Genomic DNA, 47,114 nt, shown 5'->3' with positions numbered 1-47,114 from the left:
CGTAGTTTGGGCGTCCCTTGCGGCTACCCGGCTTGGCTTCCGGCTCTGTCACAGTGATGTCCATCAAATCGAAAATGATGGGCACCACTTTGATGTCGCTTCTCGCCCTCGTCTATGACGGTCGTCGTGAGGCGCTTACGCCGGAACGCTTGAAGCACTGTGATATCTGCGACCTGACCCGTTGTCCGCCTGCAGCCACCGAGACACCGCTACCGACTGTGGTTTCAATTGGCGCATGCAGCAATGCAGCATCGCCGGCACGCAGCGTGTCTATATCGAACACGCTCAAAGGCCTGCCCGCCGGTTGTTGAGCCGGCACGCAAAGTCCGCCGGCAAGGGCGGGGCTCGCGTCCTCCGGCAATAGAAAATGATATTTTCGGAGTACCTCGAAGACCTCCTTACCGAGCCCCTGCGCGAGCGCCTCTTCGGTCGAGCCGGTTTCCGCGCTAAAGCTTTGCAATCGCGCCCCGATCTGGGACGTTGTGCGGAGCCGTTTCGCTCCGAATGGTCTACTGATCTCGACTCGATCGACGTCGATCGGTACGTAGCTCAACGCCGGATGCACACGATACTTCCGCCCTGCATCGGCGATCATCTAACCTCCCTAGTCAGCCACGGAAGAAGCGCAATATGGCCCTGCTCACGGACGCACGCTGCCACCGCCTCGATGATGTCCGGCGATGCAAAGTTGCGTGTCAACCCAATCGTGGGCGCGTCGTTGACGACTTCGTGCCACCAGCCGGCAGGAATGAACAGTAGATCTCCCTTCTCAATCTCAAAGTAGCGCCAGTCACCGCAATTACGGCGCGTAGCCAGCACCTGCAGAGCATGCTCGCGTTTCCGCTCGTATTGGCAGTCGCCTAGCACGGGGGGATGCAGCGCCAGGCGCTTCCTCCCTTCGATCACGGTCAGCCAAGCGTGGGTATTCAGTACATCGTAGTGCAGCGCCGTGCCCGAATTGTCGCCGCCGATCATCAGCCACAAAAGCGGTTTGAATATTTCCGCCGGGATGCGCTGCAGCGCATCCTGAGAAGCGGTTATTGGCTCAGCAAAGTCGTTCAACATATCGGGACGCTCCTCGAAAAAGCGCTACCCCGACAGGTATTGCTGGGCAAGCGGCACGTTCGGCCGCTGCAGAATCGCCTGCACATAGTCCGTTACCGTTGTAACTAGCGACGGGTTACCCGCAGCATCGCTCAATTCCAGGCGCGCGCCGGGCATCGACGCGAAGAACTGCCAATTCCAGCGCCGCTGCGCCGGCCAGAGGCGAGAGCCTCCAGGGCGCAACAGAGGTCCATTGAGCGAAAAGGCTCTCATGCTGGTGCACCTTGCAAGCCAGCATGGCCGATGGCCGCCTTTGCGGCATCGTCGCTGCCCTGGCGAATGAGGTCTCGATACAAGTGGCTGCTCTTCGTCAACTGCTCAGGGGACCCGACATCGACGATTTGTCCGCGGTCCATAACCAGGACCAAATCGACGCAATTCAGTGTTGAGACGCGATGTGTGACCACGATCACCGTCCGGCCCTGCGTCTCGTTGATCAGATGGTCGAGGATGCGCGCTTCGGAGATTGCGTCAACCGAGGAAGTGGCCTCGTCAAAGAGGAGTAACGGGGCACGCTTCACGAATGCGCGCGCGATGCTCAGCCGTTGTCGCTCGCCGGTCGACAACGCGGCTCCGCGCTCCCCGATGACAGTGTCAAGTCCGTTCGAGAGCCCTTGCACCAATGACCACGCTTCTGCCTGCGCCAGCGCGTACTCGACTGCCTCGGTGCGTATGCTCTTGGCGCCATAAGCGACATTTTCGAGCACGGTTCGATTGAACATCAGAGCGGACTGTTGAGCCTCGCTCATCGCGCCGCGCAGATCCGTGATCGATTGACCGGACAACCGGACGCCGTGCATTTCGAGTTCGCCGGAAACGGGCGCCAGTTCTCCGCGCAACACGGCCAAGAGGGTCGACTTGCCGGAACCCGACGGGCCAACGATCCCCACCTTCATCCCCGGTTCGATTTGAACGGTGACGTCGCGCAACACCAGCGAATCGCCGTAGCCAGCGGAGACCCCGGACATCGTGATACGGCCTGGCATCGGCAACGGTTGCGTGCGCGCGTCAGGCCGTGTGTCGACCGGGATGGTGGAAAGCTCCCGCAGGCTAGAGCGCAACACGCCCAGCGCGTCGAATAGATCGACAAAATGAAAAGCAACCGATTCGAAATGCCATGATAGCGAGATCACCAAGGAGCAAACCGTGATCAACTCGGGCAAGTTCAGTTGTCCCTGCAAATACTGATGAGCGGTATAGGCGGCAATCGAAATGCCGAACACCCATTTGTACGCGCTTTCGACGAGCAGGACAAATACCCAATAGCTTCGCACTTTGCGGCAAGCGTAGAGGTCACTTCCCAGAGTTTCGCCAAAGCGAGCGCGTTCCATGCGCTCGGCGGCGAAACTCCTTATCAACGGAACGTTGGTCACGATTTCCGCCAGATCCGAGATCACTTTGGCGTGTGCATCGCTCGCATCTTCAACGATGTTCATCCCTGTGTACGCCATGTAGCTGGAGAGCAGCAATGCCGAGAACATCCAGACGCCTGCGGCTACCGCCAATGATGCCGACGCATCCAGCAAGACGAGCATCGTCAACATGGTTACCGCGGCGAGTTTCACGACCGTTTCCGTTGCGGAACCGACAACGGATTGGAGGCTATTCGCCGCGACTTCCACTCGCTCGACCAAGTTACCGATGGCGTTTCGAGCCAAGGCGATCGGCTGCGCGCGCATTAGCCGTGAAGTCAAGTGATCAGTGGTGCCGATGCGTAGGTTTTGACTCGAATACATAAGCGCGAGGCTGTTCAACGCTTGCAGAAGCGGCGCTGCCATCCACAGCGCGATCAAGACGGTCAGCGTTGACGTAAGCTGTTCTGCGGGGCCGGCCATAGCGTGCTCGGTCAGACGGCCAAGCATGTACGACTGCCCTATGTGGCACATCGCGCCCAGAATCGTTGCCATCACCATTACGAGCGTACTCGCCGGCGCGCACGCGACAATCGCTGCGCAGATATAACGTCGCACGTCAGCGCCGGAAATCTCCAGCGCGATTGGCTTCGGACGTGCCACGGATAGAGACGCTAACCGAGCGAGGCTGTTCGCCCACGCCGTTTGAAGAAGGGTTCGCATAAGAGAGTTAAAGGGGTTCGACAGCTAGCCCACCGAGCCGAGAGACTGATTGAAGAAGTTCAACGAGCGCGACGCTTTCGAATCGGGCAGCTATGTGCCGCCTTAGGGTTTGGAAGGACACTTGCTCAGCGCCGTTCAGCGTTTCACACAATGCCGAAAACAGGGTGTTCGGCCTGCCCCATATCACGCGTCGACGCACGAACAACGCTTCGCGACACGCCACGCGCATAGATACGAGTGGATAGCCAACTGGGATTCGCAGCCGGCCATTGAGTATCTCCGTCTCTCGCACCGCCATAGGCGCGAGCGTGCTCATTTCCGGCGGTGTAATGACAAATCCGTTGCTACGAACGGCCGCGCGTCTAAGTTCAACGAGATCTTGCAAGGTAAATGATTGCTCACGAATAGACGAGAATGTCGGGGCATCAGGGGCGAACAGCCTCAATCCTTCCGAACACTCGAGAACGAGATCATCGGGAAAAATCGTCAGGCCAAGTGTTGCTGAAAACCTGTCCGCCCGAAGAACATGGAAGTCACCCATCGGGATAAAGAGCAGGTCGCCAGGCCTCAATACATAGCGTCTCGCATGCATCAACAGCGATGTGAATTGCGTGGTAGATAGGGCGCCGCCAGTCAATTCGATATAACGGCGGCGCGGCCAGATATAAGCGATTTTGCTTGAGGGTCCCAAGTGCCACAGCAAGGAGTGGTCAAGATCATCGTGTACACCGAACGGCGTGTAGCCATAATTACCGAAGAATGCGTAAAAATCCGTACCGCATGCGGGCGCAGCACCAAGCGCATCGAACAGCGGCGAGAGCATCTCTTGCTGCATGCGCGCCGCGAATTGCGGACACCAGCCGGTTAGCCCGTTGAACGTCGCACAAAATTCCGGACTTTCGGCGGCTAGGGCGAGCCGCTGTTCGAGCGTGAGATCTGCGCGTGCCCCCAGCGACACAAGCGCGTCAGTAAAGGTGTATCGCTGCCCGCCGTCGACCCACGCTCGCACCCTTGGCAACTCATGCGTCGAGAAGCGGGTGAACATGCGATCAATCGCGCCTAGGGTAGACGAACACCCCAGCATTTCCGCGGGCAAATGAACCGAGCTAGTAAGACCTTCCGATTTTTCGACGAGCCTGCGCGCCCATCCCCGCGCTATCGTCACATCCTCAACTGCGTCGTCGTCGCCGCCGTCGGTCTGGTCTAAGGAGCCCATCATTGCGGGACAACCGCGCCAGCGTGTACGAGGCCGCCGAGCCGATGAAGTTCGCCGAGAGCCCCCAAGACTGCGCCTTCAGAGATCAATCCTTTCACCGCAGCATGCAAATCTCGAGCAGTAAAAGGGCTTTGCGGGATGGCATCAAGCAGTGCAGCGCTTACCGCGCCGCGCTCGAGGCGGACATGGTTGCCGCGCGCAAATACCAGCAGGTCGTTATCGACCGTTAGCGTAGTAAGCGGAAAATCAGGGTCCCGGCTCAGAAGTGTCTCCGGCTTGATCACTGTCGCTCGATGGCGGGCATATGAATAGCGCAGCCAACGGCGACTTGCTGTCCGGACTTCGTGCTCCTGCCTGACGCGGCGCAGCCAGTCCGGCACTGTCCAGCCAATGGCGCCAGTCCGCGTCAATACCTGCTCGAAGGTTCCACGCAGACGCCGATCGTTAATTGCATGCTGCAGCAAGTGCGCTGTCATTTTATCGCCCGGATACTTTGAAATCGCAAATGCAACGCCGATGGAAAAATCATCGGTTCTGCCGATGTGGTACCAATGAGGTGGCAGCAAAAACACATCTCCGAGTTCTACGGAATAACTTTTCCCATAGGGGATCAGCCGTTCCGGATCAAAGCAGTTTGTGCGTGGACCATTCAACCGGTGAAAATCATTCTTACTGAACATGGTCATTGTTTTCGCCGCCAAACCAAGATGGAAGTGAACGACGGACGTGTACGGATCGTCAATGTGCACGCCAAACGGCGTATAACCGTAATTTCCGATAAATAACGTGACTTCGATCATACTGCGCTCGGCGCCCAAGACATCGATGATGGGGGAAAAAACGCGTGCACCCATACGCGCCAGCGGATCGGACCATTGCTCAGCCCCATTTACAATCATTCCGAATCTTTTTGCCCCGACTGCGCGAGTGACGAATTCACGGAAGCTTTCTCCTGAGACGGGGGAAGTAAACAAGGCCTCGTTCTCGGATCTAGGACAAAGCATGCCATCGATGTACACGCGGAAGCACCCCTTAATGGCATGCTCGAGGTCTGCCGCCATGCCGGCGAAGACATCAAAAAAGAGTGCATCGTGGAAAGCGGTCGGATCGAAGACGTTCTTTAGCAGTAGCGGAGTCATTACGCATGCGGCATTGACGGGGTCATATTCGTTGGCCTCGACATCGACTTCATGGTCGCGAAAATGCGATATGAGTGGTCGGACGCGGTTTATTGCTTCAGTGGAGATCGGGACGTAGGGGCTCGCCGCATCGGTCATTATTGACATTCTCTCTTAAGGACTGGGAGACGTAGGGGCGGCTAGCCGCCCCTCACCACTCAAGACAAGATCAACGAACCGTCGGCTTACGAGCGAATGTGGCGGACGGGCCGGCTCATCGCTAGTTGGGGCGTGTCCTCTATGACCTCCAGCCCGAGCTCTTCGACGCTCGCCTGGGCTTCAACGGTGGAAATCGGCTCGACGTTCTCAGCATCGTTTCGTTCAATTTGGTTCTGCATGGCTTTCTCCGTTCAAAGGGCTGGAAAAATAAGCGTTATCGGACGACGCATGCCACTGCGTCTCCGGCAGAGGCGAGAAACCGTCACTTCGCGGGCGGCGGAGCCCCCTTGTTCCTTCGCCTAGGTTCAAGCTTGGGGCCATCGGAGGCCGGTGCGTACCATCGACACATAAAATCAGACGGATTCGTAGGCACTCGGACGTAAACCGGCCCTGGCAGATATCGAGCGCCTAGTCTCCGCGACGCTTGACGAAGGCCGGACGCGGCCCGCGTCGCAGCGCTGCACTCGGCAAGTTCTGCGACTTGCTTACCAATCGCCCGAGCGCCATCCCAACTACGCCCCCGCGCGGGCCCCACCACATCGCCGTCATTGATAACGTCAATTTATAATCATATACCGATAGCATTATCATGAGCACCAACAGCAACACCCACCGAGGTGCGCCATGACGACTGCGCGAATGCAACTGGGAATGAGCGAACGCACGACGCTCGCGATAGGCGATGCGCTCGCCGGGCGCGGCGCGCGCAGCCCGCTTGCGCGTGTGCGCTCGGTGCTGTTGTTCGCGGGGCCGGCCGTCGTCGCGTCGATTGCGTACGTCGATCCCGGCAACTTCGCGACGAACCTGCAGGCCGGCGCCAAGTACGGCTACTCCCTGCTCTGGGTCGTGCTCGCGGCCAACGTCATCGCCATGCTGTTCCAAGGCCTGTCCGCCAAGCTCGGGATCGTCACGAACCGCAATCTCGCCGAGATCAGCCGCGAACGGTTCCCCGCACCCGTCGTTTATGCAATGTGGGGCATCAGCGAGATCGCCGCGATGGCCACCGATCTCGCCGAGTTCCTCGGCGGCGCGCTCGGCTTGTCACTGCTGCTTCACGTACCGCTCATCGTCGGCATGGGCTTGACCGGCATCGTCACCTACGCCATCCTCGCCGCCGAACGCCGCGGCTTCCGTCCGTTGGAGGTCATCGTCGGCGCGCTGATCGGCACCGTGGCGCTTGCCTACGTGATCGAATTGATGCTCGTCGACGTGAACTGGAGCGAGGCGGCCCATGGCGCATTCGTGCCGCAATTGCACGGCCCCGGCGCGCTTTCGGTCGCCGTCGGCATCCTCGGCGCGACGGTCATGCCGCATGCGATTTATCTGCACTCCGGCCTCACGCAAAACCGCGCGCCGGCGATCGACGATTGCGCGCGCCGCAAGCTTCTGCGTTTTTCGAATCGCGAGGTCGTCGTCGCACTGTCCGTCGCAGGGCTCGTCAACATGGCGATGGTCATCATGGCATCGGGCGCGTTCCACGCAGGCCACGCCGACATCGCCGAAATCGAAACCGCCTATCGCAGCCTGACGCCCTTGCTCGGCGCCGGCGCTGCGGCCGCGTTCCTCGTCTCGCTTCTGGCGTCCGGCATTTCCAGTTCGGTCGTCGGGACGATGGCAGGCCAAATGATCATGCAAGGCTTCGTCGGCTTTCACATTCCGGTCGGCCTGCGCAGGCTGTTGACGATGGCGCCCGCCTTCATCGTCGCGGCGCTCGGCGTGAACGCGACCGATGCCCTGCTCTACAGCCAAGTCGTGCTGAGCTTCGCGTTGCCCGTGCCGATGATCGCGCTCGTGATCGTCACGAGCCGGCGCGACATCATGGGCGCATTCGCCAATAGCCGGCGCGTTACCCTCGCCGCCATCGGCGCAAGCGTCGTGATCCTTGCGCTCAACGTCGTGCTCTTGCTTCAGACGTTCGGAATCGCGAACTGAGCAGTTGAGCGTCAGTCGGACGTCGAGACCGAACGCGCTTTATGGCCTCGCTGTTTTTGCGCGTGCCTCGATTTGGCGAGCAAGCGCACGAGACGCATGTCGTCGCGCGGAATGTCGGCCGGCCTCGCCGCCGTTTCGCGCCGCCTCGCTTCTCGCTTGACCCGTCGCGATTCGCGGGCCAGCAGTGCCGCGAAGGCCGCCTCGTCGGCCTTCAATCCGCGCCGCGTCCTGACCTTCGGCAAGTTGTTCAATTCGCCGGCTTCGAACGCCTCGACGACGGCCGGGTGGATATAGCAGCGGCGGCAGACGGCCGGCGTATTGCGCAGCGTAGCCGCCACGGTCTTCACCGTTTCGACGAGATGCTTGCGCGCGGCGGCCCCGCTTTGCGGCTCGATGCGCCGCAGCGCCGCCAACGCAAACACGCTGCCGGCCCAGGTCCGATAGTCTTTCGCCGTGAAATCGGCACCGCTCGCCTCGCGCAAATATTCGTTGATGTCCGATGAGCCGACGGGCCGATGCGCGCCGTCTTCATCGACGTACTGGAACAACTCGCGCCCCGGCAGATCCATGCACCGACGGACGATGCGGGCGATGCGCGGGTCGTCGACGTCGACGTCGGGCTCGATCCCGCTCTTGCCGCGGAACCTGAAACGCAAATGCCCGGCGCGCACGGCTGCATGGCGCTTGCGCAACGTGGTGAGGCCGAACGAGCGGTTTTCCCGCGCATATTCGGCGCTGCCCACGCGCACGAGCGTGACGTCGAGCAAGCGTACGACCGTTGCGGCCACTTTCTCCCACGGCATACCCGGCAGGCGCAGATCACGGGCGACGCGCGCGCGGATTTTAGGCAGCGCATCGCCGAACGCTGCCATCCGCTCGTACTTGGTCGCGTCGCGCGTTTCGCGCCAGCGGATGTGATAGCGATATTGCTTGCGGCGGCGCGCGTCGCGGCCCGTCGCCTGCAGGTGGCCCAGCGGATCAGGACAGATCCAGACATCGGTGTAAGCGGGTGGCACGGCGAGGGCGCGAATGCGCTTCAGCTCGGCCTCATCGCTGATCCGCTGCCCGTCCGGATCAAAGTAAACGAAGTGCCCGCGCACGAGTTTGCGCGTGATCCCGGGGCCGCGATCGTCGACATAGCGCAGGTCTCGCGGGAGGTCGGGCGGCGCCTGATGCAGCCCGCACTCGCCATTGCTCACTTCGACGCCGAGAGGCGCCGTGGCGCGACGCGTGCGATTCGTGGGGCGAGGAGTGGACATGGACGAAGGCAACGGGAGTGCGGTTGGCTCCACGACCGCAAGGCGCGTGCCACGGATTCCGACGTTGAGCGTCGCGCGGTTCGGCGCAGGCGAGCGAGCTGCGTGAACGCCTTCGCACCGGGCTCGCCGTATCAGCCACGAGCGGAATCAGCGCACGGCCGCGCCGCCCGCAGCCTTCCCGGTGACGTCGCTTTCCACCAGACGAGCGCGGCAACGATCGCCATCGCCGCCGCGCCGCCGAGCACGAGCCGCATCGCGGCGGCGAACGGCATGCCCGCCCCAATGACGGAACCGAACACGGCGACGCCGAGCGCCGAGCCCGATTGGCGCGCGGCGTTGAGTACGCCCGCCGCAATCCCCGATTGCCGATGCTCGACCGTCGCAAGCGCGGGCGCCGTCGCGGCCGGCGTCACATAGCCGGCCGCGAGCCCAATCGCGAAAAGCGGTGCAATGGCCACCCAGTTCGGCGCCCCCGCGACGAGCGCCATCAGCGCCAGCGCACCGGCCGCATAAAGACCGAACGCCAAGCACATCGATACGCGCGCCCCACCGACCCTCGCCAGCCGATTCGACAGCAATCCGCCGCCCGCCACCATCGTCGTCATCGGCAGCAGGGCCAGACCGGTCTCGAGCGGCGAATAAGCGCGCACACGTTGATAGTAGAGGCTCGCGACGAACAGCAATCCGTAGAAAACGAACGCCGACGCCATCGAGACGAACGCTGATCCAGAAAACACCCCGCTGCGAAACAGCGACAACGGCAGCATCGCATCTCGGTTGCGCGCTTCGATCGTCAGGAATGCGGCCCAGGCCAATACGGTCGCCGCCGCACCGGCAAGCAGAATCGGCGAGTGCCAACGCAGCGGTCCACCCTCGATCAGCACGCCGATGAGGGTGGCAAGCGCAACGATTGCCGCCAGTTGCCCCATGGGATCGAAGCGGCGCGCCTGCCCGATCGGAACGTCGCGCGCGACGCGGCACGTCATGACGATGCCGCTCAAGCCGACGGGCACGTTGACGAAAAAAATGCTGCGCCAATTCAACAGGTGGATCAATGCACCGCCGAAGATCGGGCCCGCCGCCATCGCCACGCCGCCGCAGCCGACCCAAAGGCCGATCGCACGGGCGCGCGCGTCAGGCGTCGGGCACGCCTGATTGATGAGCTTGAGCGAGCAAGGCACGAGCATCGCCGCGCCGACGCCTTGCAACGCGCGGGCCGCAACCAGGATCGGCAGATTCGCCGCAAGGCCACAGAGCATCGAAGCCAGCGTGAACAACGCTACGCCCGCCAAGTACACATTGCGGGCGCCCAATCGATCGCCGAGCGTGCCGCCCGTCAGCAGCAGCGCGGCGAATACGAGCGTATAGGCGTTCGTCACCCACTGCAGCCCCGCGATCGGAATCGCGAGCGCGGTGGAGATGCGCTCGAGCGCGACGTTTACGATCGACGTATCGAGGATGACGATGAAGTAGCTCACGCTCGTCGCCGCGAGGATGCGCCGGTTCTGCAACGAAAGATTCGTCGTCATTCGCCGCACTCCACCGTTCGTCCGCTGCTGTCATGATCACTCACCGCTTGCCCCCATCGATCGACGTAATGGCGGCAGTCTATGCGGCTCACACCGCGTCATGCTTCGATGCGCGTCGAATCATGCGCGAGCCATTGCTGCTATCGTCTATCGTGATAGCCGTACTCGTTCACCTTCGCCCGCACTCGATGGAGAGCTCCATATGTCCTTGCAGCCGGCAATCGCCTCCGCCGCGTTCCTGATCGCCGACCCGGCGCGGGCCGCCATGCTGACGAGCCTCGTCGACGGGCGCGCCCGTCCCGCGAGCGAGCTCGCGTTCGCCGCCGGCATCACGGCGCAAACGGCCAGCTCCCACCTCGCGAAGCTGCTCGCCGGCGGCCTGCTGACGGTCGAAACCGAAGGCAGGCACCGCTACTATCGATTGGCCGGCTCGCACGTGGCCGTCGCGCTGGAGACGCTCGCTTCGATCGGCCCGGAGATCCACCCGCGAAGCCGGCCGCTGAGCGCCGACGCGCAGCGGCTGCGGTTCGCACGCTGCTGCTATGACCATCTTGCGGGCAGGCTCGGCGTGGCCGTGACGCAAGCGCTCGTGCGGCGCGGCTATCTGATCGGAGCGGACGACAAGCGATTCGACGTCATGCCGGCCGGCGCCGCGTGGCTGGCACGGATGGGGTTGGATCTCGCGTCGATCAAGCCGGGCCGCCGCGGCATCGCACGGCAATGCCTCGATTGGACGGAGCGCGAGCATCATCTCGCCGGCCCGCTCGGCGCACGGTTGCTCGATCTGCTCTGCGAGAGCGGTTGGCTCATGCGCTCGAAATCATCGCGTGCCGTACAGGTGACACCGAAAGGCGCGGCCTCGCTTCGGGAAGAACTGGGCATCGACGCCGTATCGGTCATGCGTGCGACCGGCGACGAGCCTCGAAACGATGCCGGCATCGCAGCGGACGAGGCACGCGCGTCGTGAGCCGCTGAGCGCAGCGGGATACCGCGCGCGCTCAGCGTCCACGCCCGACGTCCATCAATGCGTGCCTGCCGCTCATCTCGCACGCATGCCGCACCGATGCTCACTCACTTGCCCGGGACATTGGCCTCGGCGGCTTGGCCGGCGTCCGTTCCGACCTTGCGTCGCGCGGGGCGCCGGACCACTCTCACCTTGCCGCTGTTCCCGCCGCCGCAGAAGAAGCGATCGCCGCCATCGGACTCGAGCCCGGACACGAGCACGTTCTCGGGCATCTCGAGCGCTTCGATGACTTCTCCCGTGTCGGCGTCGACGTGCCGAATCTCGCTGCGCTCGTCTTCCCACGTGCCATGCCACAACTCGCCGTCCACCCACGTCACGCCGGTGACGAAGCGCGTCGATTCGATCGTGCGCAGCACCGCGCCCGTGCCGGGATCGAGTTGAAGAATCTTGCGCTCGTGGTAACAGCCGACCCACAGCGAGCCCTCGGCCCACGCGAGCCCCGAGCAACCGCTGCCGTGCGGTGTAGCGAGGGTGGCGATCACCTGCCCCGTTGCGGCGTCGACCTTGCGAATGACGTCGCCGGCGATCTGAAAGAAGTGCTTGCCGTCGAAAGCGGTGCCCGCGGACGCGGGCACCTCGATGCGCTCTTGCACTTGGCCGCTTTCGGGGTCGAGCGCACAGAGCGCGTCACCGGCGGCCACCCACACGCGGCAGCCGTCATAACTGACTCCGGCGACGGACGCGATCCCCGGCAGGGGGCCAAACTCGCGGACAACTTCGGCGTTGGATCGTTTCATGGCGCTCATCCTATTCGTTCGACCAAGCGGTAGGGAGTAACAATGTCGTCGCGAATCCGATGACGGGCGGCGTCATCCAGCGGCGCGCGCGGCCATCGCCGAGAGCTTGCACCTTGTCCTCGGTGGCAAGCGCGTCGAGTGCGCGCTGCACCGATCGTTGGCCCACGCCCAAGGCCACCGCGAGCGCGGAGCTCGACCACGCCTGGCCGTCGGCGAGCAGCGCGAGCACAGCCCCGTGTCGCTCCTCGAGCGGGCGAGCCAAGACGACCACCTCGTGCGCACGCGCCAGCATCAGCGCAAAACCACGCTTCGTGGCCGTCACGTCGGCAATCGGCCTCGTCAACGCTCGTAGCCGGCCGATTTCGACGCGCAACCGCACACGATGCGATTCGTCGATGTGCCGGGCGCGAAAGGCCCCGGCGATCAGCGTCTCCCTCGGCACTTCCTCGGGCCACGCCTCGCCGAGCATGCGTGCGAGTGCGAACAGCACGGGGCGCGTGGCGAGCGCTATCGACGTATTCGCCTCGCGAACCGCATACCGGCACGCATCGACGATGAGCCGCCCGGGCGATGACAGCGCCTGCACTTGCTCGAGCGTCACGGGCGTCGATCGGTCTCGCTCGATCAAACGCGCGACGGGTGCCGCGAGCGCAAGCGCGGCACGCTCCACCTCGACCACCAGCGAGACGATGCCCGACTTCCGTGCGGCTTGCGCGGCGTCGTCCAGCGCATCGCGCGCCGCCGCCGCATCGAGCCGGCGCACGGCGATACCGGCAGTAAGCAGCGCACGGGACGCACGCAGCGCCATCGGCAGCGGGGCTGGCGGCGCGTGGCCCAACGCACGCTCGGCATCATCGGGGCGCCCCATCAGAAGCAGGCGCCGAGCGTCGAGGCATCGTGCGTGAACGGCATTGAGCCGATCGCCGCAGGCGTCCAGCGTCGCCGATGCCGCTTCGAAAGACGGATCCGCCGGACGCAGATCGCGGGCCGCCAATGCGACTTCCGCCTCGGCCACGATGCATCGGGCGCGAGCAAGCGGCTGCGCAGGTCCGAACGCGCGTGCAGCGCTGCGCAATAGCGCTCTCGCTCTGGCGAGGTCGCCGAGCTGAGCCATGGCGATGCCGCGCAGCGCAAGCGCGTGCGCGTCGTCGCGCAACGCGACGTAGTTCAGCGCGCCGAGCGCGTCCCCGGACGAAAGCGAGCGTGCAGCGATGGCGATCAGCGGGTCCATGCGGCCCCCAGCGCGATGCTCGACAGAAATCCCGACACAGTTGTCACTCCCTCCCGATGGCTGCCGGTCACTAATCTAGCACTGACATGTCCCGACATGGGGATGCGCCGCCGGCACCCGCCGATGGTGCGACGTAGGACCCACTTCATTCGACGGAGGATAAGATGACCCCCCACGCAACCGGAACGCGCGAACAATGGTTGGCCGCGCGCATCGCGCTGCTCGAAGCGGAAAAAGCACTGACGCGGCGCAGCGACGAGCTCGCGCGGCAGCGGCAAGCCTTGCCTTGGGTGCGCGTCGACAAGGACTATCGCTTCGACACCGAAAAAGGCAGTGCGACGCTGCCCGATCTGTTCGAAGGGCGCTCGCAGCTTCTCGTCTATCACTTCATGTTCGGGCCCGACTACAAGGCCGGGTGCCCGTCATGCTCGTCGATCGCCGATGCGTTCAACGGGTTCGCCGTTCACCTGGCTCAGCACGACGTCATGCTGACCGCCGTGTCACGCGCGTCGATCGACAAGCTTGCCGCCTACAAGCGGCGCATGGGATGGTCGTTTCCGTGGGCCAGTTCCCAAGACAACGATTTCAACTTCGATTTCAACGTTTCATTCACCGAGATGCAGCAACGCGACGGCGCGATCGAGTACAACTATCGGCGCGGCAGCCATGCAATGGACATCGAGAATGCGCCGGAGCCCGTCAAGCAATTCGCCGCAACGTGCGGGACCGATGCGAAGACCTACACGCGGGACCGGCCAGGGATGAGCGCGTTCGTGCTCGAAGACGGTGTCGTCTATCACACGTACTCGACTTACGCGCGCGGCCTCGACGGGTTGTGGGGCATGTATCAGTGGCTCGATCGTGCACCGCTCGGCCGCAACGAAGCAGGCCCGTGGTGGAAGCGGCACGACGAGTATCCCGAGCGGTGAGGCTCGCCGTGAACTGCGTCGAGGCCGTCGTCGAGCCGCAGCGTAAGCAGGCAGCGCATGCCTCACGGACTGCCCGCGTCGCGTTCCCGTGCATCTTGGGGCTCGCCTTCGTGGTGTGTGCCGCGGCAACCGTCTGGTCTTGCAGATCGATGTCCGCGATGGGCGAGATCCCGATGCCGGGCGGCTGGTCGATGTCGACGATCTGGCTGCCCACCTGCGGGCAAACTTGGATCGGCGCCGCAGTGGCGTTCGTGCGGATGTGGACGTTGATGATGGTGGCGATGATGCTGCCGTCGTCGACGCCCGAGTGGCGGCGGTGGTGGCAATGGATGCAGCGGTTGCAAGGGATGCCTGCTGCGCGATCGAGCACCGCGGCGTGGTCCACGCTTCTGATGGCCGTCTGCTATTGGCTTGCGTGGGCCATCGCCGGCGCGATCGTATTCGCCATCGGCAACGGCGTCGCCGCGAACTTGCCGCGAGCCGCCGCACTCGCGCATCTGGTCCCGCTTGGCTCGGCAATGCTGGTCGTCGCCGCCGGTGCCGTTCAATTCACGTCGTGGAAGGCGCGCCGCGTTGCGTGCTGCGAGGTATTTTCCCGAGGAACGATGCACGCGATGAAACCCACCGCTGCGTGCAAGGTCGGCATCGAGCTGGCGTTCGAGGGCGGCTGTTGCTGCGCCAATCTGATGGCGGCGCTGCTCGTCGTCGGCATGATGGATCTGCGCGCGATGGCAGCCGCCACGGCGGCGATGACGCTAGAGCGCGTCGCACCGGCGGGCGGCCGCACCGCGCGCGGCATCGGCATCGCCGTCGTCGCAGTGGGACTTTACATCGTCGCGCAGGCGATGGGCTTGGGGCCGCCAGCGATCAGGTAGGGGCACCGAGCCCAATCGCTGGGTCCCCACCCATGCAAGCAAGATGCCTTGGGGGGACACACGCGGCCACTCGCACAGTCACTCGATGAACGGGAGCGCTGCATCGTTGTCCGCACGCATCTGAAACACATTCAATGTCATGGCGACCAACGCGTAATAACCGAGCAGGCCTACGAGGTTGACGGTCGTTTCATGGCCGAAGCGATGCACGGTTTTTTCGAACGTCGAATCGGAGACCCGCTTCGCCTCATAGAGCTCGAGCGCGAAGTCGTAGATCAGCGCCTCGTCGGCATCGGCGAAATCGGGGCGCCGTTCCTCGAGCAGCGCCTGAGCCACGGAACCGGACAGCCCCGACTCGATCGCGATCGGATAGTGAATCTGCCACTCCGCTTGCGCACGCCATTGCGCCGCCGTCACGAGAATCGCAAGCTCGGAAAGCCGCAACGGCAAGCCCGTTCGATACCGGCAGAACGCGCCGAGCCGCTGGGCATGCTGCGCAAGCTCGGGGCTCGCGATCCACGCAAGAAAAGGACCGGCCAGATTGCCGCGCGGCCCCGTCAGGATTTCATCGAGCACGGCGAGCTGCTCGGGAGTGGCGGCTGCCCGATCGAAGGCGGGCAGCCGTGCGGCATGGGGTCCGTTCATCGTCATTTCATGTCCTCTCACGTCTTCGTCCGCGCGATATCGCGGCGGTGGCTAGGGCAGTATCGCTCAGCCGCGCACCGTCGTCGACGCACCGGCAGCAACGAGGGCGGCATCCACCGCATCGGCGAGACGATCGGCGATGCGATCGATGTCATCGGCCGTGCAGATGAACGGCGGCGCAAGTAGAACGTGGTCGCCGCGCTTGCCGTCGATCGTGCCGCCCATCGGGTACACCATGAGCCCGCGCGCCATGGCTTCCTGCTTGATGAAGGCGTTCAGCTTGCACTGCGGATCGAACGGCGCCTTGCTGTCGCGGTCGAGCACGAATTCGACGCCGACGAAGAGCCCACGCCCGCGGACGTCGCCAACATGCGGATGCGAGCCGAATCGTTCGCGCAGCATTGCACGGAGTTGCTCGCCGCGCGTTTTGACGTTGGCTAAAAGATTCTCCTCGTCGATCGCGCGCTGCACCGCGAGCGCGGCGGCGCAGGCGGTAGCGTGGCCGATGTACGTATGCCCATGCTGGAAGAAGCCCGAACCGGCGACGATCGCATCGTAAATGCGGTCGCTCACGAGCGTGGCGCCGATCGGTTGGTAGCCGGCGCCAAGGCCCTTGGCGATCGTCATCAGGTCCGGCGCCACGTCGTCAGCCTCGCAGGCGTAGAGGTGGCCCGTGCGCCCCATCCCACACATGACTTCATCTAGGATCAATAGCACGCCGTACTTGTCGCAGACTTCGCGCACCTTGCGGAAATAGCCGCGCACGGGCGGCACGGCACCCACCGTCGCGCCCCCCACCGTCTCGGCAACGAAGGCCGCGACCGTATCGGGGCCGAGCTCGAGAATCGTCTTTTCGAGCTCGTCGGCGAGCCGCTGCGCGTAGGCTTCCTCGGATTCCCCCGGCAGTTGGTCGCGGTACGCATAGCAAGGGCTGACGTGATGGGCCTCGATCAGCAGCGGCAAGAACGGCTCGCGGCGCCACGCATTGCCGCCGATGGCCAGTGCGCCGAGCGTGTTGCCGTGATAGCTCTGGCGACGGGCGATGAAATGCTTGCGCCGCGGCTGCCCGATTTCGACGAAATACTGACGCGCGAGTTTGAGCGCGGCCTCGATCGCTTCCGAGCCGCCCGAGACGAAATACGCGTGGCCGATGCCGGCGGGCGCCGTCGTGACGAGACGCTCGGCCAGCGCCTCGGCGGCCTCGGTCGTGAAGAACGACGTATGGGCATAGGCGAGTTGGCGCGCCTGCGCCTCGATCGCCTCGACGACACGCCGATCGCTATGGCCGAGACACGACACGGCCGCGCCGCCGCTCGCGTCGATATAGCGCTTGCCGTTGGAATCGATGATCTCGATGCCGTCTCCCGACACCGCGACGGGCAGCGTCTTCTTCGGCATTCGATGAAATACGTAGGACATGCTTCACCTCGAACTCTAAATACGAACCTAAAGTGAGACGGTGGCCGTGCGCAACGCCCTGGCACTAGGCCTCGGCCGCCGTACGAAAGACGAATTTCTCGACCGCACATTCGCCGTGCTGGTACACCCGCATCGCCACGCCGCCGCGCTCGATGCGCATCAGAGCCGTCGCGAGTGTGTTTTCGTCGTCGGGATCGTGTGGGTCGTCGCGATAGATCGGCAAGTCCGATCCGGCCTTGTCGCCCAACACGCGCAGCAATGCTTCGTCATCGGAGGCACTCCCGAGCGACGGCAACAACGCCGCGAGCCGCCGTTGTCGGTCGCGCGACGAGTCGGTCACGACCTGCCGTTCGACCTCGTATCCGCCATGAATCAGGTGATTTGCATGTCCGGACACGCACGTCGAGCTTTCCGGGGCCCCGCCCACGCGTTCGACCGAGCACCGGCGCGGCGTCGCCTCGATGCTGAGCACGCGCGCGTCGCCGGCATCGCCGATCGTGTGATGGAAGCCGCCGGCGCGCGGCGTGCCGCGCAGCAAAGCTAAAGCTTCGTCGAGCGAGCAGGTATCGAGAATCGCACGCGCAAGAATCATACGCGGCACGCCCGGCGCGGTTTCGACGATGCGCACGTTGTTGATCGCTTGTGCCAGGCCGGCGCGATTCGCGGCAAACGTGTGTCCCGGCAGCGAACCGGGGTAGTAAAAACTCACGAAGCCCGGCTTGCCCTTCGGGCGCACGTCGACGAGCATGCATTTCCCTTTCAGATACGGATCGCCGTCCTCGTTGTGCGCGATGACACCGCCGCCGGGGAATTCGGCCGCCAACGTCGTGCAGCCGTCGGGCACGCGATGCGCGAGCTCGCCGCGGCAGTTCCACAAAAACAGATCCTGCGCCGGCCAGCCGAGCGCATCGGCCATGCCCTGCAATTCGGCCATGTAATCGGGAAAGCGCTCCGCCGCGGTATGACGCAATGCCGCAACGAACGGATCGGAGCCCCACTCGCGTACGCGCGCCCATGCGGCGCTCTGCGCCATATAGGCGCCGAAGACCGGCTTCGCGAGTCTGCCCAAAGACCGCCCGATTTGGACCGGGTCGCCTTCGACGGTAAAACATTCAAGTTCCGACATCACGGGTTTCAAGCGTTCGTTCCGCCCTGTGCTTCACGGTTCAGGCGACATGTTTCAGGAAGTTTTGCAGCCGCTGCGTCGGCGGACGATCGAGCAACTCGCCCGGCACACCGTCCTCGACGATCACCCCCTCGTCCATGAACAACAGGCGCGTGCCGACTTGCCGCGCAAAGCCGATCTCATGCGTCACGACGATCATCGTCATCCCTTCGGCGGCTAAATCGCGCATGACTTTCAGCACTTCGTGGCGCAGCTCGGGATCGAGGGCCGACGTAGGCTCGTCGAACAACATCAGCTTCGGCCGAATCGCCAACGCACGAGCGATCGCGACACGCTGCTGCTGCCCGCCCGAGAGCTCCGACGGATAGTGCCCGGCCCGCTCGGCCAAGCCTACTTTGCGCAGCAAGGCCAGCGCTTGCTCGAGCGCCTCGGAGCGCGTCGCGCCGCGCACCTGGATCGGCCCGAACATGACGTTTTCGAGCGCCGTCATCTGCGGGAATAGATTGAACTGCTGAAACACCATGCCCGCTTCGAGGCGAATGCGATGAATATCGCTTGCGCGGCCCTTCACGCTGAGGCCGTCGACGAGCAAATCGCCGCCGGAAATGTTCTCGAGCGCATTGATGCAGCGGAGCATCGTCGACTTGCCCGAACCCGACGGGCCGAGCACGACTACGACCTCGCCTGCGTCGATGCGAAGATTGATGTCCTTCAACACCGTGAGGTGTCCGAAGCTTTTCGACATCGATTGGAACTCGATCATGCTCATAGAATCCTCATCCGCCTTTCGACCATGCGAAGCGCCAGCGTCATCGCGCCCGTCAGAACGAGGTAGAGACAAGCCACCGCCGTCCAGATCTCCACCGCGCGGAAATTGCCGGCGATGATTTCCTGCCCCTTGCGCGTCAATTCCCCGACGCCGATCACGATGAACAGCGACGTATCTTTCAAGCTGACGATGCACTGATTGCCGAACGGCGGAATCAGGCGCCGAAATGCGAGCGGCCCGACGATCTTGAGCAGCACGCGCGGCATCGACAGCCCCATCGCGAGGCCCGCTTCTGCGAGGCCGCGCGGTATCGACAAAAACGCGCCGCGCACGACTTCGCCGAGATAAGCGCCCGAGTTCACGGCGATGGCAATGATTGCGGCCGCCAAGGCATCGATGCGCACGTGAGCGAGCAACGGCAGCGCGAAATATAGAAACATCACCTGCACGACGATGGGCGTACCGCGAATGAGTTCGATATACGCCTGCGCCACGACGTTCAACACGAGCGGCCCGTACGCGCGAGCGAGCCCCGCGGCAAGGCCGATCAGCGATCCGCCGACGAGCCCGAGCACCGCGATCCATAGGGTGAGCTTCACGCCGGCGAATAGATCCGGCAGTGCGCTCCAAATGACCGACCAATCAAATTCCACAGCTTGGCTCCCGCAATCCAGAAGAACGCGGCGCGACCGACGCGCCGCATGAAGTCACATCAAGACTTCGGAGGCTCGGAGCCGAACCATTTGCGATAAAGCGTCGCGTAGCGGCCGTCGGCCCTCATTCGCTTGATTTCCGCGTTTACCTTCGGAACGAGATCGCTCCCCTTCGGAAAGCCGATACCGTACTTGTCGCCGCTCACTGGCGTACCGACCACCTTCACCTTGCCCTTGCCGGCGGTATTGACGAAGAAACGAACATTCGGCGTGTCGTGCATCGCCGCGTCGACACGGCCCGCTTCGAGTGCCATGTAGGCTTCGTCGGTGTTCGGGAATTGGCGGATCTCGGCCGGCTTCAGATGCGCCTTGATCCAGTCGATCGTCGCAGTGCCCGTCTTCGCTGCAATGACCTTGCCGTTCAGATCGTCCATCGAATGGATCGTCGTATTGTCGACGCGTACCATCGCAGCCAAGCCGCTGTCGTAATACGGATCGGAGAAGTCGATCACCTTTCTGCGCTCTTCCTTGATCGTCATGCCCGAGAGCGCAACATCGATGTTGTGCGTTTGCAGCGCTGGAATCAGGCCCGCGAAATCCATGGGCTGAAGCGTGTACTTCAGGTTCAAGTCTTTCGCGATCTCCGACCAAAGATCGATATCGAAGCCGACGTATTTATCGCCCTGCTTGAATTCGAACGGCATGAACGACGTATCGACGCCGACCGTCAACGTGCTATCCGCTTGCGCGGGCGCGACCGCCACCGACCCGAACAGCGTCGCGGCGAACAACGACAACAAAAAGGAACGACGTCCCATAGTGGCCTCCACTGCCAGTTGAACAGTTGCGCGCCCGGCAGAGAACACGGCCGACGCGAAACGGGAAACGACAAACGCGTGTGCAGCGAAGCGAGGACTCGTCCGACAAGCGGGCCGCATCGTCACCAATACAACGATTGATTCATATTTATACTTCGTTGCAACATATGTTGTCAACGCGGATGCTGATGGCGCCATTAAAGTTCGTCAAGAGGGGCAATTCATGACGCGCAGTCTTGGAATGGGACGCAAATGTCCGGCCCCTAAGGGTTCGGGGCGCAGTGAGGCAAATTTCGATGAAGGGGAAAACCCTAACGCCGCGCGGCGAACGACGTCGCGCGAGATCGGAATGGAACGGTATTAATCAGACGAGTTGCCGCAAACGGAGCTTGCCGTCGAGCACGTCAAGGCACGTACGCGCCCTTCGCATGCAGCGAGCGTTCGGCCATTTCGAGCTGCTCGACGGCTTCGCCGCCTTCGAGCGCCAGCAATTGCGCGACGAGCGATTCGGCGAGCGCGGTGGCGGCGACGAGCGATGGAAAGAACGATGGGCTTTCGTGAGAGAAGATCAACGCGCTGTCGGCGTTCAGTGCGATCGGCGACACGGCGCTATCGGTGATCGCAATCAGCCGGCTGCCTTTCTCCAACGCGGCTTCAGCGACGCGAGCCGCCTCCACGGAATACGGCGCGAAACTGATCACGATGGTCGCGCTATCGCGCGTGATGGCGCGCAACTGCATTTCGAGCGTGCCCGCTTCGCCCGTGAGCAGCGACACCGACGGGCGAAAAAGTCCATAGCCGTAAACCAACCCGAACGCGACCGCGTAGCACGAGCGAAAACCGGCAACATGAACATGCCGCGCTTTGCGCAGGACACGCGCAGCTTGCAACACACCGCGTTCGTTGTGGGTCGCCGTCGCTTCGAGGTTTTGCTGTTGAGCAATGAGCAGATCGTGCGTGAGCGTGTCCTTCTTTCCTCCGGCTACCAGCGAGCGCGCCCGCGCCGTCAACGGCTCCGGGCGCATCCGCACGCGCGCGACGCACAGATCGCGCAACTCGTTCCATCCGGGAAAGCCGAGCACCTGCGACAGACGCACGAGCGAAGCCGGCTGGATTTGCGCGCGCTCCGCGACCTTGCGCATCGACAGCACGGCCACTTCGTCGGGACGGTCGAGCAAAAACGCCGCCCCGGCCTGAAATTGCGGGCTCAGTTCCGCGAACCGTGCGCGGATCGACGCGGCCAACTGATCGAAGGTCTCGGGCATGGGCAGGGCATGGAACGAATGACGGCGACAACAAATGTTACCATCGCCGCAACAACGTGCCCCTTATTTACCCCGATCCCCGAGCGGGGCCATTTTCGTTAAACTGCGCGCTTGCCGCAGCCACCCGTCCGCTCGAAGCGCCTCCCATGAATCCACTCGAGCAGCGCGCGCCAACGCCGCGCCTGCTGCGTTGGCCCGCACGCCTCGCCTCGCACCTCCCCCACGCCTCGCAGGCCGCGAAGGCGCTCGCGTTCGCCGCGCTGGTCGCGGCCGGCGCATGGGCAGCTTATCGCTACGCGGAACGCGCCGAGACGAACGCGATCATCGAGCGCGCCGCACACCGGCTCGACGTCGACGAAAGCACGCTCAAGGGCGAGCTTACCCGCTACGATTACCTGCCGGCCCTGCTCAGCTTGAACCCCGACATCGCCGATCTGCTGCGGCATCCGACCGATCGAGCGCTGATCTCGCGCGTCAACGAATACCTCGCGGAAGTCACGACCGACTCGCAAGCGGCGGCGATCTATGTGCTCGATCTGCACGGGACCACGCTCGCCGCCAGCAATTGGAATCAGCCGATCAGCTTCGTCGGCCAGAATTTCTCGTACCGCCCCTACTTCATCGACGCGCTGCACAGCGGCACCGGGCGCTTTTACGGGCTGGGCTCGACGAGCCGCCTGCCCGGCTACTTCTACGCGGCGCGCATCGGCGCGGGCGGACGCGAACTCGGTGTGGTCGCCACCAAGATCAGTCTCGATCCGATCGAAGCGCTGTGGAAGCGCGGCGATGAAACCGTGCTCGTCGCCGACACGAACGGCGTCGTGTTCCTCACGTCGTTCCCCGGCTGGAAGTACCACACGCTGCACCCGCTCTCGGCTGCGGCCCGCGCCCGCATCGACACGAAGCGGCAATACGAAGGCCCCGACGCGCTCGAAGAAATCGGGCTCGTCGTGCGCCGCCGGCTTGCACCGAACGCCGAGATCGATACCGTATCGACGCCGAACCCGTTCGAGTCCGGCGCGAGCGGCAAGCGTCGGACCGATTTCGTCGTCGTCAGCCGCACCGTGTCGGGCACCGGTTGGCGCATCATGTCGCTGACCGATATCGCGCCGGCCCGCAAGAGCGCGCGCTACGCCGCGCTCGTCGCCGCCTTGGGCCTTGCGCTCGCGACGATCGGAACGCTCTACGTCATTCAACGCCGAAAGGTCATTGCGCAACGGCTCGCCATGCGCGAAACGCTCGAGCGCATGAACGACGAGCTCGAACGCAAAGTCGCCCGGCGCACGGGCGCGCTCGCGCGAGCGAACAAGAGCCTGCGCAGCGAGATCGCCGAGCACAAGCGCACCGAGGCGACGCTCAAATCCACGCTGGAGGAGCTCGTGCAAGCCGGCAAGATGGCGCTCATCGGGCAAATGTCGGCGGGCATCACGCACGAGCTCAACCAGCCGCTCGCCGCCTTGCGCACGCTCTCCGACAACGCCATGCTGTTCCTCCAACGCGGGCGTCCCGACGAGACCGAGAACAATCTGCGCGTGATCGGCGGGCTGATCGACCGGATGGGCAAGATCACGGCCGAGCTGCGCCGCTTCTCGCGCAAGGGGCCGGCCGAGCTTACGCCCGTGCCCGTCGAGCGCGCGCTGGCGAACGCGCTGTTTCTGGTCGGACTGCGCTTGCGCAAGGAAGAGGTGGAGGTCATCCGCCCTGCGCTCGAGGCGCAGGCCTCGGCCTGCGGCGACCGAGGCGAACAGGGCGAACAGGGCGAGCAGCGCGAGCTCCTCGTATTGGCCGACGCCAATCGGCTCGAGCAAGTGCTCGTCAACCTCTTCGCCAACGCACTCGATGCGATGCTCGGGCGCACGGTGAGACGGCTTTCCATCAGCGTGCGGGCCGATGAGGCCGACGACGCATTCGTCGAGATCGTCGTGGCCGATACGGGCCCCGGCATTGCCGAGACGGTCCGTGCGCGGCTGTTCGAGCCGTTTTTCACGACGAAGCCGCCCGGTGCCGGGCTCGGGCTCGGACTCGCCATTTCCGCGGCCATCGTGCGTGAACTCGGCGGCACGCTGAAGGCCGACGACGTCCCCGCGGACGGCGGCGCATCGTTCAGGTTGCGCTTGCGCCGCGTGCGCACGCAAGAGCAGGGGGACGATGACGGGGACGAGACCGCTGCGCCCACGCAAACCGAAACGAACCGCCCCGGCAACGAAGGCAAGGACAAGGAACGATGATGGACGAACGCGACGCACAGGAACCGCTCAAGGTACTGTTGATCGAGGACGAACCGGCCGTGCGGCTCGGCGGCGTCCAAGCCTTGCAGTTGCGCGGCATCGAAGTGCAGGCGTTCGAACGTGCGGAGCCGGCTTTGCGTCAGATTCGCCTCGGCTTTCCGGGTGTCGTCGTGACCGACGTGCGGCTCCCCGGCATCGACGGCTTCGCGGTGCTCGAACAGGTGCGAGCGCTCGATGCGGCGTTGCCCGTCATCCTCGTTACGGGCCACGGCGACATCGCGATGGCCGTCGAGGCCATGAAGCGCGGCGCCTACGATTTCATCGAAAAGCCGTTCTCGTCGGAGCATCTGGCCGACGTCGCGCAACGCGCCCTCGACAAGCGCCACCTGACGCTGGAGCTCGACACGCTGCGGCGCCAGGTGAGCGGCCGGGACCGGATCGAAGCGAAGCTGCTCGGCCAGTCGCCGGCGATCGACCGGCTGCGCCGCGTGATTCTCGATCTCGCGGATACGGATACGAACGTGCTCGTGCTCGGCGAAACGGGCGCGGGCAAGGAAGTCGTCGCGCGCTGTCTGCACGAGGCCGGCCGCCGCCGCAATGCGAACTTCGCGGCCATCAATTGCGCCGGCATTCCCGAGATGCTGTTCGAGAGCGAGGTATTCGGCCACGAAGCCGGTTCGTTCACGGGGGCGCTCAAGCGCCGCGTCGGCAAGGTCGAGCATGCCGACGGCGGCACGCTCTTTCTCGACGAGATCGAGACGATGCAGATGTCGCTGCAAGCGAAATTCCTGCGCGTATTGCAGGAGCGCGCATTCGAGCGCGTCGGGTCGAACGAATTGCTGCCGATGAATTGCCGGATCGTCGCGGGCACGAAGGCCGATTTGCTCGCCCTGTCGCGCGAGCAGCGGTTTCGCGACGACCTCTATTACCGCCTCGGCGTCGTCGTGCTCGAGGTGCCGCCGCTGCGCGAGCGGCGCGAGGACATCCCGCTGCTGTTCGAGCATTTCGTGCTGCAAGCGTCGGCACGGTACGGCCGCCCGGTGCCCGACGCACCGAGTACGGAGCAGATGCATGCCCTGATGTCGCGCAGTTGGCCCGGCAACGTGCGCGAGCTTCGCAATGTCGCCGAGCGGTTCACGCTGGGCTTGCTTGCCGATGTCGGCGACGAGGCCGAGTCGATCGGCGCGACACCGCGCACGCTCGAAGAACAGGTGAATCGGTTCGAGCGGCATCTGATCGAAGAAGCGCTGCGCGCGTGCCAGGGCCGGGCGTCGCTCGCGTGCGAACGCTTAGGGCTGCCGAAGAAGACGCTCTATGACAAGATGCGGCGGCTTGCGATCGCGTCCGACGATTTTCGCTGAGGCACGAGCGGGCATCGGGCGACTGCGTCAATGCGCGAGCATCAAGTCCAAGTTCTGCACCGCCGCGCCGGACGCGCCTTTTCCTAGGTTGTCGAACACGGCGGACAGCAGGACCTGCCCCCGCTCCGCGTTCGCGAACACGCTCAGCCGCAAGTCATTCGTTCCATTCAACGCTTGCGGATCGAGATGCGCCATCGCGCGAGCGTCCGCAAGCGGCATGACCTCGACGTAACGCGCCCCGGCATAATGCGCGGCAAGACACGCATGCAGCCGTTCGCCATCGACGCCCGGCGCGAGCAGCCTCAGCTCGATCGGCACCGTCAGCACGATGCCCTGCCGGTAGGCGCCATACGCGGGCACGAAGAACGGCCGGTGCGCGAGGCCCGCATGCAGTTGAATCTCCGGCGTGTGCTTGTGCTCGAGCGCAAGGCCGTAGACCTTGAACGGCGCGGCGACCGCCGCCTCGTTCGATTCGAATTCGTCTATGGCCGACCGCCCGCCGCCCGAGTAGCCCGAGATCGCATGAATGGTCACGGGATAGTCGCGCGGCAGCAAACGCGCTTCGACGAGCGGCCGCAGCAGCGCAATGGCGCCCGTCGGATAGCAACCGGGATTCGTCACGCGCCGCGCACGCGCGATGTCACGCGCCTGCCCTTCGGCCAGCTCCGGCAATCCATATACCCATCCCGGCTGCGTGCGATGCGCGGAACTCGCATCGATCACGCGCACGTCGGAATTGCGGATGAAGCCGACCGCCTCGCGCGCGGCCGCATCGGGCAAACAGAGAATCGCGACGTCGCATTCGTTGATCGCCTGCGCTCGCCGCGCGGCGTCCTTGCGCTCGTCGGGCGGCAGCGTGACGAGCCGCAGATCCGTCCGGCCGCGCAGACGGTCATGAATCTGCAGCCCGGTGGTGCCTTGATCGCCGTCGATGAAAACCGTCGGGAAACGCATGAGGATCGTCCTCCTTTTCGATCGTCAGATAGGAAGACGTATCGTGCGCTCGCTCGTAGAATCGTAAAAGTTGAATTTCATGAAGGTTGGATTCATCTTTTCTGAATGTCGTTGAAGGGAGCCTCCGATGCGAGAGATCAGCCTCGACCGCCTGCGCACGCTCGTTGCCATCGCAGACTACGGATCGTTCGCGGCCGCGGCGCAGCTGTTGCATCTGGCACCGCCCACCGTGAGCCTGCATATCGCCGAGCTGGAGAGCCGGATCGGCGCGCCGCTGCTGTCGCGCCAGCGCGGCAACGTGCGGCCGTCGCCGATCGGGGAAGCGTTGGTGGCGCGTGCGCGGCGGCTGCTCGGAGAAGTCGAGTCGGCACTCGAGGACGTCAGCCGGCAAGTGCAAGGGTTGGCGAGCCGCGTGCGCCTAGGTGCCTCGACGGGTGCGATCGCGCATCTGTTGCCGCAGGCGATTGCTCAATTGCGCGACCATCACCCCGAGATCGACGTGCAGATCGCCGTGCTCACATCGCAAGAAACGCTCGCGCGCATCGCGCAAGGCACGCTCGACGTCGGGCTCGTGGCGCTGCCGCAATCGGCCACGCCAGGGCTGTCGATCCGGCCATGGCGCCGAGACCCGGTCATGGCCTTTCTGCCCGCCGATTGGACGCCGCCCGCCCGCGTCACGCCCGCGTGGCTCGCCGCCCAGCCGCTGATCCTGAACGACGCCAAAACGCGGCTGTCGCGGCTCACGTCGGAGTGGTTCGCGCAAGCAGGCTATCGGCCCACGGCGCGGATCGAGCTGAATTTCAACGATGCGATCAAGAGCCTGGTCGCCGCCGGCTATGGCGCGACGCTGTTGCCGCACGAAGCGGGCGCCGCGCAATCGGATTCGCGCATCGCCATGCGCTCCCTGCGGCCGGCGCTATGGCGCGAGCTCGGCATTGCCCATCGGGCCGGGGAGATCGAGCGCGCCACGCAGCATGTACTCGACGCCTTGTGGAAACTCAAGGCGCGCTGAGCGCTCGCATCGCATCGCATCGCCGCTGAACCGGCAATGCGCGCGGACGATGGGTAGCGCAGCTGCGTCCGATGTCAGGCGCCGGCAAAGCCTACGTGATAGATAGGCGGGAGATGTGCCGAAATCGCTTGCCAGTGCTCGCCCGCGTCGTCGGAAGCCCATAGCCCGCCCGTCGTCGATCCCATGGCGAGCCGGGTGCCCGTCGCATCGATCGTCAGGCCGTGCCGATAGACCAAATCGTAGGCGGGCGGCTGCGGCAAGCCTTCGGACAGTTGCTCGAACGTGCGCCCACCGTCGCGCGTGCGCGTGACGACGAACTTCCCATCGACAGGCATTCGGCAAGCATCCTTCACCGCAGGCACGAACCACGCCGTGTCGGGGTCTTGCGGATGAACCACTACGGCGAAGCCGAAATTCGACGGCTGCGCTTCGATGCGCGTCCATTGCGCGCCGCCGTCGGTCGAGCGAAAGATCGCGCAATGATGCTGCGTCCACAGTTTTTCCGGGGCGGCTAGGCATTGAACGACGCGGTGCGGGTCCTGCACGTTCGCGTCGAATCGGCGCTCGGGCGGCATGTAGTCGGCTTCCATGCCCTTCGACGTGGGGCGCCAGCTATCGCCGCCGTCGAACGTTTGCCAGACCCCGCCCGAGGAAACGGCGATCGTCACATGACGGCTATCGCGCGGGTCGACGAGCACCGAGTGAATGCCCGCGTGATCGTAACCGCCACCGCCCCATTCGCGCCGCTCGGGCCGGTCCCAGAGCGCGCGCATCAGGGTCCAGGTGTCCCCGCGATCGTCGGAGCGAAACAGCCCTCCCGGAATCGTGCCGGCCCAAAGCGTGCCCGGTTCGTCGGCACCGCCCGGCTCGAGCGTCCAAATCTGCTCGAGGGACCATAGCGGCTCGCCATCGTCCGAGCGGCTCGCATCGCGCGCAGCCTGCGCGGCCGCGGCTGCCGATCCGTCGGCCGGATCAGCCGAGCCGGAAGCGCCCGCCGCCGCCTGGGCGACGCGCTGCTGCGGATAGACCGGCACCGCGCAGGGCTCCCACTCGCTCGCACCGGCAGGCAGGCGATGCAATTTCACGCCGAAGTGACCGAGATTGAGCGCCGCGTAAAGCGTGCCGTCGCGCGGATCGGCGAGTGCCGATGTCACGGGTTCGCCCATGAAGTGGATAGCAACCTGCCGCCAACGGCGCGCATTCGCGTCGTCCCGTTCGAAAACGAACAACCCTTTGCGGGTGCCGACGATCAAGCGCTTGTCGTTCACGGTCGTGTCTCCGTTGTATTCGATCTGACTGCGATATGGGCTTGCGGTGTTGGCTACGGTATTGGCTACGGCATTGGCTTAGGACGGGGTCTTGCGATAAGGCGCCTGCGATGCGTTGCGGAGTATCAGCCGGTATCAGCCTGGTCTCAGCCGCCCGAAAGCGCTTGCACGACGTAAATGCGACTATCGGTTTCGACGGCATCCGACAATCGACGGCGATCGCGTAGCGGCCGGCCATCGATGAAGACGGACAAATGCCGGCGCAAGCCGCCCTGATCGTCGAGGATATAGCCGCGCAGGCGGGGCTCCTCGGCAAAGGCGATGGACAGCGCCTCGTCGACCGAGCGCGCCGGCACGTCGCGCTCAGGCATCGGGATGTGCCGTTGGATCGCGGCAGCGAAGAAAAGGTGCGCCATGGCGAGCAGGCGTTTCGGCTGGGGTGAACAAGTGTAGCCGAACAAACGGCGAGATAAAACGGCCTGCTCGCTATCACCTTATGGGAACGCCGATACCGGAAATTCGGAGCGCCCCGTATCCCCCGTCGATAATTCGCCTCCGAGCAGGCGTAATATACGAGACTCTATAACGCAAAGGAGACCTGTATGTTGCGCAGGATCGTCGTCGGCATGGCGATGTTGGCGGGGCTCGTTGCCTCGCAAAGCAGCCTGGCGGACGAAGGCACCGTCAAGGTGCTCTATGCCGGCTCGCTCGTGAACGTGATGGAGCGTGCCATCGGCCCCGCCTTCGAAAAGCAGACGGGCTTGCGCTTCGAGGGCTATGCCGCGGGATCGAAGAAGATCGCAAACGAGATCAAGGCGAAGCTGCGCCGCGGCGACGTCTTCATCAGCGCGAGCCCGAAGGTCAACGATGCCCTGATGGGCGCGGCGGGCGGCAACCAAGTAACGTGGTACGCGACGTTCGCCAAATCGCCGCTCTTGATCGGCTACAACGCGAAGAGCCGCTTCGCCCAGGATTTCCGGACCAAGCGCTGGGACGAAGTGCTGGAAACGCCCGGTATCCGCATCGGCCGCACCGATCCGAAGCTCGATCCGAAAGGGATGTTCACGCTCGAGCTCGTAAGCCGGGCGGCGGCGCTGTACGGCAAGCCCGACTTGGTTGCGAAAACGCTCGGCAAACCCGGCAATCCCGAGCAGGTCTTGCCTGAGGAAACGCTCGTCGGCCGCCTGCAGTCGGGGCAACTCGATGCCGGGTTCTTCTATTCCACGGAAACGTCGGATCTGAATATCCCCGCCATTCAGCCTGCCTCCGAACTCAAAATCCAAGCCAATTACACGGTGACGGTGCTCGCCGATGCGCCGAATGCGCCCGGCGCGGCGAAATTCGTCGATTTCCTGATGAGCGCGCAAGGGCGCGATTTGCTGAAGGCTCATGGCGTCGATCTGGTCACGCCGGAGATCAGCGGTGACACGCAAGCCGTCCCCGCCGCGCTGAAAACGGCGTTCGATTCGAGCCGATGAAACGAAGCGTTGCGCGGCCCCTTCTGCCGCTCGCCATCCTGCTCGCGGTTTATCTGTGCCTGCCGTTCATCGCAAGCGCTCCGCAAGTCGCGCACGTGGATTGGGCGAGCGTCGACTGGCGCTCGACGGCGTCCGCCATCGGCGTGTCCATTGCAAGCGCCAGCGTGGCGGCACTCATCGTCTTGCTCACGGGCGTGCCGCTCGGCTACTGGCTCGCGCGCTCGTCGTCGCGCGCCATGGCTGTCCTCGGCTTCGTCGTGCAATTGCCGCTCGCGCTGCCGCCGTTGACGAGCGGCGTGCTGCTGCTGTTCCTCGTCGGGCCGTATAGCGCGATCGGACGCGCGCTGAACGGCGCGCTGACGGACTCGTTCGCGGGCATCGTCATTGCCGAGACGTTCGTCGCCGCGCCGTTCCTGATCGTGGCCGCACGCTCTTCGTTCGCGGCCGTCGACCCTGTCTACGAAGACGTTGCGGCCACGCTCGGCCACCATGCGATGAGCCGGTTTCTACGCGTGGTGCTGCCCGCGGCATGGCCCGGCATTCGCGCCGGGCTCGCGCTGACTTGGCTGCGCGCGTTCGGCGAATTCGGTGCGACGGTGATGGTCGCCTATCACCCCTATTCGCTGCCGGTTTACACGTATGTGCTTTTCGGCGGGCAAGGCTTGCCGGCCATGATGCCGCTGCTGCTGCCGACATTGGCGATCGCGATCGCCTGTGCGGGGCTCTCGGCCCGCCGCCCGCATGCACGGTACGACGCCACGCACGAGCCGGCCAACCCTGCCGCCGAGCCCGCGCTCGCTCCCGCGCCGCTCAGGCAGGGCGAAGCGAACGATGTCCGCCTCGCCGTCCAGTTGAACAAGCGGCTCGGCACGTTCGAATTGGCGCTGCAATGGGCGCCTTCGACGAGACGCCTCGCCATCATCGGCCCCTCTGGCTCCGGCAAATCGCTGGCACTACGCTTGATCGCGGGCCTCGAGCGCAACGAAGCGGGAAGCGTGGAGCTGGGCCGGCGGGAACTTGGCGGGCTCGAACCCGAACGGCGGCAAATCGGTTACATGCCGCAAGACTATGGGTTGTTTCCGCACATGACGGTGCGGGAGCAACTTGCGTTTCCGATCGATGCCGACGCCGCGAGCGCGCGGTACTGGACCGAGCACTTGGGGCTTGCGCCGCTGCTGAGCCGCCTGCCGCATCAGCTTTCGTTCGGCCAGCGTCAGCGCGTCGCGCTCGCGCGGGCGCTGACGCGTCATAGTCACCTGCTTTTGTTCGACGAGCCGTTTTCCGCACTCGATACGCCACGGCGGCGCCGCCTTCGGCAGTCGCTGCGCGAGCTGCAACGCGAGATCTCCGCCGTGACGATTCTCGTGACGCACGATCCCGACGAAGCCGCGCTGCTAGCTGACGAGTTGCTCGTCATCGATCAAGGCCGGATGCTCCAGGCTGGCCCGACCGAGCAGGTGTTCGCAGAACCCGCGAGCCTGCGCGTGGCCGAATTGCTCGGCCTTCGCAACGTGGGCGCCGGGGTGATGCACGGTTCGGGACGCGTGGAAGTGCACGACGGTTTGATGCTCGAGACGGCGAATCGATCCATCGAGGCGGGCCGCGCCGTGATGTGGCGAGTCGCTTCGCGCGCGATCCGCCCGGGTGCCGGGCCCGGCTCGTTCAAAGCGAAGGTTCGTGCGATCGACCTGCGCAACGGCGAGCGCTACGCTTGCATCGAGGCAGCCGGCGGGCAATTCGACGTGTGGATCGGCGAGTCGGCGCTGCGGGAGGCGCAAGTCGAGACGTTCACCGTCGATCCTACGGGGGTGTCGGTATGGATCGCCGGCCGAGCACCGCATTCCACTGCGGCGCGCGGGCCAGCGGCCGGCCTGCCGCTGCCGCTACCGCGGCAGCGATCCGGTCACGATCAGAAGAACCCTAGCGCCTCGGCTTGATAGCTGACGAGCAGGCACTTGGTCTGCTGATAGTTCTCGAGCGCTTTCTTATGCGTCTCGCGGCCGATGCCCGATTGCTTGTAGCCACCGAACGCGGCATGCGCCGGATAGAGGTGATAGCAGTTCGTCCAAACACGGCCCGCCTCGATTTCACGGCCCATCCGATAGGCGCGCGTGCCGTTGCGCGTCCAGACGCCGGCGCCGAGACCGTAGAACGTATCGTTGGCCAGTTCGATCGCCTCTTGCTCGTCCTTGAACGTCATCACCGATGCGACGGGCCCGAAGATTTCTTCCTGGAAGACGCGCATCTTGTTGTTGCCCAGCAGCATCGTCGGCTGAACGTAGAAGCCGTCGCCGAGCTCGGCGAGCGGTGCCGTGCGCGCACCGCCGGTCAGGCACTGCGCGCCTTCGCCGCGGCCGATGTCGATGTACGACAGGATCTTGTCGAGCTGCTGCTGCGAGGCCTGCGCGCCGATCATCGTCTGCGGATCGAGCGGATGGCCGGCCTTGATTCTGCCGACGCGCTCGATCGCTTTCTCGATGAAGCGCTCGTAGATCGATTCCTGGATCAGCACGCGCGACGGGCACGTACAGACTTCGCCTTGGTTCAACGCGAACATCGCGAGGCCTTCGAGCGCTTTGTCGAGGTATGCGTCATCCTGATCGAGCACGTCGGCGAAGAAGATGTTCGGGCTCTTGCCGCCGAGCTCGACCGTGCTCGGGATCAAGTTGTCCGCCGCGGCGTGCAAGATGCGCTTGCCGACCGGTGTCGAGCCCGTAAAGGCCAGCTTCGCGAGCCGGGAGCTCGTCGCCAACGCTTCGCCCGCTTCTTTCCCGAAACCATTGACGATGTTGATGACGCCGGCCGGAAACAAGTCGCCGATGAGCTCCATGAGGACGAGCACGGAAGCCGGCGTCTGCTCGGCCGGTTTCATCACGACGCAGCAGCCGGCCGCCAGCGCGGGCGCGAGCTTCCACGCTGCCATCAGCAGCGGGAAATTCCATGGAATGATCTGGCCGACGACGCCCATCGGCTCGTGGAAATGATAGGCCACCGTGTTGTCGTCGATCTCCGAGATTCCGCCTTCTTGCGCGCGGATGCAGCCCGCAAAATAGCGGAAGTGATCGACGGCGAGCGGAAGATCGGCGGCCATCGTCTCGCGCAGCGGCTTGCCGTTGTCGATCGTCTCCGCCACGGCGAGCAGCTTCAGGTTCTTCTCCATGCGGTCCGCCACGGCGAGCAGCAGATTGCCGCGCTCCGTCGTCGAGGTCTTGCCCCACTTGCGGCGCGCAGCATGCGCGGCATCGATCGCGAGCTCGATATCCTCGCCGCTCGAACGCGGAATGCGGCAGAACGGCTTGCCGTTGATCGGCGAGACGTTCTCGAAGTAATTGCCGCCGACGGGAGGAACCCATTTGCCGCCGATGTAGTTGTCGTATTGCTTGCGGTAAGGGAATTCGATATCCAGGCCGAGTTGCTTCAGGTCAAACGGGTCCATCGCATGTCTCCTTTCGATTCGATCGCGTAGTGCTGGCATTGAGCGTTACAGCGTGGTTCGGCTGCCGGCTGCATGAGGCAACATGCATGCCACGCTGAAAGCCTTGAAAATCTGCTGATTTCGGCATCCAGCCGTGCTCGCACTGTTTTGTTTCGGCACAGTTCTCGTTTTTGTTTTGCAGCGGGTGTCGCAATTTAAGACACCTCGAATAAATCGCATGGCGATCAGCGAAGCGTGCACTGACTACGTATCGTCATTGCGCGCGAGTCACTCGCTCGTGGCCCGCGCGCTCCTGTGCGCCTGCGCTCCCGCGTTCATGCATTCACGCGCTCCTGCATTCACGCGCTTCGCCACTAAGCGCTCACTTCGCGGCGGCCGCGCCTATCCCCGCATGAGCGGCGCCGAGCGGGCCGGCATTGAGCAACGTGGCGGAACTGCGCGCGCTGTCCGCCGTCATTTTTTCGTTGCCGGGCGCGTACCCGTTCGCATTGAGCAAGTACGCCATGATCGCGGCGTACTCGTCGTCCTTGAGCTTGCCGGGGCGATCGGCCGGCATGTTCGTCGACATGTAGGTGTAGATGCCGCCGATCGTCAAATGCGAACCGCTCGCGGGCGCGAAGGCGGGCCCGCTCAGCGCCGGTGCCGTGACGCCCTGCATGTTCGCGCCGTGACACTTGGCGCAAGCGCTACCGTACAAGCGCTTGCCGTGCGCGACCTGCTTGTTGTCGAACGAAGGGGCATCGCGAGTGGGTGCGGGGGCGGGTGCAGCCGATACCTTGACGATGCGCCCGAGCTCGTGCGCCGAATAGGCCGCATCGCGCAATGTGCCGCGCCGCTGGGTGAACGCGCGTCCATCCAAGTAGGCGAATTGCGCGGGCGCGGCTCGCGCTGACCGGATCGATGCGGGCAGCGTCCACGGTTGCGTCAGTGCCGCCAATCGTCCATCGGCGGCCATCGCAGCGAGTGCGCCATCGACGCTCCGCTGCAATGCCTTTGCGCCCGGATCGAAAGCGAAGACGAGTTGCCAGCCCGAATACGGCGAGCGCGTCTTGCGCACGTCGAAGTGCTGCCCCGCATGCGCGCGCCGATACGCGACGACGGCCGGATACCAGACGATCGCGCGCATCGCGCGGCCGCTTGCAACCGCATCGACCGTCAACTCCGGCGTGTTCTCGAGATCGAAGCGCGCGTGCTGCTCCTGAACCGCGATTAGCTGCGAAGGACTTCCGTACGTTGCGGCGACGACCTCGCGCTCGGCTCCGCCGCGCTCCCGTGCGCCGGCCTCGGCGCTGACGCTGACGTAGTCCGCCCGCAAATAGCCGCGCGAGAACCGCATCGCGCTGCTCGCCGCATCGGCAACGGACGAGCGGGGAAAACCCGCGATCGCATCGCAGCCGTGGCCGAGCGTTCGGCGCAACTCCTTCACGGAGACGCCGTCGTCGTCGCCGCCGGGGATACCTTCGGCGACGATCGTGGCCGCGATGCCGGCCGTCTTGAACGCCTCTTGCGCCACGGCCTTGTCGAGTGCGGCAGACGGGCTGCCGGGAAACGTGCAAACGTGAATCGGAGCCGCCACGGCCGCAGGCGAAGCGAGGACGAATCCGAATCCGGCGACGGCCATTGCGGCCGCCGCATAGGGGTAACGAGGGGTTTTCATGATCGTCGATACTCTCCAATCAACCGTGATGCAGCGCGAACACATAGAGCGTTCCGCCGCGCGGCACTTTGTCGGCGATCTTCGCCATCGGGCCGCCCCAGATCGGATTCGCGCCGCCGTAGCCCGCGAGCACGGCGACATACTCCTGCCCGTTCGCTTCGAAGACGGACGGTTGCGCGACGATGCCGCTCGCGAGCTTAGGGCTCTGCCAGAGCACCCTGCCCGTGGCCTCGTCGAAAGCGTAGAGATGACCGTCGAGCGAACCGCTGAACGCGAGCCCTCCGGCCGTGCTGGCCACGCCGCCATTCCATGGCATCTTGGTCCAGTGGCTCCAGACCTTCTTTCCCGTATCGACGTCGATCGCCTGCAGCTCGCCATAGCCTTTGCTGCCGGGCTCCGGCTGGATCTCGAAGCCTTCCCCGAGATAAGGCAGGCCTTCCATGTAGCTGACCGATTTGCCCGAGAGCGTCATGCACGCATGCAGCGTCGGCACGAAGGCGAGATGCTTGGCAGGATCGTACGAGACGGACCACCAGTTCTTGCCGCCGAGAAAGCTCGGGCAGGTGCGGATCGTCGTGCCGACGGCCGGATACTTCGACGCATCCTCGATCGGGCTGCCATCCGGCGCGTAGCCGGTCACCGACGTCGCCTTCACGAACGGATTGGCGTAGATGAGCTTGCCCGTTGCGCGATCGATCGCATGGAAGAAGCCGTTGCGATCGGCGTGGATGATCGCGTCATAGTCCTTGCCACCATGCTTGATGCTCGCGAGGATCGGCGTGTTCACGCCGTCGTAGTCCCATGTGTCGTTGCTCGTGTACTGGTAGTGCCATTTGATGTCGCCCGTCTTCGGATCGAGCGCGAGCAGCGAATCCGAATAGAGGTTGTTGCCGGGCCGCAGCTTCGCGAGCCACGGGCCGGGATTGCCGACGCCCCAGAACAGCGTCTTCGTCGCCGGATCGACTGTGCCTGTCAGCCACGATGCGCCGCCGCCGTGCGCCTGCATGCCGTCGGGCCAGGTGTCGCCGCCCTTCTCCTTAGCATCCGGGATCGTCGTGCGCTTCCAGAGCAAGTTGCCGTTGGCCGGATCGAGCGCGGCGATGAAGCCGCGCGCGCCGTACTCGCCGCCCGAATTGCCGACGACGATCGCGCCGTCGAGTGCGAGCGGGGCCAGCGAGAACGCGTAGCCCGTGCCGGGATCGAACATCCGCTTCTTCCACGCGACGTTGCCCGAGCGCGCATCGAGCGCGACGATCTCGCCGTCGAGCATCGCGATATAGACGTTCTTGCCGTAAAGGGCCACGCCGCGATTCACGACGTCGCAGCATGCGTTCTTGAACGCTTCGGGTCCGAGGTTCGGCTCGTACTTCCAGAGCGGCTTGCCCGTGGCCGCATCGAACGCGTAGACGTTGTCCTTCGGCGTACTCACGAACAAATAGCCGCCGTTGACGATCGGCGTGGCCTCGAAGCCTTGCTGAAGATCGGCCGGAAACTTGTAGCTCCAAGCGAGCGCGAGGCGCTTGACGTTCGACGTATCGATTTGCTTCGCGGGCGAATGCGATTGCCCGTCGTAGGTGCGGTAGTAGGTGAGCCAGCCGGGATCGCTCTGCGCGTTCGAGAGCCGTTCATAGGTGACCGGCGGGTAGTCGCCGGCTGCGTTCGAACGTTGCGGCGAAAGGCCGATGACGGCGAGCGCGCATGCTGCGAGCGCGCGGCGCCACTGGACCGAAGCGAAACTGCGATTCATGTGTGTCTCCTGTGTCGACCTGTATTTTTCGCGGCGCGACTCGGGTGACGGTGAGGACACGATGAGCGAGCAACGGCCGCGGGCCACGCTGAACGCAAAGGGTGTGCCATTGACGGCGCGGCAGCGCACGAAGCGCCGATGGCCGCTCCTGCGCGTGCGAGACGCGGTGATCGCGCTCGATGCGCCCATGAAGACGGGCCGTTCAAAGCTGAAACACCTTCGACGTTGGCTGTGTCGCAAAACAAAACACCGTGTTCGCCGTGAGACATTCGCGCCGCCCTCTATCGCACGTCAGGCCGTCCTGGCCGCGCGGGCGTTCGATGCCGGCGGCCATCGAGCAAGCATTGGCACGCTTCTCGCACGACTAGGCGCAAAACGCCGAGCGGCGATATTGCGCGATGGAGGAGGCCATGAGACAGCTCAGGATGGCGGTGGAGAAATGGCTTGCGCCCACGTCGGCGGCGTCCGTGCGCGTCACGCGGCTCACGGGCAGCGCTAGCGGAAGACAGGGCGTGCGCGTGGAGATCGACGGACCAAAAGGGCCTATCTCGCTGCACTTCTTCCGTCATGGCGACGGCGCCTGGCAAGTGTTCCCGCCGGCACGCGCGAGTCTCACGATGGGTGCATATGCCGCGGTGATACGCGCGAGGGTAGCAACGTGAAATCGAATTCGTCGGACCAGGCGCACTCCGAGGCGCATGGCTCGGGCTTCGGTACGCATGGGACTAACATTGCGCGAGATCAAAGCCGCGCGTAGTCGCCTCGACCGCTCGGGATAACCCTGATGTTCGCACAGGCATGCGGGCGTCATCGTATTGGATCGACGCCCTCTCGCTCACGCTCGTGACACGAGGGTGTCGCGCGATGGTTGCGAACTGGCGCAGTTTTTGCTCTTCCCGGAGTCAAAAGCGCCTGAGCCGCGGGCCGGCGCACGATCAGGAGGAGACAATGCGCAACGTCGTTCATCGCCCCGCGCATGCGGTGGCGGGTGGCGAGTCGAGTTGGCCTATCCCGTGTATCCAAAAAGCGCATGAACGCTCGGAGGGCTACGGGCTCGCAACGAATGCCCGGCCCGACTACGACATCTTGCCCGCCTCCGAGCTCGCGCTGAAAGTCGAGCAGAACCGCATTCTCTGTGCGCACGCGATGCCCGTCATGGAGACGCTGCGCGAGCAGATCGTCAACACCGAAAGCATGGTGGTGCTGACCGATGCGCAAGGACTCATCCTCCATTCGATTGGCGACGACGACTTCCTCGCCCGCGCGGAGAAGGTTGCGTTGCGCCCCGGCGCACAGTGGTCCGAAGATCGGCAAGGCACGAACGCGATCGGCACGGCGCTCGCCGAACGCAGCCCCACCGTCGTTCACGGCGATCAGCATTTTCTCGCGGCGAATCACTTCCTGACTTGCTCGAGCGTGCCGATCCTCGATCCGTACGGCGATCTCGTCGGCGTGCTCGACGTGACGGGCGACTACCGCAGCTACCATCAGCACACGATGGCGCTCGCCAAGATGTCCGTGCAGATGATCGAGAATCACCTGTTCGCCGCCACGTTCCGCGATACGCTGCAAGTGGCCTTCCACAGCCGCCCCGAATTTCTCGGCACGTTGATGGAGGGCATTGCGGCCTTTACCGGAGACGGGCGCTTCCTCTCGGCGAACCGCAGCGCTCAGTTCCAATTGGGCATGCCGCTCGCCGCGCTGCGCGCCCACACGCTCTCGTCGCTGTTCGGCACGACGAGCGCCGAGCTCGTCGACCGCCTGCGCACGAGCCGAGACCCGATTCTTTCGCTGAACCTTCATAACGGCGCCGTCGTTTGCGCAAGCGTCACGTTCAGGCGTGCGCTGCTGACCTCGGGTGGCTGGCAAACCGAGGCGCGCCGCGAGATGGGCGCACAGGCTCAACCATGTCCGGCGCAAAGCCCGCGCAGCAGCCTGCGCACCTTGCGCCTGGATCAACTCGATACGGGCGACCCGCAAGTTTCGACCGTGATCGCGAAAGTGCGCAAGGTGATCGGCAAGGACATTCCGCTGCTGATCACCGGCGAGACGGGCACCGGGAAAGAGTTGCTCGCGCAGGCGATCCACAACGAATCGCCACGGCGCTCCGGGCCATTCGTGGCCGTGAACTGCGCCTCGATTCCCGAAACGCTGATCGAATCGGAGCTCTTCGGCTACGAGGAAGGCGCCTTCACCGGCGCACGGCGCAAGGGTGCCGTCGGCAAGATCGTGCAAGCCCACGGCGGTACGCTGTTTCTCGATGAAATCGGCGACATGCCCTATCCGTTGCAGGTGCGGCTGCTGCGCGTGCTGCAAGAGCGCGTCGTCAACCCGCTCGGATCGACGAAGACGATACCCGTCGACATCGCCATCGTCTGCGCCACGCACCGCGACCTGCGCGAGATGATCGCGCAGAATCGCTTCCGCGACGATCTCTATTACCGCTTGAACGGGCTCATCGTGAAGCTGCCGCCATTGCGCGAGCGCAAGGATCTCGCCGTCGTCATCGGCAAGATGCTCGAGCGCGAGGCGCTGAGGGGCGCCGATGGCCAATGCCTGACGATCGCATCGGACGTCATGCGTCTATTCGAGCGTTGCACGTGGCCCGGCAACTTCCGACAGCTCGGCAATCTGCTGCGGACCGCCGCCGCCATGGTCGATGACGACGGCGAGATCCGTTGCGAACATCTGCCCGACGACTTCTTCGACGACCTGCGAAAGAGCGAGACGCAGCCGCAGGCCGCGGGTCCTGCAGCCGTAGCCGCGGAAGCGCCTTGCGCTTTACCTTCTCAGCAAGGCACGCGGCTTCAGGATGTGGCGGCGCAAGCGATCGCCGCCACGCTCGCCCAGTGCGGCGGCAACGTCTCGGCCGCTGCGCGCGCGCTTGGGGTGTCGCGCGCCACGCTCTACCGCAAGATGACTCAGGCTGCGCCCTCGAAGCGCGACGATCAGGACTGAGGCGTTTTTCCGGCAGCGCGGGCGCAGGCGGCTTCGCTCTCGCTCTTGCTTTCGCTGCTTGCGGCTTGCTCCTCGCTGCTTCCTGCTTCCTGCTTCCTGCTTCCGGCTTCCGGCTTCCTGCTCCGGACGTTCGGTGTCGCAATTTGCGACAGTGCGTCGCCGATTGAAACACCGAGTGTCTCGCTGCGCGCTCCGTGGTGCGCCGCTTTCGAACTCCGTAGTCCGTTTCGCGCCAACTTTGCAGCGAGCCCACCCCCGCTCGTTCGCTTGCTTGCCGATTCTGCCCCGGCATGCCGCGTCTCCTTTTCGCTGCGCATACCGGTCCGGCCATTCGGCCCTTCCGCCCATTTCTGCCGCTACCGTTATGCCGCTACCGCCCAACGCCCCGTGATCGGCATAGCCCTTGCTACTAATCGGGCAGCCGCACGAAAAGCAACCGCGGTGACTCGGCATCAACATCCCGTTCGATCCAATCCAGGAGAAAGCCATGCAATGGACTACGCCCGCCTACACCGATCTTCGTTTCGGTTTCGAAATCACGATGTACATCGCGAACCGCTGACGCGCGGCTAACGCGCCGCGCGGGACGCCTTCGACTCCGCTCCCGCGCGGCCGCATCGAGAGGGCATGCCCATGTTGATCAAGGTGCTCGGCTCCGGCGCTGGCGGCGGACTACCCCAGTGGAATTGCAATTGCGCCAACTGTTCGAGGGCGCGCGCCTTCACGGGCGGAATCACGCCTCGCACGCAATCGTCGATTGCGGTCAGCGAGAACGGCGTCGATTGGGTGCTCATCAATGCATCGCCCGATTTGCTGGCGCAACTGCGCGCGCATCCCGAGCTGCAGCCAGCGCGCTCGCTGCGCGATAGCGGCATTGCGGCCGTCATGCTCTGCGATGCGCAGATCGATCACGTGACGGGGCTCTTGATGCTGCGCGAGCGCACGAGCAAGTTGCCGCTCTATGCCACACGCCCCGTGCTCGGCGACTTGTCGAGCACCTTCCCGCTCATTCCGTTGCTCGGTCATTACTGCGGGGTCGAGCAGCATCCCATCGTTCCAGGCGAATCCTTTCGCATCGCGCCGCTGGCCGGCGTGCGCTTCACGGCGATCGCCATCGAAAGCGCCGCCCCGCCGTACTCGCCGCATCGCCATGCGCCCGTCGCCGGCGACAACATCGCCCTGCTGATCGAAAACATCGAAACAGGTGCGCGCGCTTTCTATGCGCCGGGCCTCGCGCAAGCATCGGACGCGATCATGGCCGCGATGAAATCGGCGCAGCTCGTCCTCGTGGACGGCACGTTCTGGACCGACAGCGAAATGATCGAGCTTGGCCTTTCGAGCAAACGCGCCACCGACATGGGACACCTTGCGCAATGCGCGACGAATGGAACGCCCGGCATGATCGCGTTGCTCGATACGCTGCCGAGCACGACGCGCAAGGTCCTCATTCACATCAACAACACGAATCCGATTCTGGATCCGGCCTCCGATGCTCACGCGATCGTGCGTGAACATGGCATCGAGATCGCGGAAGACGGAATGCAACTCTCCCTTCAGGTGCAGCCTTGAACGCGACACCCACGACAGCCACGACAGCCGCACGCACGGCACAGACGAGCGATTCGCCCTGGCCCCGCGACGAATTCGAGGCGAATCTGCGCGCCCTCGGCAAGCGCTATCACATCCATCATCCGTTCAACGTGCGCCTGAACAGCGGCCAGTGCACGCCCGATGAAATCCGCGGCTGGGTGGCGAACCGCTTCTACTATCAAATCAACATCCCGCTGAAGGACGCGGCGATTCTCTCGAACTGCGACGATCGCGAGACGCGGCGCCTCTGGATCCAGCGCATCCTCGATCATGACGGCTACGGCCAAGACGCCGGCGGCATCGAATCGTGGGCGCACCTCGCCGACGCGGTGGGGCTCACGCGCGACGAACTGTGGTCGCTCGAGCACGTCGTGCCGGGCGTGCGATTCGCCGTCGATGCCTATGTCAATTTCGCGCGGCGCGTGCCGTGGCAGGAAGCCGTCTGCTCCTCGCTCACCGAGATGTTCGCGCCGCAGATCCACAAAGATCGGCTTTCGGGATGGCCCTCTCTCTATCCTTGGATCGATCAGAAGGGCCTCCACTATTTTCGGAGCCGGATCCCGCTTGCGGCGCGCGACGTGGAGCACGGGTTGGCCGTCACGCTCGACTATTTCCGGACGCGCGCCGCGCAGCAGCGCGCGCTCGACATTCTCCAGTTCAAGCTCGATATCTTGTGGTCGATGCTCGACGCCGTCGAAAAGGCCTACTCGTGATGGACTACACCAACGCCGTGAGCGGCGCGCCGTTGCGTCCGCGACTTCGTCCCGTCTACAGGCTGCAATGGGAAGCGAAGCAGGACGCTTATGTGCTGCTCTATCCCGAGGGGATGGTGAAACTGAATCCCAGCGCGGGACAGATACTCGTGCGGTGCGACGGCACGCGCGAGCTCGATGAGATCATCGCCGAGCTCGAGGCGCTGTTCAACGCGCAGGATCTTGCCCCGGACGTCTACCGGTTTCTCGATCATGCGCGGCAGCGCGGATGGGTGGATTGATGAACGCGCTCGATGCTTCAACGGCTTCTGATTCCGTCGCTTCGGATACCGCCGCCTCTGCCCCGGTATCGGCGCCGCTTTGGCTGCTGGCCGAGCTCACCTACCGGTGCCCGCTTCATTGCGCGTTTTGCTATAACCCGGTGGATTTTTCGAGTCACGGGCGCGAGCTCGACACTGAGGCATGGCTGCGCGTGATTGCCGAAGCGCGCGCGTTGGGCGCCGTGCAGATCGGTTTTTCCGGCGGCGAGCCGCTCGTTCGGGACGATCTCGAAACGCTCGTCGCGCACGCGCGCGGTTTGGGTTTCTATACGAACCTCATCACGTCGGGCGTTGGGCTCAACGAAGCGCGCATTGCCGCTTTGAAGCAGGCTGGACTCGATCACATACAACTCTCGTTTCAGGACTCCACGCGCGAGCTCAACGATTTTCTGTCGAGTACGCGCACGTTCGATCTCAAACGCAAAGTCGCGCACTTGATCAAAGCGCATGGCTATCCGATGGTGCTCAACTGCGTGCTGCATCGATACAACCTGCCGCACGTTGCGCAGATCATCGAGATGGCGCTCGAGATCGGCGCCGAGTATCTCGAGCTGGCCAACACGCAGTACTACGGATGGGCGCTACTCAATCGCGAGCAATTGATGCCTACTCAGGAAGCGCTGCGCGAGGCCGAGGACGTGGTCAATCGATATCGATCTCGTGTGGGGGAACGCTGCCGGATCTTGTTCGTCGTGCCCGATTACTTCGAGCAGCGGCCGAAGGCGTGCATGAACGGGTGGGGCTCCGTGTTTCTCGGCGTGGCACCTGATGGGGCAGCGTTACCGTGCCATGCGGCGCGATCGCTGCCGGGGCTCGATTTGCCGAACGTGCGAGCGATGCCACTCTCGACGATTTGGTACGAAAGCGAGGCCTTCAATGCGTTTCGCGGAGAACGTTGGATGCGCGAGCCGTGCCGCAGTTGCGACGAACGAGCGACGGATCACGGCGGATGCCGGTGCCAGGCTTACCTGCTGACGGGCGATGCGCGTGCGGCCGATCCTGTTTGCGCGAAGTCGCCGCATCACGGGGAGGTCGAGCGGGTTGTCGCGTTTGCGCGGCAGGCGGCGGGCGGCGATGAAAGGCCCCTCGTGTTTCGGAGCATGGCGATGGGGAAATAACACGGCCATGTTGATTCACCCGGCCATGTTATCGCCCTCCAGGCACGGCTCCCCTAATCGGGCTTGTGGTCAGTATGGACCGAAACCGACGCCATCTTCGGAAACAACACCGTCACCCTCAACCCACTTCGCTTCACCTCATCGGAAAACCCCAATCGAATCTCGGCGCCGATCCGATCGGAGATCGCCTTCACGATCGAAAGCCCGAGCCCCGAGCCGATCTGCTCGCTGCCCAGCGTGCGATAGAACGGATCGAAAACGCGCTCGCGCTCGGAAACCGCGATGCCCGGGCCCGTATCCTCGATACATAACGCAGCCCTACCCTCCACCGTGCTCACGGAGAGATCGACTCGACCACCCACCGGCGTATAGCGGATCGCGTTATCGACTAGGTTCTTCACCAAGGCAATCATGTCCAATTCGCCGCCCCACACCTGCGCGTCTTGCTCGCCCTCGCTTCCAATGTCGATGCGCTTCGCCTCGGCCAACGGCATCAGGTCCTCGAGCACCCGGCGAAAGACACCTTGGAGCGAGACCGGCGACGTCGCCGACTCGGCAACGGACTGCGCCTTAGCCAGCTTAAGCAGTTGATCGAGCAGGTTTCGGCCTCGTTCGATCCCTTGACGCAGCACAGCCAGCCGCTCGCGCGCCGGGACGGACATCTGAGCATCCTGCAGCCGCTCCGCTTGCAGCGACAGCGCAGTCAGCGGCGAGCGCAGTTCGTGCGCCGCATCGGCGACGAAGCGGCGCTGAGCGTCCATCGCTTGCGCCACGCGGCCAAGCAACCGATTGATCGCCACGGCAAATGGCCGAACTTCCATGGGAAGCGCACCATCATCGATAGGATGCAGCTCCTGCTCGGCGCGCTCATCGATTTCCGCCGACACAGCCGCGATAGGCCGAAACATCTTGCGCACGAGATCGGCGACGACGAGCAGCAAAACCGGCACGAGGATCAGAAAAGGCATCACAGTGCGAAACGCACCATCGCGGGCGATCTCGTTGCGGAAGCTCGATTCCTGCGCCACCGCGATGCGCTCTCCCACAGCCGTTGTCCTGACGAGCACGCGGAACGCCTCGCCGCCGACATCGAGCGAATGCAGACCATCGGCCAGCGTCGGCGGCAACTTGAGCGGCCCGCCACTATCCACGCCGATCGTGGACGAATCGCCGTCACCCAAGCGTTGGACGATCACGCGCGCCTCTTCATCGCCGTCTTTGACGCGGCCATCGGCAACCGAAGGGAACGACGGTAACCGTTGCCAATCCACGAGCTGCGCCACCTGGCGCAAGACATCGTCCTGCAGCTCATGCGCCTCGTCGAAGGCCGACAGAAACGAGAATACCCCCGCCACCACCGCCACGACCAGAATCGCCACGGACAACGTGACGGACAGCTTCAGCTGAACCGACTCGTTCAAGCGCTTTTTGAAACCATCCATCCAACGCCCCTGACGTTTTTGATGATGTCGCTGCCGAGCTTGCGCCGCAGCGCGTGAATCAGAAATTCGACCGCATTGCTTTCGACTTCCTCTCCCCAGCCGTAGATCCGATCCTCGAGCTCGCTGCGAGAGAGAATGGCGCCTGGCCGAACGAGCAGCGCCTGCAGCAGCGCAAATTCGCGGTTCGACAGTTGAACCGGAGCGCCGCCGTTGATGCCGGCTTCTTTCGTGACGGGATCGAGCGATACCACGCCGTTGCTGAGAATGGGTGCCGCGTTGCCTGCCTTACGCCGCAACACCGCGCGCATCCGGGCGAGCAGCTCCGCCATTTCGAACGGCTTGAGCACGTAATCGTCGGCGCCGCCGTCCAGGCCTCGCAAGCGGTCATTCAAACCGTCGCGTGCCGTGATGATGACGAGGGGAACGGGGTTGTCCTTGGCGCGAAGGGTGGCCAGCACCTCCAAGCCATCCTTTCCGGGCAGGCCCAAGTCCAGCAATACCAGGTCATAGTGCTGGCACGCGAGCGTCGTCAACGCGTCGTGCCCGTTCTTGACCCAGTCCGTCGCGTAGGACGCGTCCTTCAATGCTGCCTGAACCGCATCGCCGATCATGGGATCGTCTTCGACCAGCAGTACCCGCATTCCGCCTCCATTCAATCGCCGTTCGACGTTCTTCCCGGCCTAGCCCCGCAGCGTATCAAAGGTTTTGAGCAGATTGGCCATGGCGGCCTTGCAATCGGCCTGATTCGGCGCATCGGCACGCAACGCGCCCAACGCCTCGTCGATCGCCCTATCCAGAACGTGCCACTCGGCGGCGGCGCGCGGCTTCAGCCCAGCCTCGGCGGAATCCCACGAGACCTCCAAATCCTTGATGCGTGTCTTTGCCGCGGGCAGGTCACCCTTGTCCACGATGGCCGACACGTCGATGGCGATGGCACGGAACGACGATAGATCGCCGAGCTTGGAGCCCGCGTTGGCCTGCGATGCGGCAGGCGCCTGGGCCGTCGTGGCCGCGTCGGCGGACATGCCGCCTTCGCCGGTGGATTTGGAGCAGCCGGCGGCGAGCGCCAGTAGCAAAGCGGCCGATACGGCGAGCATGGGGCGAGCGAATGCGTGTTGCGTGGACATGGGGGGCCTCGTAGGCGTAGGTAAAAGGTTCGGACGATTACTTGGCGACTTGGGCGGTGCGGCTAGCGTTCATCGAGAACTGCGCCGCGGCAACGAGCATGACGATCACGGCGAGGAACAGTGCACTCGTCCACATGGCGCCCATGCCGAGCCCGCCATAGGTCTTCGCTTGGGTCAGCAAATCGCCCAGTGCGGCGCCGAATGGGCGGGTCAGGATGTAGCCGATCCAGAAGGTCAGCACGGCGTTGCCCCCGAAGCGCCAGGCGGCATAGGTCGCGCCGATCAACACGCCGAACGCGACGGCGCCCAAGGTGAAGCCTAGGCCGAGTGCCTCGGTTGCGAGATCGCCTGCTGCCGTGCCGAGCGCGAACGTGCAGAGGATCGCGGCCCAGTAAAAGAGCTCGCGTCTACGCGTCACGACGTCGTGAATGGACAGCGTGCGTTCGACGCGATGCCAAGCGAAGAAGATCGCGGCCAGCCCCACGGCGAACACGGCGGTGCTGAGGTAGAGGCTGACGCCCAGGCCATCGGTGAGCAGATCGGTGATCTGAGTGCCGACCACGCTGACCAGCACGACCGTCAGCCAGTAGATCCACGGCGTGTAGCGGCGGGTGCGCAATTGGTGGAATAACGCGGCCGCCAGCAGCACGGCCATGACGGTGCGGGTGACGCCTTGGCCCCAGCCCGCGTTGACGGCCAGGAAGTCGGCGCCTGTTTCGCCCACCGTCGTGGACATGATCTTGATGATCCAGAACGACAGCG

General features: G+C 64.2%; 44 protein-coding genes. 16 read left to right on the top strand and 28 right to left on the bottom strand.

Features of this window, described 5'->3' with window-relative positions; translation table 11 throughout:
• Positions 1-112 precede the first annotated feature (112 nt).
• From ACTHNZ_RS19610 to ACTHNZ_RS19580, 7 genes are all read right to left on the bottom strand, one after another.
• Positions 113-595 (bottom strand): hypothetical protein, encoded by a 483-nt coding sequence (locus tag ACTHNZ_RS19610; protein ID WP_440544234.1) that lies wholly within the window; start codon positions 593-595, stop codon positions 113-115.
• Positions 592-1,065 (bottom strand): cupin-like domain-containing protein, encoded by a 474-nt coding sequence (locus tag ACTHNZ_RS19605; protein ID WP_440544233.1) that lies wholly within the window; start codon positions 1,063-1,065, stop codon positions 592-594. Before ACTHNZ_RS19605 ends, ACTHNZ_RS19610 begins: the two co-directional genes overlap by 4 nt.
• Positions 1,066-1,089: 24 nt before the next feature.
• Positions 1,090-1,317 (bottom strand): hypothetical protein, encoded by a 228-nt coding sequence (locus tag ACTHNZ_RS19600; RefSeq protein ID WP_440544232.1) that lies wholly within the window; start codon positions 1,315-1,317, stop codon positions 1,090-1,092.
• Positions 1,314-3,119, bottom strand: coding sequence for an ABC transporter ATP-binding protein (locus ACTHNZ_RS19595; RefSeq protein ID WP_440544231.1), 1,806 nt, complete (start codon positions 3,117-3,119; stop codon positions 1,314-1,316). Before ACTHNZ_RS19595 ends, ACTHNZ_RS19600 begins: the two co-directional genes overlap by 4 nt.
• A 67-nt stretch (positions 3,120-3,186) precedes the next feature.
• Entirely contained in the window at positions 3,187-4,398 is a 1,212-nt protein-coding gene (locus ACTHNZ_RS19590; RefSeq protein WP_440544230.1) for a hypothetical protein, read from the bottom strand.
• Positions 4,395-5,672: a hypothetical protein gene (locus ACTHNZ_RS19585; RefSeq protein ID WP_440544229.1), complete on the bottom strand. Its 1,278-nt coding sequence runs from the start codon at positions 5,670-5,672 to the stop codon at positions 4,395-4,397. Before ACTHNZ_RS19585 ends, ACTHNZ_RS19590 begins: the two co-directional genes overlap by 4 nt.
• Before the next feature lie 86 nt (positions 5,673-5,758).
• Positions 5,759-5,911, bottom strand: coding sequence for a hypothetical protein (locus tag ACTHNZ_RS19580; protein WP_440544228.1), 153 nt, complete (start codon positions 5,909-5,911; stop codon positions 5,759-5,761).
• A 445-nt stretch (positions 5,912-6,356) separates the two neighbouring features.
• Here ACTHNZ_RS19580 and ACTHNZ_RS19575 point away from each other — a divergent pair, with 445 nt between their 5' ends.
• Entirely contained in the window at positions 6,357-7,664 is a 1,308-nt protein-coding gene (locus ACTHNZ_RS19575) for an Nramp family divalent metal transporter (RefSeq protein ID WP_440544227.1), read from the top strand.
• Between the two features lie 11 nt (positions 7,665-7,675).
• Here ACTHNZ_RS19575 and ACTHNZ_RS19570 read toward each other — a convergent pair whose 3' ends face one another.
• Complete coding sequence (locus ACTHNZ_RS19570) at positions 7,676-8,923, bottom strand: DNA topoisomerase IB (protein ID WP_440544226.1); 1,248 nt, start codon at positions 8,921-8,923, stop codon at positions 7,676-7,678.
• A 131-nt stretch (positions 8,924-9,054) separates the two neighbouring features.
• Positions 9,055-10,452, bottom strand: a complete 1,398-nt coding sequence (locus ACTHNZ_RS19565; protein ID WP_440544225.1) for an MFS transporter — start codon at positions 10,450-10,452, stop codon at positions 9,055-9,057.
• 202 nt (positions 10,453-10,654) lie between these two features.
• Here ACTHNZ_RS19565 and ACTHNZ_RS19560 point away from each other — a divergent pair, with 202 nt between their 5' ends.
• Positions 10,655-11,419 (top strand): ArsR/SmtB family transcription factor, encoded by a 765-nt coding sequence (locus ACTHNZ_RS19560; RefSeq protein WP_440544224.1) that lies wholly within the window; start codon positions 10,655-10,657, stop codon positions 11,417-11,419.
• A 104-nt stretch (positions 11,420-11,523) separates the two neighbouring features.
• Here the strand turns inward: ACTHNZ_RS19560 and ACTHNZ_RS19555 are convergent, their stop codons facing one another.
• Together ACTHNZ_RS19555 and ACTHNZ_RS19550 are read right to left on the bottom strand one after the other, a co-directional pair.
• The gene (locus tag ACTHNZ_RS19555) at positions 11,524-12,213 is read right to left on the bottom strand and encodes a Vgb family protein (RefSeq protein WP_440544223.1); all 690 of its coding nucleotides are present in this window, start codon (positions 12,211-12,213) and stop codon (positions 11,524-11,526) included.
• A 10-nt stretch (positions 12,214-12,223) separates the two neighbouring features.
• Entirely contained in the window at positions 12,224-13,444 is a 1,221-nt protein-coding gene (locus ACTHNZ_RS19550; RefSeq protein ID WP_440544222.1) for a helix-turn-helix domain-containing protein, read from the bottom strand.
• A 164-nt stretch (positions 13,445-13,608) separates the two neighbouring features.
• On the opposite strand from ACTHNZ_RS19550, the gene ACTHNZ_RS19545 reads away from it, so the two are divergent.
• Together ACTHNZ_RS19545 and ACTHNZ_RS19540 are read left to right on the top strand one after the other, a co-directional pair.
• Positions 13,609-14,373 carry a DUF899 domain-containing protein gene (locus tag ACTHNZ_RS19545; RefSeq protein ID WP_440544221.1) on the top strand — a complete coding sequence of 255 codons (765 nt, stop codon included), beginning with the start codon at positions 13,609-13,611 and terminating at the stop codon, positions 14,371-14,373.
• Between the two features lie 158 nt (positions 14,374-14,531).
• The gene (locus tag ACTHNZ_RS19540; RefSeq protein ID WP_440544220.1) at positions 14,532-15,248 is read left to right on the top strand and encodes a DUF2182 domain-containing protein; all 717 of its coding nucleotides are present in this window, start codon (positions 14,532-14,534) and stop codon (positions 15,246-15,248) included.
• A 78-nt stretch (positions 15,249-15,326) separates the two neighbouring features.
• On the opposite strand, the gene ACTHNZ_RS19535 is transcribed toward ACTHNZ_RS19540, so the two are convergent.
• The 7 genes from ACTHNZ_RS19535 to ACTHNZ_RS19505 form a co-directional block, all read right to left on the bottom strand.
• Positions 15,327-15,893 carry a carboxymuconolactone decarboxylase family protein gene (locus tag ACTHNZ_RS19535; RefSeq protein WP_440544219.1) on the bottom strand — a complete coding sequence of 189 codons (567 nt, stop codon included), beginning with the start codon at positions 15,891-15,893 and terminating at the stop codon, positions 15,327-15,329.
• Between the two features lie 66 nt (positions 15,894-15,959).
• Positions 15,960-17,312: an aspartate aminotransferase family protein gene (locus tag ACTHNZ_RS19530; protein WP_440544218.1), complete on the bottom strand. Its 1,353-nt coding sequence runs from the start codon at positions 17,310-17,312 to the stop codon at positions 15,960-15,962.
• Positions 17,313-17,376: 64 nt separating this feature from the next.
• Complete coding sequence (locus tag ACTHNZ_RS19525; RefSeq protein WP_440544217.1) at positions 17,377-18,438, bottom strand: C45 family autoproteolytic acyltransferase/hydolase; 1,062 nt, start codon at positions 18,436-18,438, stop codon at positions 17,377-17,379.
• A gap of 40 nt (positions 18,439-18,478) precedes the next feature.
• On the bottom strand, positions 18,479-19,207 hold the full coding sequence (gene glnQ / locus ACTHNZ_RS19520; RefSeq protein ID WP_440544216.1) for a glutamine ABC transporter ATP-binding protein GlnQ: 729 nt from the start codon (positions 19,205-19,207) through the stop codon (positions 18,479-18,481).
• A complete protein-coding gene (gene glnP / locus ACTHNZ_RS19515) occupies positions 19,204-19,860 on the bottom strand; it encodes a glutamine ABC transporter permease GlnP (RefSeq protein WP_440544215.1) in 657 nt (218 codons plus the stop codon). Before glnP ends, glnQ begins: the two co-directional genes overlap by 4 nt.
• Positions 19,861-19,919: 59 nt before the next feature.
• Positions 19,920-20,678, bottom strand: a complete 759-nt coding sequence (gene glnH / locus ACTHNZ_RS19510) for a glutamine ABC transporter substrate-binding protein GlnH (protein WP_440544214.1) — start codon at positions 20,676-20,678, stop codon at positions 19,920-19,922.
• A gap of 404 nt (positions 20,679-21,082) precedes the next feature.
• Positions 21,083-21,943, bottom strand: coding sequence for a MurR/RpiR family transcriptional regulator (locus ACTHNZ_RS19505; RefSeq protein WP_440544213.1), 861 nt, complete (start codon positions 21,941-21,943; stop codon positions 21,083-21,085).
• 146 nt (positions 21,944-22,089) lie between these two features.
• On the opposite strand from ACTHNZ_RS19505, the gene ACTHNZ_RS19500 reads away from it, so the two are divergent.
• Positions 22,090-24,171 (top strand): ATP-binding protein, encoded by a 2,082-nt coding sequence (locus ACTHNZ_RS19500; RefSeq protein WP_440544212.1) that lies wholly within the window; start codon positions 22,090-22,092, stop codon positions 24,169-24,171.
• Positions 24,168-25,532, top strand: a complete 1,365-nt coding sequence (locus tag ACTHNZ_RS19495) for a sigma-54-dependent transcriptional regulator (RefSeq protein ID WP_440544211.1) — start codon at positions 24,168-24,170, stop codon at positions 25,530-25,532. The genes ACTHNZ_RS19500 and ACTHNZ_RS19495 overlap by 4 nt, the downstream gene beginning before the upstream one ends.
• A 27-nt stretch (positions 25,533-25,559) precedes the next feature.
• On the opposite strand, the gene argC is transcribed toward ACTHNZ_RS19495, so the two are convergent.
• Complete coding sequence (gene argC, locus ACTHNZ_RS19490) at positions 25,560-26,486, bottom strand: N-acetyl-gamma-glutamyl-phosphate reductase (protein ID WP_440544210.1); 927 nt, start codon at positions 26,484-26,486, stop codon at positions 25,560-25,562.
• Between the two features lie 127 nt (positions 26,487-26,613).
• Between argC and ACTHNZ_RS19485 the strand changes: the two genes are divergently transcribed.
• Positions 26,614-27,498 carry a LysR substrate-binding domain-containing protein gene (locus tag ACTHNZ_RS19485; RefSeq protein WP_440544209.1) on the top strand — a complete coding sequence of 295 codons (885 nt, stop codon included), beginning with the start codon at positions 26,614-26,616 and terminating at the stop codon, positions 27,496-27,498.
• A 74-nt stretch (positions 27,499-27,572) separates the two neighbouring features.
• On the opposite strand, the gene ACTHNZ_RS19480 is transcribed toward ACTHNZ_RS19485, so the two are convergent.
• Together ACTHNZ_RS19480 and ACTHNZ_RS19475 are read right to left on the bottom strand one after the other, a co-directional pair.
• Complete coding sequence (locus tag ACTHNZ_RS19480; RefSeq protein WP_440544208.1) at positions 27,573-28,766, bottom strand: WD40/YVTN/BNR-like repeat-containing protein; 1,194 nt, start codon at positions 28,764-28,766, stop codon at positions 27,573-27,575.
• 146 nt (positions 28,767-28,912) lie between these two features.
• Positions 28,913-29,182 (bottom strand): MoaD/ThiS family protein, encoded by a 270-nt coding sequence (locus ACTHNZ_RS19475; protein ID WP_440544207.1) that lies wholly within the window; start codon positions 29,180-29,182, stop codon positions 28,913-28,915.
• Between the two features lie 186 nt (positions 29,183-29,368).
• On the opposite strand from ACTHNZ_RS19475, the gene ACTHNZ_RS19470 reads away from it, so the two are divergent.
• Together ACTHNZ_RS19470 and ACTHNZ_RS19465 are read left to right on the top strand one after the other, a co-directional pair.
• Positions 29,369-30,244 (top strand): extracellular solute-binding protein, encoded by an 876-nt coding sequence (locus ACTHNZ_RS19470; protein WP_440544206.1) that lies wholly within the window; start codon positions 29,369-29,371, stop codon positions 30,242-30,244.
• Positions 30,241-32,181 (top strand): ABC transporter ATP-binding protein/permease, encoded by a 1,941-nt coding sequence (locus tag ACTHNZ_RS19465; protein ID WP_440544205.1) that lies wholly within the window; start codon positions 30,241-30,243, stop codon positions 32,179-32,181. The genes ACTHNZ_RS19470 and ACTHNZ_RS19465 overlap by 4 nt, the downstream gene beginning before the upstream one ends.
• Here the strand turns inward: ACTHNZ_RS19465 and ACTHNZ_RS19460 are convergent.
• The 3 genes from ACTHNZ_RS19460 to ACTHNZ_RS19450 form a co-directional block, all read right to left on the bottom strand.
• On the bottom strand, positions 32,154-33,680 hold the full coding sequence (locus tag ACTHNZ_RS19460) for an aldehyde dehydrogenase family protein (RefSeq protein ID WP_440544204.1): 1,527 nt from the start codon (positions 33,678-33,680) through the stop codon (positions 32,154-32,156). The genes ACTHNZ_RS19465 and ACTHNZ_RS19460 overlap by 28 nt on opposite strands.
• Before the next feature lie 361 nt (positions 33,681-34,041).
• Positions 34,042-35,337 carry a c-type cytochrome gene (locus ACTHNZ_RS19455; RefSeq protein WP_440544202.1) on the bottom strand — a complete coding sequence of 432 codons (1,296 nt, stop codon included), beginning with the start codon at positions 35,335-35,337 and terminating at the stop codon, positions 34,042-34,044.
• Positions 35,338-35,356: 19 nt separating this feature from the next.
• On the bottom strand, positions 35,357-37,084 hold the full coding sequence (locus tag ACTHNZ_RS19450) for a methanol/ethanol family PQQ-dependent dehydrogenase (protein ID WP_440544201.1): 1,728 nt from the start codon (positions 37,082-37,084) through the stop codon (positions 35,357-35,359).
• Between the two features lie 410 nt (positions 37,085-37,494).
• Here ACTHNZ_RS19450 and ACTHNZ_RS19445 point away from each other — a divergent pair, with 410 nt between their 5' ends.
• The 7 genes from ACTHNZ_RS19445 to pqqE all read left to right on the top strand — a co-directional run bounded on the left by ACTHNZ_RS19445 (position 37,495) and on the right by pqqE (position 43,783).
• Positions 37,495-37,746 carry a hypothetical protein gene (locus tag ACTHNZ_RS19445; protein WP_440544200.1) on the top strand — a complete coding sequence of 84 codons (252 nt, stop codon included), beginning with the start codon at positions 37,495-37,497 and terminating at the stop codon, positions 37,744-37,746.
• Positions 37,747-38,032: 286 nt separating this feature from the next.
• Complete coding sequence (locus ACTHNZ_RS19440) at positions 38,033-40,042, top strand: sigma-54-dependent Fis family transcriptional regulator (protein WP_440544199.1); 2,010 nt, start codon at positions 38,033-38,035, stop codon at positions 40,040-40,042.
• A 487-nt stretch (positions 40,043-40,529) separates the two neighbouring features.
• Positions 40,530-40,604 (top strand): pyrroloquinoline quinone precursor peptide PqqA, encoded by a 75-nt coding sequence (pqqA, locus tag ACTHNZ_RS19435; protein ID WP_006410019.1) that lies wholly within the window; start codon positions 40,530-40,532, stop codon positions 40,602-40,604.
• A gap of 71 nt (positions 40,605-40,675) precedes the next feature.
• Entirely contained in the window at positions 40,676-41,611 is a 936-nt protein-coding gene (gene pqqB, locus ACTHNZ_RS19430; RefSeq protein WP_440544235.1) for a pyrroloquinoline quinone biosynthesis protein PqqB, read from the top strand.
• Entirely contained in the window at positions 41,608-42,345 is a 738-nt protein-coding gene (pqqC, locus tag ACTHNZ_RS19425) for a pyrroloquinoline-quinone synthase PqqC (protein ID WP_440544198.1), read from the top strand. The genes pqqB and pqqC overlap by 4 nt, the downstream gene beginning before the upstream one ends.
• Positions 42,345-42,626: a pyrroloquinoline quinone biosynthesis peptide chaperone PqqD gene (gene pqqD, locus ACTHNZ_RS19420; RefSeq protein WP_440544197.1), complete on the top strand. Its 282-nt coding sequence runs from the start codon at positions 42,345-42,347 to the stop codon at positions 42,624-42,626. The genes pqqC and pqqD overlap by 1 nt, the downstream gene beginning before the upstream one ends.
• Complete coding sequence (gene pqqE, locus ACTHNZ_RS19415; RefSeq protein ID WP_440544196.1) at positions 42,626-43,783, top strand: pyrroloquinoline quinone biosynthesis protein PqqE; 1,158 nt, start codon at positions 42,626-42,628, stop codon at positions 43,781-43,783. Before pqqD ends, pqqE begins: the two co-directional genes overlap by 1 nt.
• A 53-nt stretch (positions 43,784-43,836) precedes the next feature.
• On the opposite strand, the gene ACTHNZ_RS19410 is transcribed toward pqqE, so the two are convergent.
• From ACTHNZ_RS19410 to ACTHNZ_RS19395, 4 genes are read right to left on the bottom strand one after another with little or no spacing between them, the layout of a single operon-like run.
• Entirely contained in the window at positions 43,837-45,225 is a 1,389-nt protein-coding gene (locus tag ACTHNZ_RS19410) for a sensor histidine kinase (protein ID WP_440544195.1), read from the bottom strand.
• Positions 45,201-45,866 carry a response regulator transcription factor gene (locus ACTHNZ_RS19405; protein WP_440544194.1) on the bottom strand — a complete coding sequence of 222 codons (666 nt, stop codon included), beginning with the start codon at positions 45,864-45,866 and terminating at the stop codon, positions 45,201-45,203. The genes ACTHNZ_RS19410 and ACTHNZ_RS19405 overlap by 25 nt, the downstream gene beginning before the upstream one ends.
• A gap of 39 nt (positions 45,867-45,905) precedes the next feature.
• The gene (locus ACTHNZ_RS19400) at positions 45,906-46,352 is read right to left on the bottom strand and encodes a hypothetical protein (RefSeq protein WP_440544193.1); all 447 of its coding nucleotides are present in this window, start codon (positions 46,350-46,352) and stop codon (positions 45,906-45,908) included.
• Between the two features lie 37 nt (positions 46,353-46,389).
• On the bottom strand, positions 46,390-47,112 hold the full coding sequence (locus ACTHNZ_RS19395; RefSeq protein WP_440544192.1) for a COG4705 family protein: 723 nt from the start codon (positions 47,110-47,112) through the stop codon (positions 46,390-46,392).
• Positions 47,113-47,114: the final 2 nt, after the last annotated feature.

The organism is Trinickia sp. (assembly GCF_051953955.1).
GTDB lineage: Bacteria > Pseudomonadota > Gammaproteobacteria > Burkholderiales > Burkholderiaceae > Trinickia.
Note: the sequence above shows the minus strand (reverse complement) of the source record. Positions and strands in the feature narration are given on the sequence as shown.

Bases quoted from the DNA above. Each gene is read 5' to 3' on its own strand.
- ACTHNZ_RS19610 (WP_440544234.1), bottom strand. From the start codon at position 595: ATGATCGCCGATGCAGGGCGGAAGTATCGTGTGCATCCGGCGTTGAGC.
- ACTHNZ_RS19605 (WP_440544233.1), bottom strand. From the start codon at position 1,065: ATGTTGAACGACTTTGCTGAGCCAATAACCGCTTCTCAGGATGCGCTG.
- ACTHNZ_RS19600 (WP_440544232.1), bottom strand. From the start codon at position 1,317: ATGAGAGCCTTTTCGCTCAATGGACCTCTGTTGCGCCCTGGAGGCTCT.
- ACTHNZ_RS19590 (WP_440544230.1), bottom strand. From the start codon at position 4,398: ATGATGGGCTCCTTAGACCAGACCGACGGCGGCGACGACGACGCAGTT.
- ACTHNZ_RS19585 (WP_440544229.1), bottom strand. From the start codon at position 5,672: ATGACCGATGCGGCGAGCCCCTACGTCCCGATCTCCACTGAAGCAATA.
- ACTHNZ_RS19580 (WP_440544228.1), bottom strand. From the start codon at position 5,911: ATGCAGAACCAAATTGAACGAAACGATGCTGAGAACGTCGAGCCGATT.
- ACTHNZ_RS19575 (WP_440544227.1), top strand. From the start codon at position 6,357: ATGACGACTGCGCGAATGCAACTGGGAATGAGCGAACGCACGACGCTC.
- ACTHNZ_RS19570 (WP_440544226.1), bottom strand. From the start codon at position 8,923: ATGTCCACTCCTCGCCCCACGAATCGCACGCGTCGCGCCACGGCGCCT.
- ACTHNZ_RS19565 (WP_440544225.1), bottom strand. From the start codon at position 10,452: ATGACGACGAATCTTTCGTTGCAGAACCGGCGCATCCTCGCGGCGACG.
- ACTHNZ_RS19560 (WP_440544224.1), top strand. From the start codon at position 10,655: ATGTCCTTGCAGCCGGCAATCGCCTCCGCCGCGTTCCTGATCGCCGAC.
- ACTHNZ_RS19555 (WP_440544223.1), bottom strand. From the start codon at position 12,213: ATGAAACGATCCAACGCCGAAGTTGTCCGCGAGTTTGGCCCCCTGCCG.
- ACTHNZ_RS19550 (WP_440544222.1), bottom strand. From the start codon at position 13,444: ATGGACCCGCTGATCGCCATCGCTGCACGCTCGCTTTCGTCCGGGGAC.
- ACTHNZ_RS19545 (WP_440544221.1), top strand. From the start codon at position 13,609: ATGACCCCCCACGCAACCGGAACGCGCGAACAATGGTTGGCCGCGCGC.
- ACTHNZ_RS19540 (WP_440544220.1), top strand. From the start codon at position 14,532: ATGGGCGAGATCCCGATGCCGGGCGGCTGGTCGATGTCGACGATCTGG.
- ACTHNZ_RS19535 (WP_440544219.1), bottom strand. From the start codon at position 15,893: ATGAACGGACCCCATGCCGCACGGCTGCCCGCCTTCGATCGGGCAGCC.
- ACTHNZ_RS19530 (WP_440544218.1), bottom strand. From the start codon at position 17,312: ATGTCCTACGTATTTCATCGAATGCCGAAGAAGACGCTGCCCGTCGCG.
- ACTHNZ_RS19525 (WP_440544217.1), bottom strand. From the start codon at position 18,438: ATGTCGGAACTTGAATGTTTTACCGTCGAAGGCGACCCGGTCCAAATC.
- glnQ (WP_440544216.1), bottom strand. From the start codon at position 19,207: ATGAGCATGATCGAGTTCCAATCGATGTCGAAAAGCTTCGGACACCTC.
- glnH (WP_440544214.1), bottom strand. From the start codon at position 20,678: ATGGGACGTCGTTCCTTTTTGTTGTCGTTGTTCGCCGCGACGCTGTTC.
- ACTHNZ_RS19505 (WP_440544213.1), bottom strand. From the start codon at position 21,943: ATGCCCGAGACCTTCGATCAGTTGGCCGCGTCGATCCGCGCACGGTTC.
- ACTHNZ_RS19500 (WP_440544212.1), top strand. From the start codon at position 22,090: ATGAATCCACTCGAGCAGCGCGCGCCAACGCCGCGCCTGCTGCGTTGG.
- ACTHNZ_RS19495 (WP_440544211.1), top strand. From the start codon at position 24,168: ATGATGGACGAACGCGACGCACAGGAACCGCTCAAGGTACTGTTGATC.
- argC (WP_440544210.1), bottom strand. From the start codon at position 26,486: ATGCGTTTCCCGACGGTTTTCATCGACGGCGATCAAGGCACCACCGGG.
- ACTHNZ_RS19485 (WP_440544209.1), top strand. From the start codon at position 26,614: ATGCGAGAGATCAGCCTCGACCGCCTGCGCACGCTCGTTGCCATCGCA.
- ACTHNZ_RS19475 (WP_440544207.1), bottom strand. From the start codon at position 29,182: ATGGCGCACCTTTTCTTCGCTGCCGCGATCCAACGGCACATCCCGATG.
- ACTHNZ_RS19470 (WP_440544206.1), top strand. From the start codon at position 29,369: ATGTTGCGCAGGATCGTCGTCGGCATGGCGATGTTGGCGGGGCTCGTT.
- ACTHNZ_RS19465 (WP_440544205.1), top strand. From the start codon at position 30,241: ATGAAACGAAGCGTTGCGCGGCCCCTTCTGCCGCTCGCCATCCTGCTC.
- ACTHNZ_RS19460 (WP_440544204.1), bottom strand. From the start codon at position 33,680: ATGGACCCGTTTGACCTGAAGCAACTCGGCCTGGATATCGAATTCCCT.
- ACTHNZ_RS19455 (WP_440544202.1), bottom strand. From the start codon at position 35,337: ATGAAAACCCCTCGTTACCCCTATGCGGCGGCCGCAATGGCCGTCGCC.
- ACTHNZ_RS19450 (WP_440544201.1), bottom strand. From the start codon at position 37,084: ATGAATCGCAGTTTCGCTTCGGTCCAGTGGCGCCGCGCGCTCGCAGCA.
- ACTHNZ_RS19445 (WP_440544200.1), top strand. From the start codon at position 37,495: ATGAGACAGCTCAGGATGGCGGTGGAGAAATGGCTTGCGCCCACGTCG.
- ACTHNZ_RS19440 (WP_440544199.1), top strand. From the start codon at position 38,033: ATGCGCAACGTCGTTCATCGCCCCGCGCATGCGGTGGCGGGTGGCGAG.
- pqqB (WP_440544235.1), top strand. From the start codon at position 40,676: ATGTTGATCAAGGTGCTCGGCTCCGGCGCTGGCGGCGGACTACCCCAG.
- pqqD (WP_440544197.1), top strand. From the start codon at position 42,345: ATGGACTACACCAACGCCGTGAGCGGCGCGCCGTTGCGTCCGCGACTT.
- pqqE (WP_440544196.1), top strand. From the start codon at position 42,626: ATGAACGCGCTCGATGCTTCAACGGCTTCTGATTCCGTCGCTTCGGAT.
- ACTHNZ_RS19410 (WP_440544195.1), bottom strand. From the start codon at position 45,225: ATGGATGGTTTCAAAAAGCGCTTGAACGAGTCGGTTCAGCTGAAGCTG.
- ACTHNZ_RS19405 (WP_440544194.1), bottom strand. From the start codon at position 45,866: ATGCGGGTACTGCTGGTCGAAGACGATCCCATGATCGGCGATGCGGTT.
- ACTHNZ_RS19400 (WP_440544193.1), bottom strand. From the start codon at position 46,352: ATGTCCACGCAACACGCATTCGCTCGCCCCATGCTCGCCGTATCGGCC.